Below are 57671 nucleotides of genomic sequence, written 5' to 3' on the forward strand. Positions count from 1 at the left end.
GACCGATGTATTCCTGGTCAATGGATGATTTGCAGACAACAACAGCTAGCAGAGACGTATTGGCATCGGCATTGGATTTGATCAATGTGGTACCAAACCCATACTATGCATTCTCAGAGTATGAGCGGAATAAAGTGGACAAGCGCGTTAAGTTTGTGAATCTGCCGGAAGTATGCACGATTACGATTTATACCATGTCGGGGAAAATGGTCAACCAATTTAAGAAAGACAATGATATGACCTTTATGGATTGGACCTTGTCAAACCAGGCTGGAATTCCTGTTGCTTCCGGGGTGTACCTGGTTCATGTTGATGTTCCGGGAGTAGGAGAGCGGGTGTTGAAGTCATTTGTGGCAATGAGGCAATTGGATATTGAAGGATTTTAATAAGTTACCGCCTGAGGGAGAGAGGTGTTCTAGGACTCCAGGAATACCAGCAAGAACATTAATCCGATGATCAGCAGGAGTAAAAAGAGCTTCGGATCTTTATACAGCGGACGCTTGGGACGTTTTGCCAAACGCTCGTATTTATGAGAAAGCGAGGTAAAATCCTTGTAACGTACCATTTGTTCCTTGGTAGGTTCTTGTGATTTCTCGTTCGATATTCTTTGAAATTTTCTCATGATTCGCGTTTCCAATTTGTATTGATCTTTTCCAGTAAGCGATAAATCCTCATTTTCGCATTTGCTTCACTAATTTGGTAGATATCAGCAATTTCTTTGAAACTAAGCTCCTGGAAAAATCGTAATTCGATTAAATCTGCCTGAGTTTCATCTAAGTTATTGATAATTTCGATCAATTGATCCAAATCTGCTTGTTGAACCGAGCCTTCTCCGCTTTCTTCCAAAATGGAGTAGAGCTGGCGGTCCGTTATCTCTACGGAATAGTTCTTCTTTTCAGCCCGGAAGAACATGTTAACCTCGTTTTGAGCAATCCGGTAAAGCCACGCACTGAACGGAAGTCCGCGGTCTTCGTATTTGCCGATGTTTGCCATCGCTTTTATAAAACACTGCTGAACCAAATCTCCGGCTGCTTCTTCATTTCCTCCCAGTCTTTTGAAAATGAAACGAAAGATCTGCTCGAAATACCGCTCATACAGCGGGCCAAAATGCCGGTGGTCCTTCTGAGCAAGCTCAATTTGCCGGGATTCATCCAATACAGTATGTGTTTTCTTTTTAAACAAAGCCGTGGGTTTTCAGAGGTAATGTCTCATTTTGGAAAAGTAACAAACTAATCTATTAATTATCAATTATCAAGAAGGAAAGTTCCTTGATAATTGAAACATTCATAATTGATAATTAATCCAGGTATTTACTCGCCTCGCGCAAAGCCAATCCCTTGATAGGATTATTCCCGAGTATTCGTGTTACTTCTTGCGGGTTGTATTTCGAAAGCTGCCTTAAAGACCAGCCGATGGCTTTTTGAATGAAAAACTCCTGATTGCTGTTCATCTGCCGGATGAGGTCTTCCAGGTAAACCGAATCAACCTTGTCTTTGTACTTCAATTGGTAAATCAGGCAAGAGCGTTGCAGCCAGAAGGATTCATGATAACGCCATTTTTCAAAGGTTTCACGCGCTTTTTCCGGAAATAACAAGGCCCATTTTCCCAAATAGTTGGAAGCAATGGAATCGACACTATCCCACCAGGATTTGTTGTTGAGTAACCATTCCAATTCCAGGGCATCGTCTTCCGAATAGAACTTCTTAGGCATGGAATTCAGCAGGTCGATAGCGGTATGTTGGTAATCGCGCTCTTCTTTTTCCCAAAGAGCGCGAATGATTAACCATTTTTCCCGATAACTGTCGGGATTTTTGTCTTCAATTATTTTGAGTGAATCAATCCAGCTTTTCTGAGCAGCTCTCCGAATCTCGGTTTTCATTCCGATAAATGGAAACTGATCTCTCAAATAAGCACTGGCAGTCTGAGCACGTTTTGCATTCCTGAAAGGTTCAAAAAGTTCTTCCAGCTGGAGGATTGTCTCTTCTATCATTGCTTAGAACTGGTAAAACTGGAAAACCGGCTTTAGATCAGTTGCGCTGTTGATCGTTGTTTTCATATCTCGTAACAACCCGTCTTTCAGACTGTATACCAGCGCATGGATTTCCAACGGATTTCCTTGCTGCCATTCTTCCTGGATGAAAGAGATCTTTGCCATGTTCACGGACTGCTGGATAGCATTCAATTCTACCAAACGGTCTGTTCTTTCCTCCATATCAGAGATTGCTTCCAATTCAGCCTGGTTTTTTAGGTAGACATTTTTGATGCTTACCAGCCAATTGTCAAGGAATCCGAAACTGTTATTGCTCATAGCTGCAGCAACACCGCCGCAACCGTAGTGGCCTACGACCATAATGTGCCTTACTTTCAGGTATTTTACAGCATAGTAAACTACGCTCAATAAGTTCATGTCCGAGTTAATTACCTGGTTTGCAATGTTGCGCTGAACGAAAATACTTCCCGGAGGCAGGTTCACGATTTCATTTGCCGGAACGCGGCTATCGGAACAACCTATCCATAAATATTCGGGTTTTTGGCCTTGTGATAAATGATCAAAAAAAGAGGGGTCTTTTGCCAATGTATCTTCTACCCATTTCTTGTTTCCTTCAAAGATGTCTTTCATATTGTTTCTATTGGTGTTAATATTTCAATTTCAATGTTTTTGTCTTTCGCCCTTATTTTGAAATCTTCTATCGATTCCATGATATCATGGGCAAGGTGTTTTACGTCCCGCTGGTCAATCGTAACTTTTACGTTATTCGGGATGTTGGTCAATGTTTTTAGTAGTGATGCCTTGTTTAGGAAGGTCATATGTTCCGTTAATCGAATGGTGTAGTTTTCTCCATCTTTTTCCAAGTAATGAGACAGTTTAAAATTATGGTATAAAATTACAAGGAATGAAACAATTAAACCACATAAAACGCCCACTAATAAGTTAGTGAAAATGATACATCCGATTGTTACGATAAAAGGGATGAACTGCAGCCATCCCTGCTTGTAAACGGTTTTGAAAACCGAAGGTTTTGCCAGTTTAAATCCTACCATAATCAATATGGCAGCCAATGATGCATACGGAATATACCCGAAAAGGAACGGTACAAGCAATACCGATAATACAATAAGGCTACCGTGCGTAATAGCTGCCAGTTTATTGGTACCGCCCGAATTTACATTTGCAGATGTTCTCACCACAACCTGTGTCACCGGGAGTCCACCGATTGCTCCTGAAAGTACATTTCCGATTCCCTGGGCAATTAATTCCCGGTTTACCGGTGTAACGCGTTTTTTAGGGTCCAGCTTGTCCGAAGCATCTACACTTAATAAAGATTCCAGACTCGCAACTACTGCTATCGTAAATGCAATAACATAGATTCGCGTATCTGCAAGATGAGTGAAATCGGGGAAAGTAAAAAACTCTTTTATGGGTTTTCCTGCAATTCCAAGATCTACCCGGTGCTGGATCTCAATAGCCCAACTGCTGCCATCCAGGGAAACAGTAGCAATGATTCCGATCAATACAACAATTAATGGCCCGGGAACGAATTTCAGAAATGTTTTCTGAATCATTTTTTTATCCCAAAGGATAAGTATCAGAATGGATACTACACAAACAATGAGGGCAGATGGAGTTACATAGCCTAAACTGTGGTATAGTTCGGAAAACGTGTTCTCACCATCCGCTTGTAAGAAGGATTCATCACCTTCATAGTCTTTATCATAGCCCAGTGCGTGCGGCCATTGTTTAAATATGATCTGCAAACCGATTGCAACCAGCATTCCTTTCACCACCACGTTTGGGAAGTAGTAAGAAAGATAACCGGCTTTAACGATCCCGAAAATTATTTGCAGCACTCCGGCGATAACTACAGCACTGAGGAATATCGAAAAGGAACCAAGGTCGAGAATGGCCGGGGCTACAATTGTTACCAAACCAGCAGCCGGACCCGAAACCCCGATAGATGAACCGGAAATAGCACCAACTACAAGTCCGCCTATAATCCCGGCAATTAATCCTGCAAACGGATTGGCACCGGAGGCCAATGCAATACCAAGGCAAAGCGGTACCGCAACTAAAAATACGACCAAACCTGCAGGAATATCCTGCTTCCAGGTCTTGAATAAATTTTTCATGAAAAATGGATAATGAATAAACTAATGCATCACGTTAGCTGAATGATTATCCGATTTCGGGAGGGTTATCCAAAGGGACTTTTTCCGAACCGTTGGTTTTGTCCCTGAGTATTGAAAAAGAGCTTTTCTGCAATAGATTAAAATCGATTTCGAAACTTGAAAGAGAAGTGTTTTCTGCCAGATGGAGTTCTTCTTCCAGGAGATTAATTCCACGTTTACTGCTTCCATTATTGTTCTCATCCGTGTCCGAATCACGTTCTTCACTGTCATCATCTTCTTCGGAAGCCAGGCTGACAGCCTGTTTTTCTTCCATAAAGGTCCATATGAGATTTCCCACCAGGTTACTGCTTAGTGACAAAAAACAAATGAGAGAAAATAAACGCAATCTTTTATACACAGTGTAAATATACTTACTTAAGAAAGCATCTGCCAAAGCTTCCTGGTTTTTTTTGTTAAAAAACACTTGAGACATAAATTTCATGCACTTTTGTTTAATTACTGTCTTTCAACTAATTTAGCCGAAAATACTTGAATTGTTGAACCGGATTTTATTCCTTCAACCAATTGATAACTAGCAGTCACAAATTAAGGATACGAACTTTCTACCGAAAAGTAATCCGTTTTCGGAATTAAGCATTGGTCCAAAAGAGTAGGTATGACAAAAGCAGATTTGCGTCAAAAGTATAAAGAGCTGAGGCTTCAACTTTCTCCCGGCGAGATAGAAAGGCTTTCCGAGACAATTGTTGAGCAAACGTTGACTCATTTTCAGCTTTCTGAAAAAATGATTTCTTTGTTTCTTCCTATTGAAAGACAACGGGAAGTAAACACTTATTTGCTTCTTGAAAGAGCACTGGGAATCGGTGCTTCCGTAGCCATTCCGAAGACCAATTTCGAAAGTATGGAAATGCGTCATTACCTGTTTGAATCTACTGACCAGCTGGAAGTGAACCAGAAAGGAATTCCCGAACCCAAGAAAGGAAAGGTTATTGCCGCAGACCGGTTCGATATCGTATTTGTTCCGCTTTTGGCAGCAGATGTAAAAGGAAACCGGGTTGGTTACGGCAAAGGGTTTTACGATCGTTTCCTGCGTAAATGTGCACCGAACTGTGTTTTCATCGGACTGCATTACTTCGATCCGGAATCAAAAATAGAAGATGTACTTCCTACAGATATCCGCCTCAATGCCCTGGTAACACCTACAAAGGTCATTCGGTTTGATTGAATTTCCACACTATTAATACTAATTGATTGGCATTGAGTTGAATTATTCGCTTTTTTGGTAACAAATTTGTTATTCATTGCGTTTAATTTGATCGTGAAATACTGCATCCTCATTTTGCTGCTTCTTTTTTCGTTTTCGTTTTCGAAAGTCGAACAGCCTTCCTATCGGATCGTTTTTGGTGCACGTATTTCTATCGGAGCAAATTCAAGTGTTGTTAGCTTTGTAGCTATGAGGTATTCCAATGACGGCATTCTCCGGGCAAAAAGAGTTTTCACCAGCAAGGATGAATTCATCAAAGTCTTAAGCGGATATTGGCCCAGCCCGTTCAATCCCGGGAAAATCGATTATTTCAGGCAAAATAAGATTATCGGAGGTGTTTTTGTCAATGATACCATTCGCGCGGAGATCGCTTATTGTCCTGCACTGGACAGTCTTTGGAAGATCCGTTTTTCAGACTGGCCGTATCATGGAAAGAATGAGGCGGGGTGGAGCCTTGGCAGGATAAGACCAAGTTTGAAGCAGGAAGAATACCTGGCAAAACGCTACAACATCAGGCAGCTGGATTTTGATTATATCGTGGATACCTGTTTTTGGAAATTGCTTTACGATGTAACAGATTCTACCTGGATTGAAAATTATAAGTTTATTCAGTGAATATGGGAAATTCTGAAAGTGAAATTCTGGCAGAACGCTTGAAAGAGTTGAGCTGCTTGTATGATATTGCAAAAATAACACTTGATTCTACGAAAGACTTCGATCAGGTGCTTGATGAAATCGTTCACAGAATTCCGAAAGCATGGAAACACGAAACAGCTGCAATTTGCCACATCCAGGTCCGCACGCACTGGTACAAATCGGCTGAAGAACCCCATAAACATGTTTTCCAGGAACAAATTATCCGGATTGGTGATCTGGGAAATGGCCGCATCCGGATTTATTATCCGGCGCCCCCATTTACGGAAAAAGATTTTTTGGAAGAAGAATACAGGTTGCTGGAGAAACTGGCCATGGATCTTTCGCTGTATATTCAGCACCATGAGATTAAATCCAGAGAGTTAAGATACCTCGAAAGTTTAAGGCATCATGACCGCTTAAAAGTACTTGGAGAAATTACGGCAGGAATTGCCCATGAACTGAATACGCCTCTTGGAAGTATTTTAGGATTTTCGCAGTTGATTATTGATGATTCGAAGGACCCTGCAACGCTGTCAGATGCGCAGAAAATTGTACACGCTGCACTTCACGCCAGGGAAGTGGTGAAAAAGCTGATGTATTTTTCCTGCGAATTACCTCAACGGTTGGAATCTGTCTCGTTCAATGAGGTAATCAGGGAAACGATTTTACTGATCAAACCTTCCCTGGAAGGGAAGAAAATCGTGTTGGAAACCCATTTGTCCAATGATCCGATCATTATCCAATTGGATCCCGTTCAAATCACCCAGGTGGTTTTTAACTTAATTAATAATGGATTGCACGCTTCTCCGGAAAATGGAAAAATTATCATTGAAACTCAGGATAAAGGTGATAGTGCCGAGTTGATCGTCCAGGATTTCGGAACAGGTATGCATGAAGAAACGATCGCCCAGATTTTTGAACCCTTTTTCACAACGAAAGAACTTGGAGATGGAATGGGATTGGGATTGAGTGTGGTGCATGGGATCATCAAATCACATAAAGGAAGTATTTTTGTTAAATCGAAAATAAACGAAGGAACACAGTTTCGAATAGTGTTGCCTAAAAAACAAGAGGGATGAAGGGGGAAAGTGTTTTGGTAGTGGACGATTCGCTGGAAATGTTGGAATTGCTTCAGCGCCAGTTGAAAGGAATGGACATGGTTACTTTTAGAGCAAGCAATGTTCCGGATGCGATCGAAGTACTAAAACATACTTCCCTTGACCTATTAATTACCGATTTGCAGATGCCGGAAATAAACGGGATGCAATTGGTTCAGTATGTGAAAGAACATTATCCCGAATTACCGGTATTGGTTGTGACGGGGTATCCCTCGATTTCAGGCGCAGTGGAAGCGGTAAAATCCGGAGTAATCGATTACCTGGTAAAACCGTTTACACAACTGGAGCTTAGTCAATCCGTTGAAAATTGTTTGAAGAAGAACAGGAAGAAGCATCGGGAATCGACCGGGGATAAGCAATTGGATAATCCGAGTCCTTTTGCCGTTTTGGGAATGATCGGTCGTTCGGATGCTATGAAGAAACTGGCGGATATGATCCAGTTGATAAAGAACAATTCGGCAACTGTGCTCATTGAGGGTGAAAGCGGAACGGGGAAGGAGCTGGTAGCTCGTGCAATTCATTACAGTGGACATCGTTCCAAAGCACCGTTTATCAGTGTGAACTGCGGAGCAATCCCGGAGAATTTGTTAGAAAGTGAGCTTTTTGGTTTTTTGAAGGGATCTTTCACAGGTGCAATGGACAATCGGGTGGGATTTTTCCAGGCTGCAAACCAGGGAACTATTTTCCTGGATGAGATTGGAAACGCTTCCCACAATGTCCAGACGCGTTTACTGCGCGTGCTCCAGGAAAAGGAAATTACCATGATAGGCTCTTCAAAGGCCGAAAAAATAGATGTACGCATCATTGCAGCCACGAATGCCGGTTTGCAGCAAATGGTGAAGCAGGGAACATTCCGGGAAGATTTGTATTACCGACTGAATGTGGTGAATATCGAAATGCCCTCGCTCCGTGAACGCAAGGAAGATATTCCTTTGCTGGTCCATTTTTTCTTGCGTAAACATGGTTCCGAATTAAGCAGTATGCCTAAAATTACCGACGAAGCGATTGATATCCTGCAGCGCCACTCCTGGCCCGGAAATGTACGTGAGTTGGAGAACATCGTGCAACGTTCCCTCATTATGGGAAGGGGAACAATCGATGTGAAAGATTTACCGGAATATTTAAAAGTTCCGATGCCGGCATATTCTGAGAAATCACCTTCGTTCAAAACACTGAAAGAACAGGAGCGCGAGTACATTTTAAAAGTGCTTGACGCGGTTGGTCAAAATAAAACCAGAGCAGCCGAAATCTTGGGCATTGACCGAAAAACACTTGGTCAGAAGATCAAATAATACCGGGTAATTTTTACGCGGTGGGTAATTTTTACTCAATTTCAGGACCAGGCATTATACTTAAATTTACCGATCAATTCGTTTATAATCAATTAGTTGAATTGATTATAATTTTCTATGCCAACCCTTGGCACACTTTCTGAAAAAGGCTTTCCAACGATTTAAATATGAAAGATGAATCGATTTGGAAAAGGGATCTGTGAATCCTGTCATTTTGCTAAAAATTGTACGCTTTACTCTGCTGATGAAGTTACCTGGGAATGCTCTGAGTATGAATCCATGGTTGTGTTCTCGGCAGCTCGTACACTTTTTTTAACCCCTAGTAATGAAGCTGTTTCAGATAAGAAAGTATCGCTTTGTGAGTTTTGTTCACTGAAGAGCGATTGCTGTTACTATTCTCCGGAAATCTTCATTTTTAATTGTGAAAATGTTCAATAACTGATAATATGATAACCAAGGAACAACAAGTACCGAAGATGATCGATAGCGTTCATCAACAATTTGATAAAGCAGCGGATATCATGGATTTGAATCCGGATATTCGCAAAATTCTGGCACAAACGAATAACGAAATAGTTGTTCACTTCCCGGTGCGCCTCGATAATGGTTCTGTAGAAGTATTCACAGGATACCGTGTACAGCACAACAATGCACTGGGTCCGTACAAAGGCGGATTGCGCTATCATCCCGCTATTGAACTGGATGATGCCAAAGCTTTGGCTATCTGGATGACCTGGAAAACGTCTTTAGCAGGTCTGCCTTATGGTGGTGGCAAGGGAGGAATTCAACTCGATCCTTCTAAGTATTCCATGAGTGAGTTGGAGCGTATTACGCGTCGTTTTACACATGCTTTAGGTGATAATATCGGGCCAGAGTATGATATCCCGGCGCCGGATGTCAATACCAATGCTCAGATCATGGCATGGATTGCAGATACGTACATGTCTACGAAACAACCGAATGAGCGTTCCAAATATTCACATGTAGTTACAGGCAAACCGGTAAATTCGGGAGGACTAAGAGGAAGAGACCGCGCAACAGGTTACGGAGTCGTTGTTACCCTGAAAGCTTGGGCCGAATGGAGAAAAACGACACTTAAGGGAAAAAAATACATTGTCCAGGGATTTGGAAACGTGGGACAATGGGCTTCTGTTTTCATGCACGATAATGGGGCAATTTTAACAGCTGTACAAGATGCTTCCGGTTCGATCTTCAATGAGAACGGAATAGATCCCACAGATTTATTGCTTTACATGAAAGCAAATAACGGGGTGATCGCTAATTACCCAAAAGCGGTTCCACTGACTCATGATGATTTCTTTGCAGTGGATTGTGATGTCTGTATTCCAGCAGCTTTAGGCAACCAAATCACGGAACAAAATGCTGCCGGGATAAAGGCAAAAGTGATTGCTGAAGGAGCAAATGGTCCGACAACACCTGAGGGGGAATCTATTCTTCGTGAAAAAGGAGTAGACATTATTCCGGATATCTTGTGTAATTCCGGGGGAGTGATCGGAAGTTATTTCGAATGGCTTCAGAACAGAAGCGGAGAAATCTGGGAATTTGAAGATGTTATCACCCGTTTGGAAAAGAAGATACTTGATTCATTCAGCCGGGTGGTTGGAACTTCGGAAGCTTATCAGACAGATCTCCGCACAGCTGCGTACATTGAGGCAATTAAGCGAATCGAGTTAACCTATAATGATCGCGGGGTATTCCCGTGATCCTAATCGAAGAATATGAAATTAGGAATTCTAAAAGAACACACGCAAGAGACAAGGGTAAGTCTAGTCCCGGCGGTTGTTCAGCGTTTAATAAAGGAATTGTCTTTTGAAGTTTACTTCGAAAGCGGAGTTGGTAAGAAAGCGGGGTTTTCAGATGCCGATTACATGAATGCGGGTGCCGCTTTAATGGATCGGAAAGATATCTTGGAATTACTTGACATAATAACAATCATCAATTCATTTGATGCCCCCTTTCAGCCAAATTCTAAAAAAATGGTTGTCTCTGTACTCAACCCCCTGTTCCGCACAAAGGAGCTTGAGAAATTCAGGAACCCGAATTTAACGGTATTCAGCCTGGACATGGTTCCCAGAAGTACCAAGGCCCAGGCAATGGACGTATTGTCTTCCATGGCTTCGATTTCGGGATACAAAGCGGTGATCAAGGCTGCTGAGTTGTATGGTTCTGTTTTTCCGATGTTCACGACTGCTGCCGGAACTATACGACCGGTTAAAGTGTTGATTATCGGAGCGGGAGTTGCAGGCTTGCAGGCAATTGCAACTGCAAAACGTTTGGGAGCGGTTGTCAATGTGTTTGATGTGAGGAGCTCCGCAAAAGAAGAAGTACAAAGTTTGGGAGCAAATTTCATTGAAGTAGCCGGTGCGAGTGAAAATCTGAATGCCGGAGGATATGCTATTGAACAGTCGGAAGATTATTTGGAAAAGCAGCGTGCTTTAATCGATCAATATGTTTCTGATGCCGGGATTGTTATTTCAACTGCAAATATTCCCGGGAAAAGAGCGCCTTTACTGATTGAAAGATCCAGCGTGGAAAAAATGAAAGCGGGTGCTGTTATCATCGATTTGGCCTCAGAACAAGGGGGGAATTGTGAATTGACGATCGATCAAAAAATGATTGGCCATCAGGGAGTGATGATTGTTGGGAATTCGTATTTGTCCAGGGAATTACCGGAAACAGCATCTCAATTGCTGGCAACGAATTATTTCAATTTCCTGAAGCATTATACGCAACTGGATGCCATTTCCAGGACCGAGGACCCGATCATTACAGCAAGTATGCTTGTCCAGAACGGGGAAATGGTCAACGAACGTTTATTATCACTTCTTAAAGACACGGTATGTTAGATTTTATTTCAGGAGGACAGGCTCCCATTTACTTTATCCTTTTATGTATTTTCCTGGGGATTGAAATTATTTCAAATGTCCCTGCAATTTTACACACTCCCCTGATGTCAGGAGCGAATGCGATTCATGGGGTCATTCTGGCCGGGGCCATTATTACGATGTACCACGTACCTTCGGATGATTATCTGAATCTCACGCTGGGTTTTCTTGCCGTTCTATTGGGAACCCTGAATATTTCAGGAGGTTTCTTCGTAACGGGCAGAATCCTGTCCATGTTCTCAAAAAAGAAATAACTCATTTACATTCAAACAAACAATTATGACAATTTTACTGGAAGTAAGTTACTTTCTGGCGATGATCTCATTCATCATAGGACTTAAGTTCTTAAGTTCACCTCAACGCGCAAAACTCGGAAATATAATTGCCGGTTCGGGAATGACCCTGGCCATTGTGGTTACGGTTATTCATACTTTTTTCGGTGGTCCTGTAACCATTAACCTGATACTGATCATTGTTGCCATTTTACTGGGAACGATCCTTGGAAAGCGGATGTCCGATAAAGCCGAGATGACCAAAATGCCGCAATTGGTTTCTTATTTCAATGCAATGGGTGGAGGGTGTGCATTGTTGCTTGGAATTATTGAAGGACAGCAGTTGTATTATGGACATCAGGTAGACCGCGTTGCAGAAGTAGTATTAATGACGGCCATGATGATCGGTGCCACTTCATTTTCGGGAAGCGTGATAGCTTACCTGAAATTATCCGGTAAGCAGAAAGATATTCGGACACCTTTTGTCTCGATTGCATCCCGTTTATTGTTGGTCGCTATGATTGCAGTTCCGTTTTTGGTTTCTTACCAGCTACTGCAGTTGAATTTGATACAGGAAATTATTTTGTTAGGTTCCCTGGCAACACTATATGGAGTGGTATTTGTATTCCCGATAGGAGGAGCAGATATGCCGGTGGTGATTTCATTGTTGAACTCACTGACAGGCGTTGCAACGGCTTTAGCTGGAATTATGTTCCATAATTTATTGATGATCTCGGGAGGTATTTTTGTGGGGTCGGCAGGTGTGTTATTAACCTTGCTGATGTGCAAAGCCATGAACCGTTCGCTTTGGAATGTACTGGCAGGAAGCTTCAAAAATGCGGTAATCGGTAATAACACAAGCGGTGCGGAAATGGAAATTACGAGGACTTCCATCGGTGAACTGGCTACCAATCTTGCTTTTTCATCCAAAGTGGCGATTATCCCGGGTTACGGTCTGGCGGTTGCCCAGGCTCAGCATCTTTGCACTCAGTTAGAACAGCTCCTGGAATCCAAGGGAATAGAGGTGGATTACATCATTCACCCTGTTGCAGGGCGTATGCCCGGTCACATGAATGTTCTGCTGGCTGAGGCAGATGTTCATTACGATAAATTGCGCGAAATGGATGAGGTAAATGATAACATGTCATCTTACGATATTTCTATTGTTATCGGTGCAAATGACGTTGTAAATCCTGCGGCCGAGACCGATTCTTCCAGCCCGATATTCGGAATGCCGATCATTAAGGCTTACAATTCAAAGCAGGTGGTGGTGATTAAACGTGGAATGAGCAAAGGTTATGCGGGAGTAGAAAACAGCTTATTCGGTGAAGATAACTGTCATTTACTTTTTGCGGATGCAAAAGAGGCGCTTTCCGGGGTAATCGGGGAGTTAAAAACAGTGAATTTTTAACATGAAATATTCAGGAATAATTTTAGATAAAAGGGAATATGAAATCATTAAAGCGTTGATTCATCCTATTGCTGAATCTGCGAATCTGATGAACAGTTGTATTTTTAGATTAAAAGAAGAGCTCAAAACGGCAGAAATCATCGAAAATCCCGACTCTTTCCCGAAAGATGTGATTCGCTTAAACAGTATTGTAGATGTAGGAACCCCATTTGGGGTAATGAAAATTCAATTGGTTTTACCGGAACATTCAAACTCCGAGCAAAAACGCATTTCCATCCTGACCCCCATGGGTTCAGCGTTAATCGGTTATGCGGAAAAGGATAAGATTATGTGGGACTTCCCGAATGGAACACATGAAGTGGAAATTTTGAAAGTAGTTCACTCTCAGTTTAGGTAGTTGTTGAAAAAGAGAAGGAGAACTCTCGATTTATGAATAGCGTTCAATCAACAACAAACAGAAAACCCTGATCCTGGCTTAGCCTAGACCAGGGTTTTTTAGTTATATTCTTTTCAAACAAAGGCGACTTCGATTTTTTTTGTCCTCTTTGAACCTTTTTATTTTCTTCTTATGCCCCCCGTCTCAATTCTTTCAGTGAATTAAAGAATACAATCCCGTATCCTACAGTCAGCATCAGATGGAAAGGAACCATTCCCAAATCTCCGTAGATGGCTCTGTTTACAACGGTAAACCCGAAAACACACATCAGGATTCCTTCACCGATTGTGATCAAAGAAATGCTTTTCTTATCGTATTTGTTTCCTTTGAATTCGTTTTTCTTGCTGACGTTGAACTTAGGAGTTCGAACAAATGAACTTTTGATTCCCATGAATCCTTCCAGAACAGCAATCGTATTTGCCAGGGAAAGTCCAAGTGATACTGTCAGGAATAAGAAGAAACGCCCTAAGAAACGGAAGAATGAAGTGAATTTGTTATCCGTTTTGTCGCGGTAAGCCAACCAGTAATAATACATCAGGAAAACGGTGCTTAAGATGAATACGGAACCGTATTGGATCACATAATTCAAATCGGAGAAGCTGTCCTTGATCTGCAGTACAACCAAGCTCAATAGTGACATGATCAAAATGAACATGAATACCGATGAGTTGAATAAGTGTGCCATCCCGTGAACACGATCGGAAAGCCTTACGTTCTTAAAAGTCAGGATCGTTTTCCACATTTTCACGAAACATTCTGCTCCACCTTTCATCCAGCGGTGCTGTTGCGCTTTTAATGCCGACATGGTAATCGGTAATTCAGCCGGAGCAACGACATCTTCCAAATACTTGAATTTCCATCCGCGAAGCTGAGCACGGTAACTCAAATCCAAATCTTCTGTCAGGGTATCGTGTTCCCACCCGCCTGCACTTTCGATACACTTTTTGCGCCAAATACCACCGGTACCGTTAAAGTTGATGAAATGTCCTGCTGCATTACGACCTCCCTGCTCTGCAGCAAAGTGTCCGTTCAGACCGAATGCCTGTAATTCTGTTAGTAAGGAATAATTTTTATTTAAATGTCCCCAGCGTGTCTGAACCACTCCGATATTGTCATCTGTCTCAAAATACGGCATGGTACGCTGCAACCAATCACTTTCCGGAACGAAATCCGCATCGAAGATCGCAATAAACTCGCCCTGTACTTTGTTCATTGCAGAATCCAAGGCTCCTGCTTTGTACCCTGTTCGGTCTACACGGTGAATGTGTTCGATACGAACACCACGAGCAGCCACTTCAGCTACTTTTTTGGCAATCAGGTCTTTGGTTTCATCGGTTGAATCGTCCAGTACCTGGATATCGAATTTGTCTCTTGGGTAATCAAATGCCGCTGCAGCCTCAATAATTCTGTCCGCAACATACATTTCGTTGTACATCGGTAATTGTACCGTAACGGTTAAAGCAGTATCGGGGTTGTAAACCGGCTTGACTTCCTGTGATTTGCGCTTTTTACTTTTAGCGTATGCGATTGATAAGGAAAGCTGTAGTAAAGAGTAGATGAATACTAAAACCAAACATCCGCCATAGATCACTAAAACTGCTTTGGCTGTGAAATGCGACCAGTAATTTTCTTTCCCGTTCCAGGTTCCCCAGTCGAACATCCAGGTAACTTTTGTAGAAGTTTTGAATGGGTTTTTCCGGTCCATTTTGTATTCATTGGTATGATCATTGTCAATTTTGATCGTGAATACTTCCTGTTTGTATTTTTTATTGGAAACGGATAGTTCAAAAACAGTTGTATCTGTATTTGATAACAATTCAACAGCCTTGAATAAGAACTTACCGTCCTCATCCGTGATGGATTGATAGGTTTTACCTGTTTTTTTGTTTACCAATTGGACCGGAACTTCTTCTGAAGGACCTTTTGTTCTGTAATCCTGGTAATATCCGGATACATCCCGTTTGATTTGCCCAAAGGCAGAAAGCGTAAATACCGCGCAAAATAAAACAAGTAAAGACCTTGTCATAGATTCTCTTTGTTAATTGTTCAACCACTAATGCTGAATGCATTAGATTTTTAGCGCACAAAGATAGTTTTTATTCCATTGAACCGATGGTTTTTTTTTATACACGTAGGGGCGCGATCAATCGCGCCCCTACGTGTATGTTTTTATGGGAATATTATTAGATCACTTTCAATTCTTTTCCAACTTTTATAAAAGCTGCGATTGCCTTATCCAAGTCAGCGATGCTGTGTGCTGCTGAGATTTGTGTCCGGATACGAGCTGCTCCTTTTGCAACTACTGGGTAGAAAAAACCGATTGCGTAAACGCCTTCCTGCAGTAATTTATCTGCAAACTGCTGAGACAATGCCGCATCATATAACATGATCGGAACGATCGGTGAATCACCCGGCTTGATGTCAAACCCTGCCGCGATGATTTTTTCCTTAAAGTATTTCGTGTTCGACTCTAATTTGTCGCGCAACTCTGTAGTTGAACTTAAAATATCAAATACTGCGTTAGATGCTCCTACGATGGAAGGTGCCAATGAGTTGGAGAATAAATAAGGTCTTGAACGCTGGCGAAGCATTTCGATGATCTCTTTTTTTCCGGTTGTGTAACCACCCATTGCACCACCAAGGGCTTTACCCAAAGTTCCGGTGATAATGTCTACACGATCCTGGCAGTTGTGGTATTCCGGAACTCCACGGCCTGTTTTCCCGATAAATCCTGCACTGTGGCATTCGTCCGTCATGACCAAAGCATCGTATTTATCGGCCAAATCACAGATTTCGTTCATTTTGGCAATGTCGCCGTCCATAGAGAAAACGCCGTCTGTTACGATGATTCTGTGGCGCTGTGCCTGTGCTTTTTTCAACTGCTCTTCCAAATCAGCCATGTCGGAATGCTTATAGCGGTATCGCTGTGCTTTGCATAAACGGATTCCGTCGATGATAGAAGCGTGGTTCAACTCATCTGAAATGATGGCGTCTTCTTCTCCGAATAAGGGTTCGAAAACTCCGCCGTTTGCGTCAAAAGCAGCAGCATACAAAATGGTGTCTTCCGTACCGTAGAACTTTGCAATTTTTGCCTCCAGTTCTTTGTGAATATCCTGTGTTCCACAGATAAAACGAACAGATGACATACCGAATCCATGTGTATCCAAAGCGTCTTTTGCAGCCTGGATAACGGAAGGATGAGAGGAAAGTCCAAGATAATTGTTTGCACACATGATGACTACTTCGTCACCCGAACTTACATGTACTTTTGCTCCCTGTGGAGAAGTAATGATGCGTTCTTTCTTAAATATTCCACCTTCCTTAATTGCATTCAATTCTTCGGAAAGGTAATCTTTCATTTTTCCGTACATGGCTTTTATTTATGTTTTCGCAAATATAGTTGAAAGTGGGTTAAGAAATTGGAGAAACGTATGTCAATGTGGTGGAAATTATCAATGAAAGAATGATCAATTATCAAGAATAGAATTTGTTTCCATCTTGATAATTATTCCATTGATAATTTATAATTGATTAATCGATCCATACTTTCGCGCCTTCAGAGCAGTTTGTACAAATCTCAATAGAGTTGCGGTCCTGCAGCACCGAGTTCCGAAATGAACGGTAAGCCTCGCTTTTCCAAATACTTTCAAAAGATTGTTCCTGCAGGCTTCCCAGGGTGTGATGTGCGTCTTTATCGAAACAACATGGAACCACTCGTCCATCCCAAGTCAAAACGCTTGATGACCACATGCGCCAGCAGCTGTTTCCGCCTTTGTACTTAAAACGGTAAGTTCCGTCTTTCTGCTTCACATATCGCGAATAAGCTTCGTTATTGGGAATCAGTTCGTTTCCGTGTTCGTAATCGTAAACCTGGGCGGTTTTAAAACGCACCTCGTCAATTCCGATAGCTGTTGCTAATTCCTGTACTTCCGTAATTTGGTGTTCGTTGGCTTTTACAACCAGGAATTGAAAGATCAAATGTGGTGTGGAGCTCTGTGCTTCTTTTTTAGCCCGGACCAAAGCTTTGGAACCGGCAATAACTTTGTCCAGGTTTCCATGTATGCGGTAGGATTCATAAGTTTCCTGCGTCAGGCCGTCAATGGAAATGATTAAACGGTCGAGGCCCGAGGCTACAATTTCTTTTGCTTTTTTCTCATCAATGAAATGTGCATTGGTAGAAGTTGCCGTATAGATCTTTTTGCGCTTTGCTTCTTTGATCAACTCTAAAAATTGCGGATGCAGGAAAGGTTCTCCCTGGAAATAGTAATTAATGTAGAAAACAGAACCGGAAACCTGTGAAAGCCAGTTTTGGTGCTGGTAAAGATCTATTTTCCCCGTTGGACGGCTGAATGCTTTCAAACCACTTGGACAAGCCGGACACCCCAGGTTGCAGGCAGTTGTCGGTTCTATGCTTAATGCAAAAGGCTTTCCCCAATTTTTTTGGATTTTGAATAAACGGGCCATTCCATAGGATAAACGAAGCATAGCAATGTTCCAAACTCGCTGAATGTTAATGTGTTTGATAATATTTCGCTGATCTATAAAAGTGCTCATCCTTCTTTACGAAATTACGGAAGTCCGGTGAAACTTCTTGTTTTTTTTGAATGACTGTAACTTTTTTTGATTTAGTTTGTCTTACCGATAAGACAATTACTATCATGAAATATATTTTACTTAGCTTATTTACTCTTCTTTTATCGCATTCATTTTTCGCACAGCAAATCCAGATCCGGGAAGAGGTTTCGCATACGGCTATTCCGTTTGTTAAAGTTTACCCGGAAGTTGGAAAGCCTTTTCTGGCCGATTTGGACGGAAGATTTACAAACCCGGCAGGAAACACACGGGTAACTTTGAAAATGACCAGTTTTCGCGATACGACGATTACTATCACCGGTGATATGATCGTATACATGACCGAACAGGCCAGTGAAATTGAGGAAGTAACCATTTTGCCGGGGGTGAATCCTGCGGAACGCATCATGGAACTGGCAATCGAAAACCGGAAGAAGAATCATCCCAAATCCGATCTTGCTTTTAAATACGATAGTTACAGCAAGTTTGTCGTTACGATCAACCAGGACGCTTTAGCGCAAATTTCTGATACTACTGCTGATACGAACTTATTGGATCTTCGGAAATTCTTTGACCAGCAGCACATTTTCTTATTGGAAAGTACTTCCACCAAATACTTTAAGCCGCCGTTTAAAGAAAAGGAGGTTATCAGTGCGTACCGTGTTTCCGGTTTTACGGATCCTATGTTCTCTACCTTTGCAAATGAATTGCAGTCGTTCAATTTTTACGACAACCAATTCGATATCCTTGGGCGTTCATACCTGAACCCGCTTGCTCTGGGGTCGATCCGCCGGTATTTGTTTATCCTGGAAGACACCACTATCACTGCTCCGGGAGATACTACTTATACCATTCGTTTTCAGCCGAGAAGGGATAAGAATTTCGAAGGAATGAAAGGAAGGCTGTACATCAATACAAGAGGATTTGCAGTTGAGAAAGTGGATGCCGAACCTGCAGAAGATAAAGGAGGAATTAATCCGCGCATTATACAAGAGTATACACTGTTGGATGGTAAGAAATGGTTCCCCTATAAATTATCTACCGAGATAAAGGTTCCGGCTTTAACCATTAACTCAAAACTGAAGGATGGCTATCTCGTCGGAAAGGGGAATACGTATATTGACAAAGTGGTGCTCGATGCCGATCTGAAAGATCAGCGCTTCAATGCGGTCTTCGTGGAAACGGCCCGCGATGCGAATAAGAAGGACAGCACGCATTGGGATGAGAAACGAAAATACGATCTGGACAACAAGGATTTGAGAACCTACGAGGTGATTGACAGCGTTTCGCAGGAAGAAAACCTGGAAGGAAAACTAAAAACACTTCAATCACTGATGCAGGGTAAAATTCCATTGGGATATTTCCAGGCTGATATCTTGAGATTGGTAAACTTCAGGGATTATGAAGGTTTCCGTTTGGGAATCGGGCTTGAAACCAGTGATAAGCTGTCGGACCGTTTTCGTGTTGGAGGTTATTTTGCTTATGGATTTAAGGATAAAATGTGGAAATACGGAGGTTACGGAAAAGTGACCCTGGTTCCGAAATATTTCCTCGATTTTGAGGCGCGTTACCAGCAGGACATCATTGAGCGAGGTGGTGTGGGTATGAACTCGGAACCGGTTGTTACCAGGCTGAATTCATTTTACCGCGATGTTTATATCCGCCAGATGGATAAACAACGAATCGGGGAGATCGCATTCACGGGTTATGTTTTCCCGCGTATGAAGTTCCGTCTTTCCGGTTCTTATCAGCGCATTGAATTTACCGAGGGTTACCAGTACCAATGGACGAAACCTGAAATGGGCACGATAGACCATTACGATATAGCGGAAAGTTCCCTGGAATTGACCTGGGCGATCCGTGATAAAGTTGTTTCATTGGGAACGAAGCGGGTTTCTCTCGGCTCAAAATGGCCGATATTGACCATGAAAGTGACGAAAAGTCTTCCGGGTGTTACAGCTGCTAAAATCGATTATACTCGTGTTACTGCGGGCGTTCAGCAAATTGTGCCGGTGCGTGCAGTCGGTAAATTCACCTATGTTTTAATGGGAACAGTGGTAGATGGGGATTCACCTTTGCTGTTACAACAAGTTGGACAGGGTACCGGGGGAATGTGGAAAATATCTGCAGCAAATACCTTCGAAACCATGATGGCATCCACGTATTATTCTCCGCAAATGGCCGCTTTATTCACGCGTTTTGATTTCAAAGCAATCAAAACAGGCAAGAAATGGACCGCTCCGCAATTTGCAGTTCACCACGCAATCGGGTATGGAAGCAAGGATGATCAGAGCCGTCATTCGATTAGCTACAATTCGTTGGATAAAGGGTACGCTGAAACCGGATTACTTGCAAACAACGTACTTGTTCTGAACCGGATCGGATTTGGGATCGGTGGATTCTACCATTATGCAGGTGGAGTAATCTCACCGAAAGTGGAGGACAATATTATGGCTAAATTCAGTTTGAATATTCTCTTGTTCTAACGGATAGACAGAATTTCCATTACAAGGATCGTGATCCCGACTAAAAGTACAAATATGCCGAAGCCTTTTTTGAGCCTGGCGGACTGGATACGGTGATTCAATTTCAAGCCGATAATCAGACCTGCAGTAGCGATCAATGTAAAACCAAGGAGGATTACCCAATTTAACTTTAGATTGGGTGTGAAAAGCTCTGCAGTGAATCCGCTTAGGGAATTGATGGCAATAATGACGATGGAAGTGGCTATTGCATTTTTGATGGGAACCTTCATGAAAATGGAAAGGGAAGGAATAATCATGAATCCGCCGCCTGCTCCTACTAATCCGCTGATGAAACCAATGATAGCTCCGAAGATTACTAAAATAGCCGGCCTGTTCTTTTTTGTTCCGGGATGTTCTTTCTGACCTCTGATCATGGGAATAGATGCGAGTACCATGAGAATAGCGAACAGCAGCATGATAAATGTATTCTTCTCAAAACTAAGACTCCCCAGTTGAAATTTTTCCGGAATAGTCGGAACGATCAAAAGCCGCGTAATTGAAATACTGATTACGGCCGGAATACCGAACAATAACGTGTTTAAAGGATTAATCAGCTTGGATTTGAAATGCTGGATTGCTCCGAACAGGGAAGTTACCCCGACGATGAATAACGAATACACGGTTGCGTTTTGTGGTTCCATCCGGAAAAAAACAACCAAAATGGGCACTGCTAAAATAGAACCGCCTCCGCCCAGCGTTCCGATTACGAGCCCGACAAAAAGTGCTAAAAAATATCCGATTATTTCTAAAGTCAAGGAATTCCGGGTTTAATGTAAGGTTAAATGTTCTGCTTCTATTTGGTCATTCATCAAAAGCGAAGCCTTTTCACTAAAAGCTTTTGCATTTTCGGTCGTAAGATACCTTACAGTTCCCCCCTTCGAGCATTGGATTTCCATTTCAGGGTGTCGTTCCAGGTAATCGGCTAAGCTTTCCGCTACAATTTTCCCCTGGGCCAGGACTTCGATGTGGGTAGGAAGCAATCGCTGTAATTGTTCCTGCAAAATAGGGTAGTGCGTACAAGCTAAGAGGATCGTATCGATTTTCGGATCTTTTTCCATCAGCGATACCAGGTCGCTTTGAATGAAATAAATGCCTCCGGGAGTATCGAATTGATTGTTTTCGATCAAAGGGACCCACATGGGGCAGGAGTGCTGATTTACAACCAAATCCGGTGCAAACTTTGCCAATTCGATTTGATAACTGTTCGAACGAATGGTTCCGTCGGTTCCCAATACTCCGACATGTTTGGTTTTCGTGTGCTTGTCGAGTTCTTCCGTACTTGGACGAATAACACCCAATACGCGCCTGTCGGGGTACAATTCCGGAAGTTTGATCCGTTGGATGCTTCTTAGAGCTTTTGCCGAAGCGGTATTACATGCCAGGATTACCAATGAACAATCCCGGTCGAATAAAGCCTGAACCGCCTGCCAGGTGTATTGATAGATCACATCAAAGCTTCTCGACCCGTATGGAGCTCTGGCATTGTCTCCCAGGTAAAGGAAATCGTATTCGGGTAGTTTTTCTCTGATTTCTTTTAGAACGGTTAAACCTCCGTAACCGGAATCAAAAACACCAATTGGACCTTTCACTGACATGGTCCAAAAGTACACAACGTTTCTGTTTTACCCAAATCGAACGGAAGTCATATTCAGTGACCCGCCGACCAATTCGTTATTGAATATTGAAATCTCATCCCTGGTATCAGACAACCCTAAACTATAGATCATCGGGAAATAATGGTCCGGAGTCGGAATAGCCAGTTGGGCAAATTGTCCGAGTTTTTGGAAATCGATCAAAGCCTGGTGGTTCCGGTCCAGTATCAGTTTGTTGAATGTTTCATTTGCTTCAATTGCCCAGTCGTAACCGTAGTTTGCCGTATTTAATTTGTCCCAGGCAACCATGCGCAGGTTGTGTACCATATTTCCGCTTCCGATGATCAAGACTCCTTTCTTGCGAAGTTCTTTTAGCTCCGCTGCCAGTGCGTAGTGATACGCAGCCGGTTTGTTGTAGTCAATGGAAAGCTGAAGCACCGGAATATCGGCATTCGGGTACATGTGGCGGACAACCGTCCAGGTCCCGTGATCCAACCCCCATTCGTGATCCAGGTGAACCGTTGCACTTTTAACCATTTCTTTGGTCTGCTGTGCCCATTCCGGACTTCCCGGAGCCGGATATTGAACAGCAAACAGTTCATCCGGGAAACCGCCGAAATCGTGGATGGTCTGCGGATGCTCCATGGCTGTAATGTAAGTTCCATTCGTTAACCAGTGTGCAGAGATTACCAACACCATTTTCGGGTTGGGTAGATGTTCGACTTCTTTCTTCCATTGTTCGGAGAAATGATTGTTTTCTATTCCGTTCATAGGAGAACCATGGCCGATAAACAGGACCGGATACGTGTAATCCTCCTCATTTAATAATTTTCCCAGTGAAGCAACAGAAGTTAACCCGCCGAGTGCAGCAAATCCCAACATACCTTTTACAAATGATTGGCGTTTCATACCGCAAATATACGATGTTATTAATTACCATGGTAATTAAAGTGTGTTAAATAAGTAGGGGCGGAAAATTTTCCACCCCTACTTATAAATTTTATGGATAATAATTACTTACCTGTCTTTTTAGCTTCTGCTTCCAGTTTCAATAATTCTACGATTACTTCGTTTGTTACGTCAATTCCACCGGCAGAGAAAAGTGTGGTACTTTCATCGATGATGTAGTTGTATTTCTTAGCATTTGCTACGATAGCTACAGCTTTCTTCACGCGATCCAAAATAACCAGGTTCATTTCCTGAGTCATTGTCTGCAATTGCTGATCAATTTGCTGCTGGCGCTCTTCCAGGTTTTGCTGCATGCGGCGGATACGGTTTTCTTCGTATTGTCTTACTGTTTCAGACATCCCGGGAGCATCTTTCTGGTACTTGATATAAGCAACCTGAATAGCACTGTCAGCATCCTTTAGCTCTTTCAAGCCTGCGTTCTCGATTTCTTTGATTTCTTTGATAGCAGCTTTACGGGAAGGCATGGTGTCTAGTAATACCTGAGATCTCACATGTCCGATTTTCGATTGAGCTTGTGTAGTTGCGATTGCACATACAGTAAGTGCTAGGGCAAATAGGATTTTTTTCATTTTTGTTTTTGTGTTTGTTGTTTTTATGATTGGTTAGTATTTACCAATTTATTAGTTATCACTTGGTGCTTACACCGATCTCTCTCAGAACCTCGTCGCTGATATCGAATTTGCTATCTGCATAAACCAGGTTGCTTTGATTTGACTTGTCAAAGATAAAACTATAATTCCGTTTAGAAGCAACTGTTTGCATTGCTTCGTAAACGCGATCCTGAATCGGCTTGATTAATTCTTGTCGTTTTTGGAAATAATCTCCTGAAACTCCGAACCGGGTTTGCTGCATTTGCATGGCTTCCGACTCCAATGTTTTAATTTCCTCTTCGCGTTTCGTTTTTTCTTCGCTGGGCAATAAACTTTCTTCTCTTAGAAAGTTTTCCTTTTTCTTTTTGATCATCTCATAACGCTCTTCAATTTCTTTGGTCCAACGTTCGGCTAATTTATCCAAACGATCCTTAGCCTCTTTGTATTCCGGCATTTTCCCCAGGATAAATTCCGAGTCAATATAACCGTACTTCTGAGCGGAAGAGACAAAGGTCATGCCAAAGACCATAAACAAGCATAAAACAAGAGTTTTCATAGGCGAAATTTGAAAGAACGACGAAGATAACATTTTTATTGTTTTAAAGTTCACCCAAATTCATACCGATGGTAAAGGTAAACTTAGGGAAGAATCCTTTGGAGTCGATGGATTGGTCAATGGTACCTCCATAACCGGAAGAGTGCTTATCCAGTTTGTCGAAGCCCCAACCGTAATCCAGTCCAAGCATACCGAACATCGGCAAGAAGATGCGGACACCTGCTCCGACGCTTCGTTTTACGTTGAACGGGTTGAAGGTTTTGAAACCGGTATAAGTATTTCCTGCTTCGGCGAAGGCCAGTACGAAGAACGTAGCCTGCGGATTCAAAGAGATCGGGTAACGCAATTCCATGGTGTATTTCGCAACGATCGGGTCACCACCACCGGAAGACAATGCGTTGTCGTCATATCCTCTCAAAGCAATGATCTCACGACCTCCAAACTGGTTTACCCCGGAAAGACCACTACCTCCCAAATTGAATCGCTCAAACGGCGTTAATCCTTTCGCTGCATTGTAAGCGCCCATGTATCCGAAACCGATGCGAGGCATCAATACCAGTTTTTTGTCCGGTGTAAGCGGTAAATAGTACTCAAAAGTGAATTTCAGTTTATAGTACTCCAGGTATTTGAATGTTTCCTGAGCGGTCATGGTGCTGAAATCCTTTTTTCCACCCATTAAAGAGTAGGGAAGCGTTCCTTTTGCGGTGAAGGAAATTTTGGATCCTTCTGTCGGGTAAATCGGCGAGTTGATCGAGTTACGCTGAAGTGCATACTTCAAACTGATATCGTTTGCGTACCCGTCGTTAAAGCTCGGGAAAAGGTTTGCGTAGTTACGTACATCGTAATATTGGTAAGCCAATTCGTAATAGGCGCTGAAATAATCATCCGGGAATTTTTTACGTCTTCCCAATCCGATTCCGACACCGGAAATCGCAACTCCCTTATATTCCGGATCTCTTTTCTTGATATCCACACTGTTTGAGAACGAAGTATGGTTCAGGTAGAATGTAAATGAATTGGGTTTTTTGCCCCCCAACCACGGTTCGGTGAATGAGAAGTTATATCCCTGGTAAATACGTCCGTTGGTTTGTGCACGGATAGAAAGTCTTTGTCCGTCACCGGTTGGAAGCGGGCTCCATGAATCCGGTTTGAAAATATTTTTTACGGAGAAATTGCTGAATGTCAATCCGAGTGTTCCGATGATACGTCCGGCTCCATAACCTCCTGAAAGTTCGATCTGATCTGCTGACTTTTCTTCTACAATGTATTCGATATCTACCGTTCCGTCCTGTGGATTGGGAATCGGGTTTACCTGGAAACCTTGTTCGTTAAAGTATCCCAATTGCGCTAACTCGCGTTGTGTACGGATAATATCATTCTTGCTGAACAGATCTCCCGGTTTGGTGCGGATCTCACGGCGGATTACGTGTTCATTGGTTTTGTAATTTCCTTTAATGAAGACATTTTTCACACGTGCTTCTTTTCCTTCGAGAATACGCATCTCGTAGTTGATGTGGTTATCTTTAACACCTGTTTCAACTGCTTCCAGTCGGAAGAATAAGTATCCTCTGTCCATGTAAAGCGAAGTGATGTCTCTTCCGTCAGGACTTTGGTGAAGACGCTGGTCTAATAACGGTTTGTCGTACACATCTCCGTATTTGATACCCAAAACGGTATCCAGAAGCCCGGAAGCGAATTTGGTATTTCCAATCCATGAAATGTCTCCGAAATAGTATTTCTGGCCTTCTTCTACTTTGAGATAAATTCCGATATTCCGGTTGTTGATGTTGTAAACGGAATCTTCAACGAAATGCACATCTCTCAGACCAACAGCTCTGAACTTGTCCAGAACAGCTTCTTTGTCGCGGATATATGCCGTAGAATTGAATTTCGAACGCTTGAAAACACGCATGATGGATCTTCTTTTGGTGTCCTTCATGGCCCTTCTTAGTTTCCATGCTTTCACGGAATTGTTTCCTTCGAAAATAATGTGCTTAATCTTTACTTTCTTCCCTTTATCAATATTGATGAAAAAGATTTCGGAGTTGTTGATCAATGTATCTTTAACCTGTGTAATGGCTACGTTGACGTTATTGTATCCTTTTTCCAGGAAGTACCCCCTGATTTTATTCTTGGTTTTGAATAGTAAGTTCTCCGTAATGGTCTGCCCCGAAGAAAGATCTACTTCTTCACGGATTTTGTCCACTTCTCTTTTGGAAACACCGGTAAAACGGAAACGGGAAAGTTTTGGTCGTGGAGTAAGTTTAATAACTAAGTAAATAACTCCCGCTATCTCTTTTTCCGCTTCGATGGAGACCTGGGAGAATAATCCTTCGTTCCACAGGTTTTTGATAGCATTACTGATTTTGTCTGAAGGAATCGTAATAGCTTCTCCTTGTTTCAGTCCGGCAATGAGTTTAATAGCCTGGGGATCGAAGTTGTCGGCACCATCAATACGGATTGGGCCTAAAATATATTTTTCTGCTTTGGAGTAACTGAAATCCATTCCGCCGCCAATCGTAGTGACAGTGGATCTGGTAGAATCAACTTTATTTGTGGTGGTGTTTACGCCCGAAGTATCGACCTGTCCAAAGGACAAAGAAGCGCACGTAAGAAATAAAATTGATAGGAAATTTTTCATAGAATACATTATAATTGTTCGGATACCATTCCGAAACGTCTTTCTCTTGACTGGTAATCAAGAACGGCTTTGTAGAGATCCTCTTCTCGGAAATCCGGCCATAAAACGGGAGTGAAGTAAAATTCGCTGTATGCGGCCTGCCAAAGCAGGAAATTGCTCAAACGGTGTTCACCACTTGTGCGGATGAGTAATTCAGGATCAGGGATGTCTTTGGTTGAAAGGGCAGAACTAATCAATTCCGGTGTAATAGCCGATACATCCAGAGTTCCTTCCTTTACGCGGGAAGCTAGTTCCTGTACGGCTTTTGCAATTTCCGAACGGGAACTATAATTCAAAGCAATCACCAGGTTTACTCCCGTATTGTTTTTCGTTGATTCAATGGCGTTGTAAAGCTCATTTTGACAATCCTGAGGCAGTCCTTCCGTATCGCCGATGCTCAGTAGACGCACATTTTGAGCATTCAGCTCATTGACCTCATTTGCAATGGTGAAAACAAGCAGGCTCATCAGTCCTTCTACTTCATCCTGCGGTCTGCTCCAGTTCTCCGTAGAGAAGGCGTACATTGTAGCATATTTTACGCCGATATTTTTACAAGCCGTCAGGGAAGCACGAACCGAATCAACTCCGAAGGAGTGACCATATAAGCGCTCTTGCCCTTGTTTTTTAGCCCAGCGCCCATTCCCATCCATAATGATGGCAATATGCTTAGGCACGTTTGTCAAATCTATTTGATCCTGTAGATTCATGATTACAGAACGAAAATAATTAAAGAATCTTATGTACTAATGCAAAAATACGTTTTATAACAGACCTTAACAAAAAGAGGGATGCGAATTCCACACCCCTCTTTATTGGTTTATTACTGCGTATTATTCAGCTAATACGATAATTTTATTGTTTTGCATTTCCACAACACCACCTTTGATCGCAACATGGATGATTTTACCATTGTTTTCAGCAGTGATATTCGGGTTTGTTTTAGGAGTTACTTTAAAAGCTTCTACTAAATCCACTTTAATGCTTCCTGCACTTAATCCGGAGATGATCGGTGCGTGATTATTCAATACCTGGAAAGATCCGTCTAATCCGGGAAATTGAACCGCAGTTGCTTCACCTTTGAATACTAATGTTTCCGGAGTGATAATTTCTAATTGCATACTTATTAGATTAAAGACCGAAGACTAAAGACAAAAGACCTGAATTGTAGTCTTTTGTCTCGTGTCTTTCGTCTAATGTCTTTTATTAAGCTTCAGCTAACATTTTCTCACCTGCAATTTTCACATCTTCGATGCTTCCTTTCAGGTTGAATGCTGCTTCAGGATACTTATCCATTTCACCATCCAGGATCATGTTAAATCCTTTGATAGTTTCGTTGATGTCTACCAAACAACCCGGGATTCCTGTAAATTGCTCTGCAACGTGGAACGGCTGAGATAAGAAACGTTGTACACGACGTGCGCGGTGAACGATCATTTTATCTTCTTCAGACAATTCATCCATACCTAAGATTGCGATGATATCCTGTAATTCTTTGTAGCGCTGTAATGTGATTTTTACACGGGAAGCACAGTTGTAATGCTCTTCACCCAAAATTGCCGGAGTAAGGATACGGGATGTAGAATCCAATGGATCCACAGCAGGGTAGATACCCAACTCGGAAATTTTACGGGACAATACGGTTGTTGCATCCAAGTGAGCAAACGTGTTTGCAGGAGCCGGATCCGTTAAGTCATCCGCAGGTACGTATACCGCTTGTACAGATGTAATTGACCCTCTTTTTGTGGAAGTAATACGTTCCTGCATTGCACCCATCTCAGTTGCCAACGTTGGCTGGTAACCTACAGCTGAAGGCATACGTCCAAGTAGTGCAGATACCTCAGAACCGGCTTGCGTGAAGCGGAAGATGTTATCAACGAAGAAAAGGATGTCTTTTCCTTGGCCTTCACCATCACCGTCACGGTAGTATTCTGCCATTGTTAATCCGGAAAGGGCAACACGTGCACGAGCTCCCGGAGGCTCGTTCATCTGACCGAATACGAAAGTAGCTTTAGACTCTTTCATTTCGTTCAAATCAACTTTGGAAAGATCCCATCCTCCTTCTTCCATGGAGTGAAGGAATGCTTCTCCGTATTTAATAATTCCTGATTCCAACATCTCGCGCAATAAGTCATTACCCTCACGAGTACGCTCACCTACACCTGCGAATACAGATAAACCCCCGTGTCCTTTAGCGATGTTGTTAATCAATTCCTGGATCAATACTGTTTTACCTACACCGGCACCACCGAAAAGACCAATTTTACCTCCTTTTGCGTAAGGCTCGATCAAGTCGATTACTTTAATACCTGTAAACAACACTTCCGTTGCTGTAGATAAGTCCTCAAATTTAGGAGCTTCACGGTGAATCGGTAAACCATTTGAATTGTCAACAGCTCCGATTCCATCAATTGCTTCTCCAACTACGTTGAACAAACGACCCTTGATTTGATCTCCGGTAGGCATTTTAATAGCGCTTCCAGTTGAAGTAACTTCCATTCCACGACGGAATCCGTCTGTAGAGTCCATAGAGATTGCACGTACTGAATTCTCACCAACGTGTGATTGTACCTCCAGTACTACCTTTGTTCCATCTGTTTTGAACACTTCTAATGCGTCATAGATGTTTGGAAGTGACATGCCTTTGTCGAATGTTACATCGACAACCGGTCCGATAACCTGTGATATTTTTCCTTGAATTTTGGACATTTTGTTGCCTTTTAAGTGTATTCCTTAATTTGGGCGCAAAGTTACTGTTTTTATTTTTTTATCCAATTTTTCTTGAACAAAACTTCCTAAAATTTTAGAATTAAGCGAGTTCAGGGTTTCTAAGTAAGCTCGGGTCTTATTTTCGTGCAGAAGCTCCGGCGCAAGCATAAGCGTTGGCGCATCTCGCCGATTTCGCAGATTTGAGTATTAGAGGGTTTGCTCGGACGTTGTCAGAGCTTGTTCGCATTGCAGAACACGTTTGTTGTAAAATAGAAAAGGTGCCTGGGTCAGCCACGGCTGAAAGGCACCTTTTCCGGATTATGAAAAAGAAACTCGTTTTCTATTGAATATTGATCGGAAGTCGGTAGTAACTTTTTACCGGCTCACCGTTTACTTTTCCCGGGGTCCATTTAGGCATGGATTTCACCACTTTGATTGCGGCTTTTTCGCAAGATTCACAATCTCCGGTATTTCTGGTCACAATTACAGATGAGATTTCTCCGTTTGTATCAACTACGAACTTTAATGAGATTTTTGAACTGCCTTCTATCATTGATAAATCAATATTGTCTGCAATGAATTGGCGTAAAGCAGACATTCCTCCAGGAAACAATGCAGCTTCATCCACAATGTCATGAATTTTATTGTCCGGTTTTTTAACTTCGATAGTTCCGCCACCGCCAGTTCCCGGAGGTGCAATTACAGGATCATCCCAAACTGTTCCCGGGTCTCCGGTTTGAGCCTGGTTTCCGATAGCTGTTTTGCCATCCGGAGGAGTCAGGTCTTTATCCTGGTCGTTGTCGGATATTTCCAGTTCGCGGAACTCTGCGATTTCAGCACGTGAAGGAGCTGCCGCAGGTTGTTCAATTACTTCCGGAATTTCCGGTTTTTCTGCTTCCTCTACAGTTTTAGCTGTCCAGGTGTCCATCGGGATTTCGATCTTTTTTTTCGGCTCTAGCGGTTTGAATAAAGTGGATGCTCCCCATAATGCTCCTATTCCAACAGTCACTCCTAAGAATACCAAAAGGATTCGTTTGTCATAATCCCTGCGGATTTGATAGGCTCCGTATTCTTTGTTACGGTTCTCAAATACCGTTTCGTTGCGCTCTTTCGAAGTCACCATTTGCCAAGACCTGGAAGAGAAGTAATCATAAAGCGAGAATGCGACTATGATTGCCATGATTGAAAGTGTAAGTACCATGATTTGGTTTTTTTTAAGTTTATTATCTAGCTAAACGTAAATCCAATAGGCCTTTTTGGCTTTACTCTTATTCTAATCTAATAAGGAATCACATTCCTTTTTTTAAAACAATTTTATCTGTCGAAATGCCTTATTTAAGTGTAGCGTTTTTGGATTTAAGAAAATAGTTCCCAGGAAGTTGCTTTCGAATTGCGAATTGTTTACCAAACATTTGGCCCTTTGAACGATTGAATATCTTTAATAATTAGGAATTTAGCTATTGGTAAAATCTATTGGCACGAATTTGGTAAGTTTGGGGAAAATTTAAAAAATTAAACCTATGAAAGTATTGATGATGGCCGGTTTTATTGGAACAATGGCTCTTTCGGGAACTGTTTTCGGTCAATATGAAAAAGTCTATTACACGGATACCACATTTGAAACGGCTGATTACAAAGTTGAAATCGATAATGTGGTTGCACTGCCAAAAGAATTGAAGTTCAGAATGAATATTGTGAACAAAACGAATGACTGGCTTTTATACAACTCGGATGAAAGCAAGATTGAGCTGGATGGAAAGAATATGGATACTAAGGATAAGTATATTCTGATTGCTCCGAATGATAGTAAGAAGAAAGTAATGCGCGCGGTGGGTGCGAACCTGAATAATGCACGTGCATTTAATTTTGTTTGTGAAGGTTTTTACAAAGTGGCATTGAAACCTGCTGTCGCAACTCCGGTTTTCCGTCTGCCAGCTTCCAATAATGAGTTTGTTGCCGGGAACTTTAAAATAACACTTGCAAATTCATCGAAGGAAACTGCGAGAACGGACGTAAAATTCAAGGTAACTTATACCGGTGAAGGATTGGCGTTTATTTCTCCTTCGAAAGTTTCAGTGGAAATGCCGGATGGTAACTTGTATGCAACCGCTCGTTCGAAAGCAGATGTTTTTGCTTTGAAAAAAGGAGAAACCGAATCTTTCCTGGCTACTTGGGAACGAATGGAAGGAGGATCAAAAATGGATATGCAGCTGGTTGAGATGTTAATCCATTTTGAAGGAGTTTTCCAGGAGAGTACACAAACGAAAATGCCTAAAGTGGTTCTTCCGATGCGTTGGAACGATGCATTGACGATAGGAAAGAAATAAGAGAGCCACAGCTGATAGATTCGATACGTCAGTCGCAGCTGACGATAACCAGATTGAAGCCCTGATATTTATTGTCAGGGCTTTTGTTTTATCACAAATCCTGAATGATTGGAACGGGTAGGAAAGAAAAATTTTTCTTCCCTACGATGTTTAATTTAAACAATATGTACACGATTAATCGCGCACCTGCTGCCACATTTGTATTACGGAATGGGTTGAACGAAACATTGTTAATCCCAGTAAAAACAAAAATCCCCCTGACATCTATCGTCAGGGGGATTCACTATTTATTCTTTATACCAATTACTTCTTAAAGTATGCGTTTGCCTGTGAATCTTTCGGATCAAGTTCCAAAACCTTATTCCACATTTCATCTGCTTTCACTTTATCCTTCATGGGAGAGTTTACGTAGTAATCGCCCAAATATTTTGAAGCTTCGATGATGTAAGCTTTGTAGTTTCCGGAAGCAATGTCTTCAGGAGTTAAAGCAGCTAAGAATGCTTCGTATTGTGCATGAGCCAGGTACGCTTTTGGCTTAGAGTCCAAATCCAACTGAACACGTGCTCTTGCCTGCCAGAAAGGTCCTCCTGCAAATGTCGGTGCAGTTGTTGACAAAATACCGAAGATGGAATCTGCCATTTTGTAATCCTTTGGTCCGAAATAATATGCACGTCCTAAGTTATAATAGTCTGTAGCATCCATTTTGGAAGGGTACTGGTCCATCATTTTCGTGTAAACTTCGATCAATTTCGGGTAATCTTTCTTTTCAGCGTAGATTTTCGCGATATCTGAAAGGTATTCTGACGCTTTTGCAGTATCAATACCAGCAGCTAAGTAGTACTGCTCAATGGTTTTTTCTTCCTGCCCTAATTTGTCATAAATCATCCCCAGGTATTTGTAGTCAACAGAAATGATCTTTTCCTTCGGAACTGTTTTGAAGAAATCTTCACCAGCTTTCAATGCCTGAACATAACGTAAGCTGTCTTTCGCTTCATTACACTCGTACAAAGAGTAATATAACATACGCTTCGTGTAAAGGTTTGTAAACCCGTTTTTAGTCAACTGATCCAATTGAGGCAATGTGTTGCAGTATTGCTTTGCTCCGAACAATGAACTTGCATAACGGTAGCGTGCTTCATCCGTATCGTTCAGTTTCAAATACTTTTCCCACATTTCAATAGCAGCATTGTACTGGTCGAACAAAATGTTCAATTCGGCATTTTCACGGTATGCAGGAGCATAATTCGGATCGGCAGCCTGCGCTTTTTTGTATTCTTCATTCGCCAGTTTATAGTTTTGAACGCGCTGATAGATCTGAGCTTTACGTACAATTACTCTAGCCGAATTTGGATTGATAGCCAAAGCATTGTTATACTGCTCAGTTGCCTGAGTTGCATTTGATCCGCTTTGAGCTAACAATACGTCACCCAAAAGGATGTATGCATCAATGTTTTTAGAATCCAAACGAACAACATCACGCAGGTAAATTTCCGCCATCTTCAGGTTTTTAATCGGACCTGTTGCATATGTTTCTGCAATGCGGTGAAGAACTACCGGGTTTTTACGTTTTGTTTTCTTGATGATCTCGCAAAATTGCTGACCTGCTGTTGTGGTGTCACCTGAAAAGTAAAGTGCTTTTGCGGCAGCAACCATTCCCAGTTTATCTTCTACGTTTATAGATCCTGCTTTTCTCCACATAGTGATCGCCGAATCTTTTTCTCCGATCAATGCATAGAAGTTTCCAAAAAAGAAAGCATTCTCTACACTTGTAGGGTCCGCTTGCACCAATTTTTGATATTCCACGCGCGCTAAATCGTAACGTTCGTTTTCTGTTTTCTTGTTTGCGTCCTGCAAAGTCTGCGCCTGTGCGGCTGTTCCTAAACTTAATGCAAGAACGAATAGTTTTAACTTGTTCATGTTTTTTTGTCTTTTCAACGTATTAGTCTCTGTACAATTCCTTTGCCAAATTAGCATAAACTGATGAAATGGTATTGTTTCTTAACGATTATTTCATATTTATCGACTTGTCTGTCTGCTTCATTGATTGAAATGAGCAGTTTGGGCTCTAAGCTTTTTTCTTGTTGAAAATTGCTGAAGTTCAAAAAGTTGAATAGTTCAAGAAGGTCAAAATTTGGATGTGTTATTGAACATTTAAACCTTTTGAACGTTTTCTACTCTGTAACAAAGTTGATTTCCCGTGGAGTTCCTTTTCCAGGACCAAGTTCGCATTTTTCCAGCAGCAACTGACCCTGACGTGCATTCAGCCAATTGACAAAGCCTGTATTTAGTCCGTCGGGTGCTCCTGAATTGATTGCCCAGATTGGTCGCCAGAACGGATATTTTCGCTCTGTAATATTTGCCTTGGTTGGTCTCCAATAGTACTTGTCGTTGCCCTGGATCCCCACTACACGGAATTTTTTCAAACGTGCTTTCACATTCGGGTCATCGAAGTCACTGATGTGATTGTAACCGATTACTCCAAGAGTATTCGGATTTTCTTGCACGTATCTAATGAGGTCCTCGGTGTTTTTTGCGGCGTGTACCTGTTTCCCGAAATCGGTTCCGATCCACTTCAGCATGTGGTTAAAGTTCGCCGATTGTACCTGGTCAAAAACAATTTCGATCGGTTTTTGAGAAATGGGCCAGGTGGTAGTCTTCCCTTTTAGTAAATCACGGAGCTGATTTTGGGTAAGCAGGGTATCCATGTTGTTTAGGTTTACAATAAATGTAATTGCGTCATGTGCAATAATGTCTGATGTCACCGTAATATTGAGTGATCTCAGGTATTTTTTTTCTTCTTTAGTGTAATCCCTTCCGATGAAAATGGTTCTTGCTTTTCCTTCTGATAGTGCTTTCATGGCATTTGTCTCACTGGTGTAAACCATGTTCAGGTCTGCCTGCGGGTAAATCCCCGTGAATACTTCTGATGCTGTTTTGATAAGCGGCTGGAAGGATTCGTCGAGGTACATGGTTTTCTTTCCGCGTCTGGGTGTATCATCCGGTGTTTGATTGGTATTGCAGGAGAATTGAATTCCCAGAAGGGCCAATGAACTTAAAAGGACCAGTTTCTTCATAAGCTTATTCTTCTTTTTTATTGTTTTGAATCAATGTGTACAAGCGGAATGCTCTGTAGAGACCATAAATGAGGATGAGGGCAACAAACAGGTGGCGTTTGAAACCATACAGCCTTTCAATGAGCAGATCACTGAATAACAGGAAGTAAGCCATAACCAAACACATGACTACCATGAAACCTGCCATAATAAGGGGTAAGTTCTTAAACATACTAAACGAAAAAAATCCCCCTGACTATGAATCAGGGGGATTACTATTAATACTGAAATTAATTCAATTTGAATGAAACCGGTAATGAGAAGGTACTGTTTACGGCTTTACCGTTGATTTTACCTGGTGTCCATCTCGGCATGCCTTTCACAACGCGAATTGCTTCCTGGTCACACTCCGGACAATCTGTTACACCTTTCTTCACTTTTACGTTGGAGATGTAACCGTTCTCACTCACTACGAACTGAAGGTAACATTTACCTTCCAATCCCATTTCAACTGCAGTTTGAGGATACTTGATGTTCTCAGCAAGGTATCTTTTCAAAGCTGCCATACCACCATTAGGTTCAGCAGGCTCATCCACGATGTCGTAGATTACGTTCTCTTTTTTCTCTACTTTTTCTTCCTTCTTAACAACTACTTCAGGAGTTTTAGCAAAGGCATCCGTCTCTTCGTGAGTTTCCGTATCCGCTTTCACGTCCTTAATCTCTTCTTGAGGAGGAACATCGGAATCTTCCGTATCGGAAATTTCCGGCGGAGTAAATTGGATGGTTTTCTCCATTGGCGGAACTTCCGGTTCCAACGGTTCAACGATTTCCTCTTTTTCTAAAGGGGCATCAACAGCAAATGCTGTTAAATCCAAAGGAACTTCTTTAGGTTTTTCTTCAGGAAGATTCATAATCAACTTATAAATCCCGAAAGTTGTTCCGATGAACAGGATTACTCCGGCCATAACAAGTAACAAGTTACGACTGTAATTTGTTCGGATCTGGTACGCACCATATTCATGGTTACGGTCCTCAAATACGATCTCGTTACGCTCGATAGATGTTACCTGCTGCCAGCTCTTTGCGCTGAAATACTCATACAATGAGAGTCCAGCTACCAGAAGTACAACAACTGCTACTAACATATGCTTATTGTTTTAATTTTTCGTCTAACAGTGCCTGCTCGCTCTTTGTAATGTCTACAGGAGCAATTACCCCGATTTGAGCAATGTACAATTCGTCAATCACGTCAATGAAGTTGCGGGTCTTCGCTTTCATATCGGTTTTCACCAATACTTTCAAAGCTTCTTTATCTCCTTTTGCTTCAATGACTTTCTTTTTGTAAATCGAATCGCTGATTTGCTTCTTACTCAATTGTCCGTTTAGTTCGGTGATTTTATTCAATACATAGGTATTGTTTTCCTTCAAAATCTTACGAATTCCTTCCGGGCCAAAATTAGTTTCAATCAACTCAGTTGCAGGTTTCCCTTCAGCATTTCCAACCGGGTAAAACTGTCCTTTGTAATAGAAAACTTTGTCATCTGAAATCAAAAAGGTAATACCATTTTTCACTTTTGGAGGCTCAGGACCTTGTTCTTCTGTCTTTGCAGGGTAAGTCAAACTCATCACCTTCGGTTTCGCGAACGTGGAAGTCAATACGAAGAATGTCAACAATAGGAAACCTAAGTCTACCATTGGAGTCATATCAATTCTGGCGGAACCTTTCTTGCCGTGCTTTTTGCCTTTATCGTCGCCGCCGCCGCTTTCTGCTATTTCTGCCATAACTTCTTATAATTGCTGTGCTTCCTGGGAAGTCACGAAATTCAAATTGTTCAACTTCAGGTTACGGAATACTTCGATCACCGTTTTTACTTTCACGTATTCGGCTTCCATATCGGCCTTCAACACGAATTTCGGTTTGAAATCTTCCGGTTTAAGAGGAATTCCTCCTTTTCCTTGTTTGGCATTTTCTTCTTCAAACTTTGCTTTTCCGTAGTCGAGCATCTCGCGGTTTGCAAAATTGATCCAGTCGGCCAACTCATTGTTCTTAGTTGTATCAACAGGAATTGTTGCATTCGGCAAGTTTTTACGCTCTTCAGCTTCAAGAGAAAGGTATTTCGGAAGCTCACTCATGCTGCATCCAAAACCTCCTTCCATTCTGCTGAATGTTGTAATATTCTCTTCTGAAAACGGAACTTTATATTTAGCTGCCATTTGCATCAAGACTTTTTTACGAACTTCTTCTCCCGAGCAAGTGAAAAAGACTCTTCCTTTTGTGTCCACGGTAACCATTACCAGGGTCTTTTGAGGAATGTCATCTTTCCCGATCGAAGAAGGGATTTCGATTTTTACAACTTCGTCTGTACGGAAGTCAGCTGCTAGCATGAAGAATGTAACCAAAAGGAAGGCCAAGTCAACCATTGGCGTCATGTCAATGGAAGGGGAACCTTTAGGTAATTTTAATTTAGCCATTCTTACTTATATTATTTCTTCGCCAAAGACGAATGAATATTAATTGTTAGCGTTAAAGTTTTGAACGATAGCAAAACCAGCCTCATCCATAGCGTGAGTCATTTGATCGATCTTCGTGTTGAAGAAGTTGTACATTATTGTAGCCACTGTAGAAGCGAAGATACCAAAGAATGTATTGATCAAGGCCTCAGAAATACCAATTGATAATTTAGTTGTATCAGGAGTACCGGCACCCATCGCCTGGAAGGATTTGATCATCCCCAATACCGTTCCGATCAAACCGATCAAAGTACCTACAGATACACAAGTAGAGATGATAACCAGGTTTTTAGACATCATTGGAACTTCCAAAGAAATTGCCTCCTCGATCTCAGCTTTGATGATCTCAGATTTTGTCTCCTTATCCAAAGTAGGGTCTTTCTGAACTGATTCATATTTCTCTAATCCTGCGCGGATTACATTAGCCAAAGATCCTTTTTGCTTATCACACTCTTCCAATGCACCCTGGATATCGTTTGATTCCATCAAAGATTTGATTTTTTCAACGAATGCGTTGATGTTACCACGACCTTTTGTTTTGGAAATACTGATGAAACGCTCAACAGAGAAAATAATTACGATGATGTTTACCGCCATCAAGAAAGGTACGATGATACCTCCTTTGTAGATAGTACCAAGCGTGTTGTTGTCAATCGGGTGCTCATTCGGATCACCATTAACGAAGTTTGCAGGATCTCCTAGAATGAAATAATAGATAAGAAATCCAATCCCTAATGCAATTGCAATAGATAATGAGGCAACTAATGATGAAAAACCTCCTCCTGTTTTTGTCTTGCTCATAATTTAGTCTTTATTGAAACTTTTTACATGTTTAAGCCTCAAACATACTAAAAAGGTTTTAATTAGTTCCAAACCTTTTAGTGAAATGAGTTGCCTTTTTTATCAAAATGCTTCAAAATCCATTTTAAGTACCTTAATTACCAATTGAACGAAAGAATAGACCTGTTTTGCGGAATGTTACGAAAAAATCAAGCCTGTATTAACTAAAAATGAACATTCTTTCATTCTGGCTTCCGTACAACTTCCTTCAACTTTGGTTCAATGACCGGATAAATTTGAAAGAAATTACTTCGTTTTGCAACGGTGCTGATTGAGCGTTGTATATTTGAAATGAAATTTCAGAGGAAATCAAGATGATACAAGTAAAGAATTATATATGCGGTCAATGGGTGGCCGGTGAAGGTGAAGAACAAAAAATCTATAATGCCATTACCGGTGATCAGATCGGGTCGGTTTCAAGTGCAGGACTGGATTACGAAGCAATCCTGAATTACGGAAGAACAGTCGGCGGAAAGCAACTGCGCAAAATGACTTTCCAGGAACGCGGACGCATGCTCAAGGCTTTGGCGCTTTTCTTAATGGAGCGTAAAAGAACTTATTACGAAGTTTCTGCATGGACAGGTGCTACGAAAGTGGATTCCTGGATTGATATCGAAGGCGGGATCGGGAACTTGTTTGCAAATGCTTCATTGAGAAGACAATTTCCGGATTTGCCTTATTATGTAGACGGAAACACCGCACCAATGTCTAAGAACGGATCTTTTATCGGACATCACATCATGGTGCCTAAGCAGGGAGTTGCTGTTCACATCAATGCTTTTAATTTCCCGATTTGGGGGATGCTGGAGAAAATTGCAGTGAATTTGATGGCAGGTGTTCCGGCAGTGGTGAAACCATCCGAGTTTACCAGCTACCTGACGGAGGTGATGGTAAAGGATATCATCGATTCGGAAATATTGCCGGAAGGCGCTTTACAATTGGTTTCCGGGTTTGGCCGCGGGATCATTGATCATGTAACGAACCAGGATGTGGTAACTTTCACCGGAAGCGCATTCACCGGAAGGAAGTTGAAAGCGCATCCGCGTTTGATTGAAGAATCAGTGCCGTTTAATTTGGAAGCCGATTCACTGAATGCGATGGTACTTGGTCAAAAAGCTGCTCCGGGAACAGAAGAGTTTGATATTTTCGTGAAAGAGGTAACAAAAGAAATCACGATCAAGGCCGGTCAGAAATGTACGGCTGTACGACGTATTTTGGTTCCTGAGAATTTCATTGAAGAAGTGCAGAAAGGAGTTTCGGCTCGTTTGGCATCCACAACGATAGGTGATCCGAAGGTGGAGGGTGTGCGCATGGGAGCTTTGATCAACCGGACACAAGTAGAACGTGTTCGCGAGAATGTGGAGTTATTGGCGAAATCCCAGGAAATTATTTACGGAGATCTGGACCAGTTTGATGTGGTTGGTGCGGATAAGGATAAGGGAGCTTTCTTTTCCCCGATCTTATTCCTGAACGATTCTCCGTTCGACAAACAGGATGTTCACAATGTAGAAGCTTTCGGACCGGTTTCAACGATCATGCCTTACAAGGACATGGACCAGGCAATCGAACTGACTAAATTAGGAAAGGGTTCATTGGTAACATCCATTGTTACTGCTGATGATAAAGAAGCACGTGAGTTTGTAGTAGAAACCGCTTGTGTGAACGGGCGTATTTTGGTTCTGAACAGGGATTGTGCGAAAGAAAGTACGGGTCATGGTTCTCCGATGCCTTTGCTCACACACGGCGGACCTGGTAGAGCCGGAGGAGGAGAAGAAATGGGCGGAAAACGCGGAATCATGCATTACATGCAGCGTACAGCAATTCAGGGGCATCCTACAACCATCACGGAAATAACACAAGTTTACCAACAGGGTGCGAAAGGGAATATCAGCGATATCCACCCGTTCAAGAAACATTACGAAGAATTGGAAGTAGGGGATCAATTGATTACCGAAAGCCGTTTGATCACTGCCGAAGATATCGATGCCTTTGCGGCTTTGAGCGGCGATAATTTCTATGCACACAAAAGAGAAACGAATTTTGCAGGTACCATGTTCGATGAACAGGTTGCTCACGGATATTTAATCATGAGTATTTCGGCAGGATTGTTTGTGGATAGCTATGAAATCAACCCGGTGCTTTTGAACTACGGTATTGATGAATTGCGATTTACCAAACCGGTGTATGCAGGAGCAAATATCCATATCCGCTTCACATGCAAGGAGAAAGTGAGCACGGACGTTACTCCGAACGACGAAGATCCGAAAACACATATTCAGCGCGGCGTTGTAAAATGGCTGGTTGAAATGCTGGATGATTCGGACGAACCATTGGTTGGTATTGCAACAATTCTGACGATGGTGAAGCGTTTGGATCAGTCAATAAATTGAAACAATGCATGAATATACCATGTAGGGCTGTGATTAATCGCGGCCCTACGTATTTATAATCGTCTGAAGATTACTATCTTTCGGGCATGAAATTACTACTCTTTTCACTGTTTATTATCGGGAGCTTCACCGTTTCGGGGCAATGCGCCAAAAAACAGCGCAGACAGCTTTTAGCAGATTGTGCCTCCGAACAGCAGAAGCAAGAAGAAGCTCTTACTGTTTTCAGTAAATCCAAGGCCGAGTTTGATACGGTGAAAAAGATTGCCAGGGGCAAGATCGACTCTTTGAGAAACGGTGAAAAACAGTTGCTCGCTTGTTTCTTAAACTATTCAAGGTTTCTTTACCAGTTAAAAGAGCTGAAAACGGAACTTCCATCCTTAAAACACACTTTTAAAAGTGATGAAGTTCCTATCCATAGTGAGTTCCTTGTTCCCATGGAAAGTACTTTGTCGGCGGTTTTTGTATTTGAGAAAGTTTCTGAAAAAGCAGACCTCGGGGATCTCAGTGTGAAGGAGCAAAATAAAGTACTGCGCAGAAAATTGGATGAGTATAAGCGTTATTCCCTTTCAAATACCGTTCGATTAGGAGAAATGAAGGAATGTAGTGCACGAATCAGTATTTTTTTACCACGTATTGATTCGATGTTTCGCGTATATAGGGTGCTTGCAAATGATTTGACTTCTGACAGCTGGAAATTGCAGGATAGATTAAAACAGGAGGAAGCAGTTTTCAGAAAGAAAGGACCCAAGGATTTCCCGGAAGCTTATTTTTTGACTTTTCCGGAAGTTTTCCCGGGTTTTATTTCCACCGGACAACTGAATGAGCCTATCGAATATACATCTTTTGAATATTCCTCTCCGATTGCTGTTGAGCACAATGAACCAAAAATTTTTGAATGGACAGAAGATGCTGCCGTTTTCCCGGGAGGTAGAGAAAAGATGAATGAGTTTATAACCACGAACCTGCGTAACCCCGAAAGTGTTGAGCAAGGGATTATTTCAGGAAAAGTGTACGTTAAGTTTGTGGTTTCTGAAAAAGGGGAGATTTCAGCTGCCCAAGTTTTAAAAGGAATTCCTGCCTGTCCGGAATGCGGGGAAGAGGCAATCCGCTTAATAAACAGCATGCCGAATTGGATTCCTGCAGAGCACGATGGTAAAAAAGTGAAATCGTATGTGGGTTTACCCGTTAAATTTGAATGAACAATTTCACCGCAATAAAAATTCCAAAACGGCATTCATGAATTCCTCCGGTTGTTCTGCGTGGACCCAATGTCCTGCATTTTCAATTGTCAGAAAAGAAGAATCCGGGAACCGGTCTTCAATCTCAGGAATGTCTTCGTCCAGGATGTATTTGGACATTCCGCCACGTATAAATAAGGTTTGAACAAAAACTTCTTCATCCGGAATTGCTTTCAGGATATTCTGCATTTCCCGTTCCAGGACTTCCACATTCATACGCCAGGCCAATTTGCCCTTTTCGATCCAATAAAGGTTCTTCATCAGGAACTGACGTGTACCGTTTTCCGGAACAAAAGGAAGCAGGACTTCTTCTGCAGCCGAACGTGAATCCATGGGGGTGGCATTCAAAGCGGCAATGCCTTTTAAAATTTCCTGATGGTGGGGAGGATAGCCTTTGATTCCCATATCTACCACGATCATTTTTTCAATCGTATCCGGGTAAAGCTGTGCGCAACGCATAACGGTTTTTCCGCCCATGGAATGACCCAATAGATTGACTTTTTCCAATCCCAGGTCAGTGATCAGTTCGTGAAGATCTTCTGCGAGAATATCATAATCAAATTCATCACTCCAGTCTGTATGACCGTGATTGCGCTGATCCACTAAAATAACCTGGAAATAATCCGAAAAGCGTTTGGCATGTGTCTGCCAATTGTCTGAAGAACCAAAAAGTCCGTGAAGGATAATCAATGGCTTTCCTTCTCCAATAATACGATGCTGCAGCTTCATGGTACAAAACTACAAATCCGCTTTGTTTTTAGCTGAGTAAATGGGAAAAAAATCGGAAGATATTCGGTATCTCCCAGTTTGTTTGTGGTACTTCTACGTTGATCTTCGTGGTCTTTGTTTCCGTGACAGTCGTTGTTGAAGGACTGCTTGATTTCATTTCTCCTTCAATATCCGTAGAACTTGATTTTCCGGTTGTAAACTGCTTGTCATTGACAGTTTCAATGATGGAAACAATTTTATCAGCGGAGATTTTTGATTTGTCAAAAGTGATGTAAGCGGTATTGGTTTTTCTTCCCGATTCGAAATCATAAGAAACACGGTCAACAGCTCCTGTTTCTTTCAGCGCCATTCGGATTGATCCGCCACAAGCGTGTTCACAACTCATACCTGAAACCTCGATTGCCAGTTTGCGGTTAGCGTGAACCGGATCCATTTTTTGAGTAACTATTTTCTTCTCAACCTTGATGATTTTCTTTTCGGGAGTTGATGTACAAGAACCCAAAACCAAAACAGTTGCAAGTCCTAACAAAATCGAGTGTTTCATGGTTTAATATAATGTGTGGGCGTAAAATTAAGGGAAATGAAAGACCTGTTTCACTAATTTTTGTTAAAATGGATGAGCGGCAGCTGAAGTTTAACAATTGACAGATTCTTGTACGGAAATTGGAAAGGTCAGGTTTGTAATGCTTTATACAGATAAGAAGAATTATGAAAGATGAGTTAAGTGCCAAACAATTCGTAATTCGGCATTCGCAATTCGCAATTAATAAACGTAATTTTGCAACATGTCTGAGATAGTAAATAAAGTAGCACAAAGCGGGCTGATCGCAGTGGACCTTGCGGAGTATTGTCCGAAGAATTCTGAGTTTGCAGGTTTTGATTTCGAGCCTTCTCTGTGGCAGGGATTGGTTTTGAAGGAAAAAGATTTCCGCGATTACGTTAAGAATTTCGATTGGAACAGCTTCCAAAACAAACATGTGTACTTATATTGCTCAGTGGATGCCATTTTGCCTTCCTGGGCTTTCATGCTGGTGAGCTCAAAATTGGTTGGGATTGCAAGTTCAGTGACAATCGGTACATTAGCCCAAGCCCGACAAAAAGCATTGGAATTGAGTATCGACCAATTGGATATAGAGCAATTCAATGACGGGAAACTGATCGTGAAAGGATGTTCGGACATTCCAAACCCGGAAGCTGCAATGTCGCAGTTTTTGGTGAAAGTCCAGCCGGTTTGTTCCAGCATCATGTATGGTGAGCCTTGTTCAACGGTTCCCATTTTCAAGAAACCGAAACAGAAATAGCTTCCGAGCAAAATTCAGCTTCTTTGAGCTGTCTGAACAATTGTGGCAGTAATTCTTTTTGCCTTTCTGCAATCTTTGAATTATCATGAAGAACCAGGATTTCACCCGGTTTAATTCGTTTTGCTTCAGAAAGGATGCGTTCATTGCTTACACTCAGATCGTAATCATAAGATAACCACGACCACATGATTATTTGGTGTGTCTTCGCGATTTCTTTAGCAACACTCGGTTTGATTCTGCCATAGGGAGGCCTGAACAGTTTTGTAGGATAGGTTTCTTCAAATTCCCGGAATGATTCCAGGTACAATTCATTTTCTGTTTTAATGGAATTCAGGTGTTTCATGGTGTGGTTTCCGACCGTGTGCCCTTCATTCAGAATACGCCGGAACAACTCCGGATATTTCCTTACATTCTCTCCCACGCAAAAAAACGTTGCTTTCCAGTTGTATTCCTTTAAGAGGTCCAATACAAAAGGGGTGATTTCCGGGTTCGGTCCGTCGTCAAAAGTGATGAATACGACCTGTTCAGAAATGGAAAACCTCCACCTTAACCTTGGAAAAACCCAATTCGTTAAGCGTGGAGGTTTAAATAGTTTCATATAAAATTACATTGTATCCGGATCGTAAGGCTCAGCAGCTTTTCCACCCAATGCAGCCTCGTCAAGAACAGCTTCCGATCCAGCAGGCATTTGCGGAGTTGGCTTTGGAGCTGTAGGCACCTGTGTTCCGGTTAATTGGAATGTAAAGTCAATCGCATTCATGGTGCCTTGCAAACGTGCTTTCTTAATAGCAAAGTTTCCATCTGTTCTGCTTTCACCGTTTTCCAGTGAAAGTTGATCCAATTCCGTATAAATACGCGGCAGATCCACGTTGTAAAGATCTTCCAGACCTTTTGTAGTTCTGCTTACCAACGGATTGTTCTTAGAAGCAATGCGCTCGTCACCTGCAAACTTATGAAGTGTTGCGTAGTTGATCACCGCCGAGATGTAATCCATATCGTTGGATGCTGCAAAGTTTGCCGGGCTGTTTTTGAAGTAACCGATGATGCTTTCTAATTGACGTGCAACTTCAGCTCCTAGTTTTTCAGCACCCGCTTTATCTCCGGCTCTGTAAAGAAGACCTACGTAATCCTGAAGAACTCCATCCTGGAACTGTTGGTATTCTGCTCCGTTCGCATCTTTGATCGAACCTGCAGGCGAAGGTCTTTCACCGTAATCCAAAACGATATCAGCAGGCATTACTTCCAATGATTTGTGAATAACTTCAGCCGCTTTTTTACGCAATTGAGCCGGAGTCATTCCCATGGATCCTTTGAAAGAGTTTTCCAAAGAATCAGCTACTCTTGCCTGACCGGAAGCACGAAGGTTCTTCAACATCGGACCGTATTGCTGTTTGCTCATTTCCATCTGCTCAGCTTCGATCACGTAATGTTCGGCCAATTGAGCGAACATCGTTCTGAATTGAACGGTTTGTCTTCTTGCATAGTAATCCGTCAATACGTCGCGGTCGTTCATTTTACCATAGTGGTAAGTGTTCATCAAATGTTTGTACATCAACTTCTCATTGATCGGAGTTTTACCCTGAGCTAAGATCGGAGTGATTTCCCACGCCATACCATTCGTACGTAAGTGTCCGCTTTGGTACATCGCTGTAGAAACTTCGGTATTTCCCGGAGAAGTAAAGTACATCGGGCGTTTCCAGTCGTTGTGAGCCAACATGTCCAAAATCATAATGTCGGATTTTGTAATCGTCTGAACGGATCTTGAATTGAAACGGAAGCGGATCTCGTCTTCGCAGTTCGCCAGTTCATCTTTGGAGATAATCTGAGATGCCAAAGCATTTTTCTTATTGACAGGAAGGATGAATCCTGTACTTGGAATAACACGCAGAGAAGCTGTTCCGTACTTGATCATGTTGTCATCGTTCTGCATGAAAGTGATTACATCTTTCAATGGAAGGAATGACCAGGAATCTTCCCAGGAGTTTAGGATTTCCTGCATCGTCTCCAATCCTTTTACATCAGCTTCCAGGAATTGGTTTCTGTAACCTTCGAATACTTCCAGGATTCCGTTTTCCATAGCTTCAATCACTTCGATAGAAGCCGAATCTGCACTTGCATTTTGGAATACCTGGCGAATCTCATTGATTCTAGGCTCGTATGCAGCGTCTTTCGCTTTTACACCTGATAAAACAGATGTACCGGCATTCGCAAAGTTTGTAAACGCCTGTCTGAACTCAGCAGGACTGTTTTTTACTTTGATCTTGAATAAACGATCTACTTCTTCCCGTTTGATTCCCTGGTTCAGCATGCGTGTGGTAGACAAGAAGAATGCCTGGTCCGTTCCACCAGCCCACTGAAGGATCTGGTCTTCTCTAAATGTAATAGGAAGTGGTTCGGAATCGTACATTTTCATCTTCATCTGGTTGGTGTACCAGTCGGTGTCGAATAAGCTGGTGTTACATACGCGAACATCCGTGCGCTCACCTTCTACTTCCTGTAAATACCAAAGCGGGAATGTGTCGTTATCTCCTACAGAGAAAATGATACCATTCTTGGCACAAGATTGAAGGTAATTGTATGCTAAATCATGAGCGGAAGACTTATTGGAACGATCGTGGTCATCCCATCCCTGCTCGCCCATGATGTAAGGAACGAATAAAGTAAGTACGGTGAATAAGGTTGCGGCGACTGTATTATTCGGAAGCGCTTTCCGCAGTCCGAAGGCTAATCCCAGCAAGACCAGACCGATAATTGCAATGATTAACCAGGTTGTCAAGATGAAACCACCGCCAGAAGCTGCGAAAATCAATATGAACCCGGTCAAAGCTCCGTAACCGATCAGCATTTTCTTCCAGTCTTCTTTCTGGAAGTTTTTGTACGCATCGTATAACGCAAGAACACTCAATCCAATCCAGAATGCGAAGGCGTAGAAGGATGCTGCGTATGCATAATCACGCTCACGCGGTTCGAACGGTTTTTGGTTCAGGTAAATAACGATCGCAATTCCGGTAAAGAAGAATGTCAGGAATACGATAAATGCGTCTTTCGGAGCCCTGTAGAAATGGAAGATCAGTCCGATCACACCCAAAACAAGCGGAAGCATCCAGAAATTATTGTGAGCCGGATTTTCCAATGTGTAGTAAGGTGCATGCTCCTGGTTCCCCAAACGGGCATCATCGATGAATGAGAATCCGGAGATCCAGTTCCCGCGCATTTCATCACCATGGCCCTGGAAGTCGTTCTGACGACCGGAGAAGTTCCACATGAAGTAACGCCAGTACATCCAGTTCATTTGGTAGCTGAACATGTAGCGCATGTTTTCACTGAAACGCGGAAGTCTTAAGCCATCGTCACCGTTCTCATCGGAATCTCTTACATCTGTAGGATCATAACCCGACCAGTTTTTATAAGCAGCAATCTTGGGATCATTCGGGTTACCGGAAGTATAATACATACGCGGTAAGAACGTTTTTTGAGCATAGGTCTGCTTGCTGTTCTTTCGGATACTTTCGTTGCTGGAGAAATACTTCTCTTTCACGGAATAGTTTCTTCCTTTCGATTTAGCCCAGTCTGTTGCTTCTTTTTCAGTCATGAAAGCTTTTGCATCCATTCCCGTTTGCTCATTTTCAACTACGAAACGACGCAGGTAGAAAGGAGCGGCATCTTCGTATTCACTTGGATCATTCAATTGTGAATTCCAGTAATTTCCGTTTAAGATAGGCCAGGAACCATATTGTTCACGCTTCAGATAAGCATGCAGGGTAACTAAGTTTTCAGGGTCGTTCTCATCCAAAGGCGTGTTTGCATTGGAGCGGATAACGATTACTGCAAAAGATCCGTAACCGATTAACAAGAATGCCAAACTCCACAAAGCGGTATTTAAGATCGGTTTTGCTTTTCTCTTTGCATATCTGAAAGCCCACATAAAGGCTCCGATCAATAAAAGGAAGAAGAAAATCGTTCCGGAGAAGAATGGCAATCCGAATGAATTCACAAAAGCAACCTCGAAAGAAGAAGCCAAAGCAACTGATCCCGGGATGATTCCTTCCTGTACAAAAGCAAGTACAACTACTGAAATTAAGCCTGTCAGGATAATTCCTTTCAGGTTCGTTTTCTCCCAAAGATTAAAGTAAATCACGTAAGCAATTGCCGGCACAGCAAGTAGACCCAATAAGTGGACCCCGATAGCCAGACCGAACATGAACCAAATCAGGATCATCCAGCGCATCGGAGATCTTCCGTCTTTGATTTCTCCGTGCTTGATGCCGATCATTTCTGCATCCCATTTCAGGATCATCCAGAAGATCGCAGCAGTAAATAAGGATGACATCGCATAAACTTCTCCTTCAACAGCGGAGAACCAGAAAGAATCAGAGAAAGTATAAGCCAAAGCTCCGATAACTCCCGCCCCGATAGTAGCGATCTGATCACCTCTTGACCAGTCTCTGTCTTTGCGCTGCATGATTTTCTTACCGAACATGGTAATGGACCAGTACAGGAATAAAATCGTAAATGAACTGCACAAAGCTGAAAGGCGGTTGATCCATACGGCAACCATTTCAGGTTCTGCGAAGAAAGAGAACAAACGTCCAAGTACCATGAATAAAGGTGCGCCCGGAGGGTGACCAACTTCTAATTTATTTGCTGCTGTGATATATTCCCCACAATCCCAAAGTGAAACGGTGTCTTCAATGGTCAGGAAATAAACAATCGTTGCGATTAAAAAAACAAACCAGCCTGTAAGGTTATTCAGTTTATTGTAATTCATGATTTACTTTGAAAGTTTGACTCGCGAAGTTATAAATATATTGGCACGATTCCTCATAGAAATGTTGAAAAATGCTAAATGGATGAAATTCAAGGTTTTTTCCACTTTTTCGCTGAAAAACACCAATTTTTTTACTGCTTTTCTTGGATGGAAAGAATTTAGTATTAACTTTGCCACCGCAATTGACCCATGGTGTAACTGGCAACACGTCTGATTTTGGTTCAGAAGAGTCTAGGTTCGAGCCCTAGTGGGTCAACAAAAGGAAAAGGAATTCGAGAGAGTTCCTTTTTTCTTTTGTACCTCTTCTCTCACACTCACACTCGCTCTTTTCGATCTTCAGAAAATTCCTTTTCCTTTTGCAGCGTGAGTTTTGAGAGTGAGAGTGCGGTGGCCCGTTCAAAAAAGTCTAATTTATACGCGTTGGTTTTGTGGTGGAATTGTAGAAATAGAAATTTTAGAGTGGGGACGGGAGTTGGTGTAGAATTACTAGATTGAACCATCTAAATTCTTACAAAAATAAACTGTAAATTCCCTTTGGCAGAATTGAGAAAATAACAGTCCCCTCACACAATGAGCAAGGGGAGTTGTGTATATGGAACTTCCATTCTCCACATCGTTTTAAAATGGAATGGGACAGAATTGGCGTGCCGAATGGTGAATTGAAATGTCAAATAAGTTAGAATTCAATTCAAAACGAAAGATCAGAAATCAAACAGATCGCCCAAAAATCCTTTTTTCTTTTTGTGTGGGTGATAGTCATTGTCCCGCTTGTCGTCTTTGTGATTTTTTTGAGAATTACTCTGGATATACTGACCTGACCGCTCGATAATCTTATCCAGTTCGCCGCGATCGAGCCAAACTCCCCGACACCCCGGACAATAATCAATCTCGACGCCGTTTCTATCGGTCATCACTAATTCTCTATTGCAGTTTGGACAATTCATGGTAAAAATTTTATGGTTTCCATAAAGGTATCAATAAACCAACTTGTGAAAATAATACAGTACCTAAAAAAAGTTAAGCGTCTTCAAAGGATCCTTCACCTTTAAGGGTTTTTCGTACCTTAGAATATAACGCAAAATCGAGGGGTATGAAAAAGCAGTTTTATCTGGCTAGAGAGCAGAAGTTTTGTCCGGCGTGTGGAACGCCATTGCAGGAGGGGCATGCACAATGTCCGAATCCGACTTGTCCGACCAACCAGCCGCCACCGGTGCATTAATTGAAAGAAAGCCCAGGTCATTGAGCGGAGTCGAAATGCCGGGCTTTTTTGTAATTCCTTAACTTTTTCCGGTTATTTTTCTTTCTATTTTAGAGTTAACAGCAAGGCACAACGAATCAGAAGTCAATTCTGATCTCTATTATATACTAAGCTTCACTCATGAATCGGGTGAAGCTTTTTTGTATGATTGGATGAATCATTCCTTCACAAAATTCTGTATCCGCTGCATGCTTTCCGATTCGTAGCGGAACCAATACAAACCTGCAGAAAACGAAGATAAATCGAGGTTCATGAGAAGCGTTTCGTCTTTGATCTCTTTCAATTTTGCGCCACGGTAATCATAGATTTGGAGGGTGTACGGCTTATTTTCAGGAAGTTCGATCTGCACCAAGCCTGAAGAAGGATTCGGAGTGATTTTTAATCCCGCATTTTGGTATGGAACAACCGGTGGTTCCATATAGGTGTAAACCGTTATTTTATCGGTGGCTGAAGTTGCTCCGCCATTGTTGATTAAGTAAATTTTCTTTCCGTCGGGAGAAACGGCGATATCGCGCAGTCTCCCGTTCAGTAACTGGTCTTCGGCAAAGTATTTTTTGGGATTGGGGTTCTCGTTGGTTGAAGCGGCAATGGTTCCCTGCGCGTTTAGTTTGAATTGGTACAATTCCATATTTGTATTGTCACCTTTTTTCAGCGTAACCAGCAAAATGCTGTTTGTCCACTCGGGGATGGAAGTGCTTTTGTAATAAATCCCGTCAGACGGAGCCACTGTGCACCAGCTGCTTCCAACATTGGAACCTGGAGTTGGAACTGCACAAATGGAATAAATCGGTTCAACCAAGTGATCGTTTGCAATTTGAGGATGTGGAACGTAATTGGCAACGTAGGCCGCTTCTCCCGGAAAATTATCATCGTCGTGGAAACCGTGCACGTCTTTCCAGCCATAATTCATTCCTTTTTCGAGGATATTGATTTCGTCGTCCGTTTTGTCACCATGTTCTATGTTGTAAAGAAGGTCAAGGTTGGTGTTGTAGACCAATCCCTGCGGGTTTCTGTGTCCGCGTGTGAAAAAGGAATTTCCGGGAATTGGATTGTCTGCAGGAATACTTCCGTCCATGTTGAAACGGTGGATTTTCCCATTGTCGGTTGCCGGGTCCTGGGCAAAATTATTCGGATTGTCGGTCGGAGGATTGTAGCATTGGTTATTTGCGGAACCATGGTCTCCGATTGTTACAAATAAATACGGAATCGTATTTTGTTTTACGGCCAGTAATCTTCCTCCGAGGTGATCATAGCCCGTGGAAATATTGGTGACAATATCCTGGTAAGCCACGACTTGTTCGGCATTCGGGTCCCATTCCAGCCTGCGGATCTTAAATCGGGTTGCCGGATTTCCTGAAGTTCCGGAATTGTAGGAATACATGAAATAAATGAAGGAAGATCCGGTTGTCGTAAAATCCGGATGCAGAGCAAGCCCCAACGTTCCGCCTCCGATTCCCAGGCTTGGACAAAGCACAGAGTTTTCCAAAGGACTTCCCCCGAAATAATCATTTGCTGTGTAAATAACGATTTTAGTTCCTGTTTCAGCATCGATCCTGGAGACTCTTCCGTTGCTTTCTGTTGCCCAAAGCATGGAATCCGGTCCGTAGAATAGTTCCCAGGGAGTGGAGACTTGAGTCGGTAATTCTGAACGTACGAAAGTTTGTGCTTTCCCGGAAAAGAAATGCACGACGATAAGGAGGAGGATGAAATACTTCATGCTTGATGGAGTTGATGCGATAAAAGTACGATTTAGAATGCAAAAAGCCCGAATATTTATCTTCCGGGCTTTTCTATTTTGACTATCGAGGTTTATTTGATGACTATCCGTTTGGTTATTTCAGATCCGTTAAGTGTGCAGGAAACCAGGTAAGTTCCCGGGGCCAGGTATTCAAGATCTATTTCCGACGAACCGGAGATTTTACTTGTAAAGACTGACTTGCCATCCAATCCAGATACTTTCAATTCGAATTCCTCGTTGTTGGTTGTTTGGATAGTTATTTTTCCGTTGCTTGGATTCGGATGAATGGAGAAATCAAAGGTATAAGTTGATAAACCGAGGGAGGATATATTCAGGTTCAGGTAACTCACACTGTCGCATCCATATTGGTTCAGTGAATGATAGGAGTAAATACCGCTCTGAGTATAGGTTTGATTGTTCCAGATTGTGGAGTCAAGGGCAAAAACTACTAATGTATCACTTTCTGAAATGTGGCTTCCGTCTGTAACCGTGTTGAACACCTGGTTGGTAATAATGGCAGGATTGTAATCAAAATAGATCCTCGCTTTATTTTTTATTACGACTCCATGTGCCAGGTTTGGTTTCTGCTCGAATTCAAAAATAACATAACCGGTGCTTAAATAAGGTCCGGCTGAAATTGAAGCTGGGAGAAGGATGGTATCGAAATTAAAACGCAATACATCATTGTTGTCAAAATGCACTTTCACAGGATGGGAAGAGCCAAGGATCCTCAAACTTTCCTTTTTGATGTTAGGGTTCAGTGAATCTATTAATTTGATGTTGTAAGCGTAAGAATTTCCAGTATTTCTGAAGCGTATTGTATAAGTCAGTTTTTCATTGTTATACACAAAATGAGGAGTGCAATCACCGGATGGATAAACCTTTTTGTCGTTTGGATCATACCCGTTTAGCACTGGGAATCTATAATTTCGAGTGTTGTTACCTGGATCAGAATCTCCAACCAGGTCATTAATTTTTAAATCCAGGTATACGGAATCACCTACTTGAGCATTGGTGCTTGTAAGAAGTGTTACATTAGCAATAAATGAGTTGCCGCTTGGTTGAGATAAATTGGCATAATTCCAATACAAGGTATCTCCACTTATCGAATTTGGGGCTGGGACTGCGCTTACAAAGCTTGTAAGTGGATCCAGGACCAAAGAAATTGTTCCTGAAGTGTTCTGGCATCCAAGGTTTTCAGCGTGTATAGTGGTATAAGCCTGTTGTCCGGGCATAAAATTCGCGCTGACGAGGTTTACTAAGTTGTCAAATCCCGGTGATAATACATCAATGAATACACTATCAGTGCATTGTAAAATCCCGAGTGAGTCAAAAACCTCGAAATAAAGAGTGGTATCACTGGCAGGAGTAACAGTAATATTGTTTTGAGTTGAACCGTTTTCCCAGGTAATAATGTTGTTCGCACAGTTGTTATCATTGAACTTGATATTATCCAATCCCCAGTTATCGCAGCATGATCCGGATGAGTTTGGTTGGATCCATCGGAACAATGTACCGTTCGAAATGGCATTATAAGGTAATGGATAAGTAAAAGTATTCCATTGTGTAAAAGGGGTGGGGCCGGTTGCAGCAGGTACAGCACTGTTATTAATATGAGGAGCTGTCGTTCCATCAGGAACAAAATAAACAATGTCTGCCCAGTTAGCACCATTGTTCACACTGTATTGCAGTAGTACTCCTTCGTTCATTTGATCAGGCCCTTCACATGGGGAAGCTCCTCCCTGAACGGCATACATTAAATCAAATCGGATTTCTCCTCCGCAGCTGGTGTTAATAGGACTTGTTGTAATACTTGGTATCCCAACAGATGTGGAAGCCCAATAATAAGGTGTGCCATCAATAGAGTTTCCACAAGGGGTTCCGAATGTGGTGGTTCCTGTTGTTTGCCATCCAGGTGGAATGGAACCGTTGAAATTATACAAGGTGTTAAATACTCCTGTTGAATAAGGATAGACACCTACTGTTACACTCGTGTTTGGACAAGTTGTGATAATATCGTTTACCGTAGTTACGGTACATTGAGCAAAAGTTCGGTATAAACTGAACAAGCTCAAAAGAAAAATGAAGATTCGGTGTTTCATCAAGCTGATTTTTTCTGTAAAGGTAGACTTTCTTCTTTAGTTCTCATAAAACCAACTGTTTTTTTGAGAGGTTTAAGCAGTGTGAATCAGTTGAAACCTGATTTCTCTGTTCCTTCTATTATCTTTGTAAGATATATTAAAGTACATGTCAGAAGAAAAAAGAACGGACCTGGAATCCCTGGGTGAATTTGGAACGATTGATTTATTGACGAAAAACTTCCTGCTTACCAGGGAATCAACAGCTTTTGGTATCGGAGACGATGCAGCTGTCCTGGAAAGGAATGAGGAGCAGTATACCCTTATTTCCACGGATATGCTGGTGGAAGGTGTTCATTTCAACCTGATGTACGTTCCTTTCAAACATCTGGGATATAAATCCGTTGCTGTGAATCTGTCTGATATCGCTGCAATGAATGGTACGCCTGAACAAATTACGGTTTCAATAGCTGTTTCAAACCGGTTTCCATTGGAGGCGTTGGAAGAGTTATACGATGGAATCCGATTGGCGTGTCAGCATTACAAAGTAGATTTGATCGGCGGTGATACGACTTCTTCGCGATCCGGATTGGTCATTTCGGTAACTGCCATAGGCGTGGTCGATAAATCCAAAGTTGTTTACAGGTCAGGAGCGGGAGTGAACGATCTGTTGGTAGTTTCCGGAGATCTGGGAGCAGCTTATGTCGGATTGCAGGTTTTGGAGCGTGAAAAGAGCGTTTTTGAAGCAAATCCGGATATTCAGCCTGACCTGGATGGAAAGGATTATATCATTCAAAGACAATTGAAACCTGAAGCGCGTTTAGATGTGGTCAATTATTTGAAAGAGCTGGATGTGGTTCCTACATCGATGATAGATGTGTCTGACGGATTGGCTTCTGAAGTACTTCATCTGTGTAAAGCAAGCAATAAAGGTGCGATGGTTTATAATGCAAAACTTCCGATCGATTCACTGACATCGACTACGGCGATTGATTTTAACCTGGATCCCTCTACTTGTGTATTGAATGGAGGCGAGGATTATGAATTGTTATTCACGGTTGCGCAAAGTGATTTTGATAAGATTAAAGGGAATCCGCATATGACGGTTATCGGATATATGACGGATGCAAGTGAAGGGACTTACCTGGTTGATACGAATGAATCGTTGATTCCTTTGAGAGCCCAGGGGTGGAATCATTTCCAATAGGAATTGGAGAAATTATAGAACAAAAAAATCCCCTTGGTTTAACCAAGGGGATTTTTTATTTATTGTCTTTCTGATCTTTCTTTCTTAATGGATCTGTGATGTCTCCTCCGTCCGGATCCGGTGCATTTGGATCAACAGTTGGATTTGAATCCGTTCCGGTTCCGTTCCCGGATCCGCCTAAAGCATTTGGGTTTCCAATTCCTTCGGATGAAGTTGTAGAAGTTCCTGTTGAAAGGCTTTTGACCTCTGCTTCAGGCTCAGTGCAACCGCCAGTTCTTGGGCGGATGTCAGCTTTTTGACAAGCTGCAAACACGAGTAATAATGATGCTATAAGTGTTATCTTTTTCATATCGTAAAAACGCATACTCAACAAATATAAACTATTTAATCATTTATTTCCAAATTTTCATAAGGAATTTTGATTAAAACGCGTGTTCCCTTGATTGAACGGTCCGGATTCGTCATTTGAAATGGCCCGATCAGCTCGTAATCCTTATTCCACATTTGACGGATCAGGTCTATTCTTTTTGAAGTAATTTCCATTCCCTGGGACTTGTGATCGCCTTTAAACTTGGCCTTTTTGTTCAAACTGTAGTCTATTCCGATCCCGTTATCATCAATGCAGATTTCCAATTGATCCCCTAGCGCTTTGATAGTTACAACGATTTCTCCTTTTTTTGTTTCGTCGGGAAGAATTCCGTGAATAATGCTGTTTTCTACGAAAGGCTGAAGCAGCATCGCAGGAACGGTTACCTGTTCCAGGTCAATATCCCGGTTTTCGATTTTGTAGGTAAACCGGTCTTTGAAACGCATGGCTTCCAGGGAAAGGTATAATTCCAATCGTTCCAATTCCTGGTGCAGGGTCACTACATTATCTCCTTCTGATGCGCTGTCCAGGTTTTTCCGGATCAATTTCGCGAAACTGGTCAGGTACCTGTTTGCAGATACGCGGTCCTGCGTGTTGATAAAGTATTGAATGGAATTCAACGAATTAAAGATGAAATGGCGGTTCATACTGGCATTCAGTGATTGCTGTTCCAAAGCAAGCAGACGTGATTTGTTTTCCAGGTTTATTTTGTAGTTGCGTTCTCTTTCACGCTTGATCTGCAACCTGAAATAATAGCGTATTCCGAATGCTATGGCGACAAAAACAAGGATATAGAACCACCAGGTTCTCCAAAAAGGCGGAGTAATGGTGATTTCAAATGAACTGATGTCTGATATTTTCTTTGTCCCGGAAATAGCGCGGATCTGAAGCGTATAATCTCCCGCATCCAGGTTGGAAAGGATGATGGTCGGGTTTAAAGTCGGGGGAGACCATTTGTCGGATTCTCCTTCCAGGCGGTATTGAAAAGTAACGGATTCGGGATCTTCCATCGAAATCCCATCCAGATCTATAATCAGGTTGTTCTTAGAATAATTAAGTTTCAATCCGTTATAAATGTCGGAAGGGTTTATTTCCCGGTAATTCACAAGGACTCGAGCAATGTTGAGCTTGGGTTTAAAGTCGGAGAACCCGTCTTCTAAATCAAGCTGGAGTTTTGCCAGGCCTTCACTGGTGCCGAACCAAAAGTTTCCGCCTTCATAAATCGAAGAATTGATGTTGGATTCCAGGTTGATCAAGCCGTTGTTGGTTCCGATGTGTTTTACCAGTAATTGGGAGTTTTCGCTGTTTTCAAAAACATACAACCCATCGTTCGTGCCTACAAAAATGTTGCTTTCTACGCGGTGGATAAAATTGATGAAGCGAGCCCCGCTCTTGGAACTGTATGAAACGTCCGTGAAATTGATCCCGTCGAAGATCACCAACCCGTTTTCGGTGCCTATCCAAACACGGTTGTCCACATCTGTTTCGATCGAAGCAATGCTGGCTTTGAATTTTTTAAGCAGTTTCTGTGTTTTTTTTGCCAGGTTGAGCTCATAAAGACCTTTGGATGTTGCTACCAGGATATTCGAATAGTAGAATGTGATATCCCGGATGTTTCCGTCCCGGCTGATATTGAATTTGAAACTGGGATAATGATGAAGGGTGTTGTTTTCAATATATCCCACACTTTCTTCACCGGCAACTATCAGCCTGTTCTTTAAAGGTTTCAATACCCGGAAGGTGGTAGAAAATTTTTCAGAGAGGTATCTTTTCGGTTCGGACTTAAAATCCCAGCTGAATATTCCCATATCGGTTGCGAACCAGGCCAATCCGTTGAAATATTCAATGTCCCAGATAGTTGTTGCCGGAATAGGAATGTTCTCGCAAACCCCCTGCAGGTTCATTTTGAAGGCCCCTTTATCATAGGAACCAAAAAGGTAGCTTCCGTTTTTCAATTTTGTCCCCGAAAGGATCAGGTCCGAAGGCATGCCGGTTTTGGTGGAGTAAATCTGCAGGTTTTGATTGGCAAAACGGACAAGCCCTTTTCCATCACTTCCGAACCAGATATTTCCTTCGTTGTCCTGGAAAGAGCAATTGATCGCTTTTACAGGAAGTCCGTTAGCTTCGTTCAAACTAAGCTGCTTCATTTGAGGGGACAGACGGATAACTCCCTCCGGAGAAGACAGCCAGAGCTGATTTGAACGGTCACTTGTTAG

52 protein-coding genes and 1 tRNA gene (1 of these 53 running past the window's edge) are annotated in these 57671 nt (G+C 42.1%); 18 read left to right on the plus strand and 35 right to left on the minus strand.

Annotated features, from left to right (window positions below; genetic code table 11):
• A partial coding sequence (locus QZT69_RS07245; protein WP_294672373.1) for a T9SS type A sorting domain-containing protein occupies positions 1 to 386 on the plus strand: 386 nt, incomplete at its 5' end.
• 29 nt (positions 387 to 415) lie between these two features.
• Here QZT69_RS07245 and QZT69_RS07250 read toward each other — a convergent pair.
• The 6 genes from QZT69_RS07250 to QZT69_RS07275 all read right to left on the minus strand — a co-directional run bounded on the left by QZT69_RS07250 (position 416) and on the right by QZT69_RS07275 (position 4609).
• Positions 416 to 622 (minus strand): hypothetical protein, encoded by a 207-nt coding sequence (locus QZT69_RS07250; protein ID WP_294672375.1) that lies wholly within the window; start codon positions 620 to 622, stop codon positions 416 to 418.
• Positions 619 to 1182, minus strand: a complete 564-nt coding sequence (locus tag QZT69_RS07255) for a sigma-70 family RNA polymerase sigma factor (RefSeq protein WP_294672378.1) — start codon at positions 1180 to 1182, stop codon at positions 619 to 621. Before QZT69_RS07255 ends, QZT69_RS07250 begins: the two co-directional genes overlap by 4 nt.
• Positions 1183 to 1297: 115 nt before the next feature.
• Positions 1298 to 1990, minus strand: coding sequence for a DNA alkylation repair protein (locus QZT69_RS07260; RefSeq protein ID WP_294672381.1), 693 nt, complete (start codon positions 1988 to 1990; stop codon positions 1298 to 1300).
• A 3-nt stretch (positions 1991 to 1993) separates the two neighbouring features.
• Positions 1994 to 2620 (minus strand): carbonic anhydrase, encoded by a 627-nt coding sequence (locus tag QZT69_RS07265; RefSeq protein ID WP_294672384.1) that lies wholly within the window; start codon positions 2618 to 2620, stop codon positions 1994 to 1996.
• Positions 2617 to 4128, minus strand: a complete 1512-nt coding sequence (locus tag QZT69_RS07270; protein WP_294672386.1) for a SulP family inorganic anion transporter — start codon at positions 4126 to 4128, stop codon at positions 2617 to 2619. The genes QZT69_RS07265 and QZT69_RS07270 overlap by 4 nt, the downstream gene beginning before the upstream one ends.
• Positions 4129 to 4174: 46 nt before the next feature.
• The gene (locus QZT69_RS07275; protein ID WP_294672388.1) at positions 4175 to 4609 is read right to left on the minus strand and encodes a hypothetical protein; all 435 of its coding nucleotides are present in this window, start codon (positions 4607 to 4609) and stop codon (positions 4175 to 4177) included.
• A gap of 174 nt (positions 4610 to 4783) precedes the next feature.
• On the opposite strand from QZT69_RS07275, the gene QZT69_RS07280 reads away from it, so the two are divergent.
• The 10 genes from QZT69_RS07280 (at position 4784) to QZT69_RS07325 (ending at position 13421) form a co-directional block, all read left to right on the plus strand.
• Complete coding sequence (locus QZT69_RS07280) at positions 4784 to 5350, plus strand: 5-formyltetrahydrofolate cyclo-ligase (protein WP_294672389.1); 567 nt, start codon at positions 4784 to 4786, stop codon at positions 5348 to 5350.
• A 93-nt stretch (positions 5351 to 5443) separates the two neighbouring features.
• Positions 5444 to 6004, plus strand: coding sequence for a hypothetical protein (locus QZT69_RS07285; RefSeq protein WP_294672392.1), 561 nt, complete (start codon positions 5444 to 5446; stop codon positions 6002 to 6004).
• A 2-nt stretch (positions 6005 to 6006) separates the two neighbouring features.
• Positions 6007 to 7104 carry an ATP-binding protein gene (locus QZT69_RS07290; RefSeq protein WP_294672394.1) on the plus strand — a complete coding sequence of 366 codons (1098 nt, stop codon included), beginning with the start codon at positions 6007 to 6009 and terminating at the stop codon, positions 7102 to 7104.
• Positions 7101 to 8435, plus strand: coding sequence for a sigma-54 dependent transcriptional regulator (locus QZT69_RS07295; protein WP_294672397.1), 1335 nt, complete (start codon positions 7101 to 7103; stop codon positions 8433 to 8435). The genes QZT69_RS07290 and QZT69_RS07295 overlap by 4 nt, the downstream gene beginning before the upstream one ends.
• 174 nt (positions 8436 to 8609) lie before the next feature.
• Positions 8610 to 8873, plus strand: a complete 264-nt coding sequence (locus tag QZT69_RS07300) for a hypothetical protein (protein ID WP_294672401.1) — start codon at positions 8610 to 8612, stop codon at positions 8871 to 8873.
• Positions 8874 to 8881: 8 nt separating this feature from the next.
• Positions 8882 to 10159: a Glu/Leu/Phe/Val dehydrogenase gene (locus QZT69_RS07305; protein WP_294672404.1), complete on the plus strand. Its 1278-nt coding sequence runs from the start codon at positions 8882 to 8884 to the stop codon at positions 10157 to 10159.
• 15 nt (positions 10160 to 10174) lie between these two features.
• Positions 10175 to 11302, plus strand: a complete 1128-nt coding sequence (locus QZT69_RS07310; RefSeq protein ID WP_294672407.1) for an NAD(P) transhydrogenase subunit alpha — start codon at positions 10175 to 10177, stop codon at positions 11300 to 11302.
• Positions 11296 to 11595: an NAD(P) transhydrogenase subunit alpha gene (locus tag QZT69_RS07315; protein WP_294672409.1), complete on the plus strand. Its 300-nt coding sequence runs from the start codon at positions 11296 to 11298 to the stop codon at positions 11593 to 11595. Before QZT69_RS07310 ends, QZT69_RS07315 begins: the two co-directional genes overlap by 7 nt.
• A gap of 25 nt (positions 11596 to 11620) precedes the next feature.
• The gene (locus tag QZT69_RS07320) at positions 11621 to 13024 is read left to right on the plus strand and encodes an NAD(P)(+) transhydrogenase (Re/Si-specific) subunit beta (RefSeq protein ID WP_294672410.1); all 1404 of its coding nucleotides are present in this window, start codon (positions 11621 to 11623) and stop codon (positions 13022 to 13024) included.
• A gap of 1 nt (position 13025) precedes the next feature.
• Positions 13026 to 13421, plus strand: a complete 396-nt coding sequence (locus QZT69_RS07325) for a GreA/GreB family elongation factor (RefSeq protein ID WP_294672412.1) — start codon at positions 13026 to 13028, stop codon at positions 13419 to 13421.
• Between the two features lie 169 nt (positions 13422 to 13590).
• Here the strand turns inward: QZT69_RS07325 and QZT69_RS07330 are convergent, their stop codons facing one another.
• The 3 genes from QZT69_RS07330 to QZT69_RS07340 form a co-directional block, all read right to left on the minus strand.
• Complete coding sequence (locus QZT69_RS07330; protein ID WP_367242013.1) at positions 13591 to 15486, minus strand: cellulose synthase family protein; 1896 nt, start codon at positions 15484 to 15486, stop codon at positions 13591 to 13593.
• Positions 15487 to 15643: 157 nt separating this feature from the next.
• Positions 15644 to 16831, minus strand: a complete 1188-nt coding sequence (gene kbl, locus QZT69_RS07335; RefSeq protein WP_294672415.1) for a glycine C-acetyltransferase — start codon at positions 16829 to 16831, stop codon at positions 15644 to 15646.
• 160 nt (positions 16832 to 16991) lie between these two features.
• The gene (locus QZT69_RS07340; RefSeq protein WP_294672418.1) at positions 16992 to 18014 is read right to left on the minus strand and encodes a radical SAM/SPASM domain-containing protein; all 1023 of its coding nucleotides are present in this window, start codon (positions 18012 to 18014) and stop codon (positions 16992 to 16994) included.
• A gap of 104 nt (positions 18015 to 18118) precedes the next feature.
• On the opposite strand from QZT69_RS07340, the gene QZT69_RS07345 reads away from it, so the two are divergent.
• The gene (locus QZT69_RS07345) at positions 18119 to 20518 is read left to right on the plus strand and encodes a DUF5686 family protein (RefSeq protein ID WP_294672421.1); all 2400 of its coding nucleotides are present in this window, start codon (positions 18119 to 18121) and stop codon (positions 20516 to 20518) included.
• Here the strand turns inward: QZT69_RS07345 and QZT69_RS07350 are convergent.
• The 10 genes from QZT69_RS07350 to QZT69_RS07395 all read right to left on the minus strand — a co-directional run bounded on the left by QZT69_RS07350 (position 20515) and on the right by QZT69_RS07395 (position 30851).
• On the minus strand, positions 20515 to 21312 hold the full coding sequence (locus QZT69_RS07350) for a sulfite exporter TauE/SafE family protein (RefSeq protein ID WP_294672423.1): 798 nt from the start codon (positions 21310 to 21312) through the stop codon (positions 20515 to 20517). The two genes, QZT69_RS07345 and QZT69_RS07350, sit on opposite strands and share 4 nt — an antisense overlap.
• A gap of 12 nt (positions 21313 to 21324) precedes the next feature.
• Complete coding sequence (murI, locus tag QZT69_RS07355; RefSeq protein ID WP_294672427.1) at positions 21325 to 22152, minus strand: glutamate racemase; 828 nt, start codon at positions 22150 to 22152, stop codon at positions 21325 to 21327.
• 27 nt (positions 22153 to 22179) lie between these two features.
• Positions 22180 to 23058 (minus strand): 4,5-DOPA dioxygenase extradiol, encoded by an 879-nt coding sequence (ygiD, locus tag QZT69_RS07360; RefSeq protein ID WP_294672429.1) that lies wholly within the window; start codon positions 23056 to 23058, stop codon positions 22180 to 22182.
• 104 nt (positions 23059 to 23162) lie between these two features.
• Complete coding sequence (locus QZT69_RS07365) at positions 23163 to 23687, minus strand: OmpH family outer membrane protein (RefSeq protein WP_294672432.1); 525 nt, start codon at positions 23685 to 23687, stop codon at positions 23163 to 23165.
• Positions 23688 to 23745: 58 nt separating this feature from the next.
• On the minus strand, positions 23746 to 24264 hold the full coding sequence (locus tag QZT69_RS07370; RefSeq protein WP_294672435.1) for an OmpH family outer membrane protein: 519 nt from the start codon (positions 24262 to 24264) through the stop codon (positions 23746 to 23748).
• A gap of 43 nt (positions 24265 to 24307) precedes the next feature.
• Positions 24308 to 26905 carry an outer membrane protein assembly factor BamA gene (gene bamA / locus QZT69_RS07375; protein WP_294672438.1) on the minus strand — a complete coding sequence of 866 codons (2598 nt, stop codon included), beginning with the start codon at positions 26903 to 26905 and terminating at the stop codon, positions 24308 to 24310.
• A gap of 8 nt (positions 26906 to 26913) precedes the next feature.
• Positions 26914 to 27651, minus strand: coding sequence for an isoprenyl transferase (locus QZT69_RS07380; RefSeq protein ID WP_294672439.1), 738 nt, complete (start codon positions 27649 to 27651; stop codon positions 26914 to 26916).
• Positions 27652 to 27774: 123 nt separating this feature from the next.
• Complete coding sequence (locus tag QZT69_RS07385) at positions 27775 to 28062, minus strand: F0F1 ATP synthase subunit epsilon (protein ID WP_294672442.1); 288 nt, start codon at positions 28060 to 28062, stop codon at positions 27775 to 27777.
• Positions 28063 to 28147: 85 nt separating this feature from the next.
• Complete coding sequence (gene atpD / locus QZT69_RS07390; RefSeq protein ID WP_294672444.1) at positions 28148 to 29650, minus strand: F0F1 ATP synthase subunit beta; 1503 nt, start codon at positions 29648 to 29650, stop codon at positions 28148 to 28150.
• A 340-nt stretch (positions 29651 to 29990) separates the two neighbouring features.
• Positions 29991 to 30851: an energy transducer TonB gene (locus QZT69_RS07395; protein ID WP_294672447.1), complete on the minus strand. Its 861-nt coding sequence runs from the start codon at positions 30849 to 30851 to the stop codon at positions 29991 to 29993.
• A gap of 319 nt (positions 30852 to 31170) precedes the next feature.
• Between QZT69_RS07395 and QZT69_RS07400 the strand changes: the two genes are divergently transcribed.
• Positions 31171 to 31977: a hypothetical protein gene (locus tag QZT69_RS07400; protein ID WP_294672450.1), complete on the plus strand. Its 807-nt coding sequence runs from the start codon at positions 31171 to 31173 to the stop codon at positions 31975 to 31977.
• A 303-nt stretch (positions 31978 to 32280) separates the two neighbouring features.
• On the opposite strand, the gene QZT69_RS07405 is transcribed toward QZT69_RS07400, so the two are convergent.
• The 7 genes from QZT69_RS07405 to QZT69_RS07435 all read right to left on the minus strand — a co-directional run bounded on the left by QZT69_RS07405 (position 32281) and on the right by QZT69_RS07435 (position 38342).
• Entirely contained in the window at positions 32281 to 33894 is a 1614-nt protein-coding gene (locus tag QZT69_RS07405) for a hypothetical protein (RefSeq protein ID WP_294672454.1), read from the minus strand.
• Between the two features lie 254 nt (positions 33895 to 34148).
• A complete protein-coding gene (locus tag QZT69_RS07410; protein WP_294672458.1) occupies positions 34149 to 35051 on the minus strand; it encodes a substrate-binding domain-containing protein in 903 nt (300 codons plus the stop codon).
• Between the two features lie 4 nt (positions 35052 to 35055).
• The gene (locus QZT69_RS07415) at positions 35056 to 35238 is read right to left on the minus strand and encodes a hypothetical protein (protein WP_294672459.1); all 183 of its coding nucleotides are present in this window, start codon (positions 35236 to 35238) and stop codon (positions 35056 to 35058) included.
• An 82-nt stretch (positions 35239 to 35320) separates the two neighbouring features.
• Positions 35321 to 36175 carry an energy transducer TonB gene (locus QZT69_RS07420; RefSeq protein ID WP_294672462.1) on the minus strand — a complete coding sequence of 285 codons (855 nt, stop codon included), beginning with the start codon at positions 36173 to 36175 and terminating at the stop codon, positions 35321 to 35323.
• A 4-nt stretch (positions 36176 to 36179) separates the two neighbouring features.
• Positions 36180 to 36812 (minus strand): biopolymer transporter ExbD, encoded by a 633-nt coding sequence (locus tag QZT69_RS07425; protein WP_294672465.1) that lies wholly within the window; start codon positions 36810 to 36812, stop codon positions 36180 to 36182.
• A 6-nt stretch (positions 36813 to 36818) separates the two neighbouring features.
• Positions 36819 to 37502: a biopolymer transporter ExbD gene (locus tag QZT69_RS07430; RefSeq protein ID WP_294672468.1), complete on the minus strand. Its 684-nt coding sequence runs from the start codon at positions 37500 to 37502 to the stop codon at positions 36819 to 36821.
• A gap of 39 nt (positions 37503 to 37541) precedes the next feature.
• Positions 37542 to 38342: a MotA/TolQ/ExbB proton channel family protein gene (locus QZT69_RS07435; protein WP_294672471.1), complete on the minus strand. Its 801-nt coding sequence runs from the start codon at positions 38340 to 38342 to the stop codon at positions 37542 to 37544.
• 353 nt (positions 38343 to 38695) lie between these two features.
• Between QZT69_RS07435 and paaZ the strand changes: the two genes are divergently transcribed.
• Positions 38696 to 40771: a phenylacetic acid degradation bifunctional protein PaaZ gene (gene paaZ / locus QZT69_RS07440; RefSeq protein ID WP_294672473.1), complete on the plus strand. Its 2076-nt coding sequence runs from the start codon at positions 38696 to 38698 to the stop codon at positions 40769 to 40771.
• An 86-nt stretch (positions 40772 to 40857) separates the two neighbouring features.
• Positions 40858 to 41970 carry an energy transducer TonB gene (locus QZT69_RS07445; RefSeq protein ID WP_294672476.1) on the plus strand — a complete coding sequence of 371 codons (1113 nt, stop codon included), beginning with the start codon at positions 40858 to 40860 and terminating at the stop codon, positions 41968 to 41970.
• 6 nt (positions 41971 to 41976) lie between these two features.
• Here the strand turns inward: QZT69_RS07445 and QZT69_RS07450 are convergent, their stop codons facing one another.
• The gene (locus tag QZT69_RS07450) at positions 41977 to 42738 is read right to left on the minus strand and encodes an alpha/beta fold hydrolase (protein ID WP_294672479.1); all 762 of its coding nucleotides are present in this window, start codon (positions 42736 to 42738) and stop codon (positions 41977 to 41979) included.
• Positions 42739 to 42766: 28 nt separating this feature from the next.
• Complete coding sequence (locus QZT69_RS07455; RefSeq protein WP_294672482.1) at positions 42767 to 43282, minus strand: heavy-metal-associated domain-containing protein; 516 nt, start codon at positions 43280 to 43282, stop codon at positions 42767 to 42769.
• Positions 43283 to 43523: 241 nt separating this feature from the next.
• On the opposite strand from QZT69_RS07455, the gene QZT69_RS07460 reads away from it, so the two are divergent.
• Positions 43524 to 44039: a DUF2480 family protein gene (locus tag QZT69_RS07460; protein WP_294672485.1), complete on the plus strand. Its 516-nt coding sequence runs from the start codon at positions 43524 to 43526 to the stop codon at positions 44037 to 44039.
• Here QZT69_RS07460 and QZT69_RS07465 read toward each other — a convergent pair.
• Together QZT69_RS07465 and QZT69_RS07470 are read right to left on the minus strand one after the other, a co-directional pair.
• Entirely contained in the window at positions 44017 to 44637 is a 621-nt protein-coding gene (locus QZT69_RS07465) for a polysaccharide deacetylase family protein (protein ID WP_294672487.1), read from the minus strand. The genes QZT69_RS07460 and QZT69_RS07465 overlap by 23 nt on opposite strands.
• 6 nt (positions 44638 to 44643) lie before the next feature.
• A complete protein-coding gene (locus QZT69_RS07470) occupies positions 44644 to 48807 on the minus strand; it encodes a DUF2723 domain-containing protein (RefSeq protein ID WP_294672489.1) in 4164 nt (1387 codons plus the stop codon).
• 183 nt (positions 48808 to 48990) lie between these two features.
• On the opposite strand from QZT69_RS07470, the gene QZT69_RS07475 reads away from it, so the two are divergent.
• Positions 48991 to 49063: transfer RNA gene (locus QZT69_RS07475), tRNA-Gln, on the plus strand.
• A gap of 445 nt (positions 49064 to 49508) precedes the next feature.
• Here QZT69_RS07475 and QZT69_RS07480 read toward each other — a convergent pair.
• The 3 genes from QZT69_RS07480 to QZT69_RS07490 all read right to left on the minus strand — a co-directional run bounded on the left by QZT69_RS07480 (position 49509) and on the right by QZT69_RS07490 (position 53905).
• Positions 49509 to 49751 (minus strand): zf-TFIIB domain-containing protein, encoded by a 243-nt coding sequence (locus tag QZT69_RS07480; RefSeq protein WP_294672490.1) that lies wholly within the window; start codon positions 49749 to 49751, stop codon positions 49509 to 49511.
• 471 nt (positions 49752 to 50222) lie between these two features.
• Complete coding sequence (locus tag QZT69_RS07485; RefSeq protein ID WP_294672495.1) at positions 50223 to 51782, minus strand: PQQ-dependent sugar dehydrogenase; 1560 nt, start codon at positions 51780 to 51782, stop codon at positions 50223 to 50225.
• Between the two features lie 92 nt (positions 51783 to 51874).
• Complete coding sequence (locus tag QZT69_RS07490) at positions 51875 to 53905, minus strand: T9SS type A sorting domain-containing protein (protein ID WP_294672497.1); 2031 nt, start codon at positions 53903 to 53905, stop codon at positions 51875 to 51877.
• A 145-nt stretch (positions 53906 to 54050) separates the two neighbouring features.
• Between QZT69_RS07490 and thiL the strand changes: the two genes are divergently transcribed.
• A complete protein-coding gene (gene thiL / locus QZT69_RS07495) occupies positions 54051 to 55088 on the plus strand; it encodes a thiamine-phosphate kinase (RefSeq protein ID WP_294672499.1) in 1038 nt (345 codons plus the stop codon).
• A gap of 55 nt (positions 55089 to 55143) precedes the next feature.
• On the opposite strand, the gene QZT69_RS07500 is transcribed toward thiL, so the two are convergent.
• Together QZT69_RS07500 and QZT69_RS07505 are read right to left on the minus strand one after the other, a co-directional pair.
• Positions 55144 to 55452 carry a hypothetical protein gene (locus QZT69_RS07500; RefSeq protein WP_294672502.1) on the minus strand — a complete coding sequence of 103 codons (309 nt, stop codon included), beginning with the start codon at positions 55450 to 55452 and terminating at the stop codon, positions 55144 to 55146.
• Positions 55453 to 55472: 20 nt separating this feature from the next.
• A protein-coding gene (locus QZT69_RS07505) for a histidine kinase (RefSeq protein WP_294672505.1) crosses the window boundary here: on the minus strand, positions 55473 to 57671 show its 3' portion. It continues 717 nt past the right edge of the window; 2199 of the gene's 2916 nt are visible here — the last part of the coding sequence; its start codon lies beyond the right edge, outside the window; the stop codon is at positions 55473 to 55475.

Source organism: uncultured Fluviicola sp., from assembly GCF_902168135.1.
Taxonomy (GTDB): Bacteria; Bacteroidota; Bacteroidia; order Flavobacteriales_D; family Crocinitomicaceae; genus Fluviicola.

Coding starts and splice junctions, on each gene's coding strand:
- QZT69_RS07340 (WP_294672418.1), bottom strand. CDS start 18,014: ATGAGCACTTTTATAGATCAGCGAAATATTATCAAACACATTAACATT.
- QZT69_RS07450 (WP_294672479.1), bottom strand. CDS start 42,738: ATGAAGCTGCAGCATCGTATTATTGGAGAAGGAAAGCCATTGATTATC.
- QZT69_RS07260 (WP_294672381.1), bottom strand. CDS start 1,990: ATGATAGAAGAGACAATCCTCCAGCTGGAAGAACTTTTTGAACCTTTC.
- QZT69_RS07410 (WP_294672458.1), bottom strand. CDS start 35,051: ATGAAGAAACTGGTCCTTTTAAGTTCATTGGCCCTTCTGGGAATTCAA.
- QZT69_RS07370 (WP_294672435.1), bottom strand. CDS start 24,264: ATGAAAACTCTTGTTTTATGCTTGTTTATGGTCTTTGGCATGACCTTT.
- QZT69_RS07445 (WP_294672476.1), top strand. CDS start 40,858: ATGAAATTACTACTCTTTTCACTGTTTATTATCGGGAGCTTCACCGTT.
- bamA (WP_294672438.1), bottom strand. CDS start 26,905: ATGAAAAATTTCCTATCAATTTTATTTCTTACGTGCGCTTCTTTGTCC.
- QZT69_RS07310 (WP_294672407.1), top strand. CDS start 10,175: ATGAAATTAGGAATTCTAAAAGAACACACGCAAGAGACAAGGGTAAGT.
- QZT69_RS07330 (WP_367242013.1), bottom strand. CDS start 15,486: ATGACAAGGTCTTTACTTGTTTTATTTTGCGCGGTATTTACGCTTTCT.
- QZT69_RS07280 (WP_294672389.1), top strand. CDS start 4,784: ATGACAAAAGCAGATTTGCGTCAAAAGTATAAAGAGCTGAGGCTTCAA.
- murI (WP_294672427.1), bottom strand. CDS start 22,152: ATGTCAGTGAAAGGTCCAATTGGTGTTTTTGATTCCGGTTACGGAGGT.
- QZT69_RS07315 (WP_294672409.1), top strand. CDS start 11,296: ATGTTAGATTTTATTTCAGGAGGACAGGCTCCCATTTACTTTATCCTT.
- QZT69_RS07400 (WP_294672450.1), top strand. CDS start 31,171: ATGAAAGTATTGATGATGGCCGGTTTTATTGGAACAATGGCTCTTTCG.
- atpD (WP_294672444.1), bottom strand. CDS start 29,650: ATGTCCAAAATTCAAGGAAAAATATCACAGGTTATCGGACCGGTTGTC.
- QZT69_RS07250 (WP_294672375.1), bottom strand. CDS start 622: ATGAGAAAATTTCAAAGAATATCGAACGAGAAATCACAAGAACCTACC.
- QZT69_RS07500 (WP_294672502.1), bottom strand. CDS start 55,452: ATGCGTTTTTACGATATGAAAAAGATAACACTTATAGCATCATTATTA.
- QZT69_RS07415 (WP_294672459.1), bottom strand. CDS start 35,238: ATGGCAGGTTTCATGGTAGTCATGTGTTTGGTTATGGCTTACTTCCTG.
- QZT69_RS07465 (WP_294672487.1), bottom strand. CDS start 44,637: ATGAAACTATTTAAACCTCCACGCTTAACGAATTGGGTTTTTCCAAGG.
- QZT69_RS07345 (WP_294672421.1), top strand. CDS start 18,119: ATGAAATATATTTTACTTAGCTTATTTACTCTTCTTTTATCGCATTCA.
- QZT69_RS07290 (WP_294672394.1), top strand. CDS start 6,007: ATGGGAAATTCTGAAAGTGAAATTCTGGCAGAACGCTTGAAAGAGTTG.
- QZT69_RS07425 (WP_294672465.1), bottom strand. CDS start 36,812: ATGGCAGAAATAGCAGAAAGCGGCGGCGGCGACGATAAAGGCAAAAAG.
- QZT69_RS07490 (WP_294672497.1), bottom strand. CDS start 53,905: ATGAAACACCGAATCTTCATTTTTCTTTTGAGCTTGTTCAGTTTATAC.
- QZT69_RS07460 (WP_294672485.1), top strand. CDS start 43,524: ATGTCTGAGATAGTAAATAAAGTAGCACAAAGCGGGCTGATCGCAGTG.
- QZT69_RS07480 (WP_294672490.1), bottom strand. CDS start 49,751: ATGAATTGTCCAAACTGCAATAGAGAATTAGTGATGACCGATAGAAAC.
- QZT69_RS07270 (WP_294672386.1), bottom strand. CDS start 4,128: ATGAAAAATTTATTCAAGACCTGGAAGCAGGATATTCCTGCAGGTTTG.
- QZT69_RS07300 (WP_294672401.1), top strand. CDS start 8,610: ATGAATCGATTTGGAAAAGGGATCTGTGAATCCTGTCATTTTGCTAAA.
- QZT69_RS07325 (WP_294672412.1), top strand. CDS start 13,026: ATGAAATATTCAGGAATAATTTTAGATAAAAGGGAATATGAAATCATT.
- QZT69_RS07305 (WP_294672404.1), top strand. CDS start 8,882: ATGATAACCAAGGAACAACAAGTACCGAAGATGATCGATAGCGTTCAT.
- QZT69_RS07295 (WP_294672397.1), top strand. CDS start 7,101: ATGAAGGGGGAAAGTGTTTTGGTAGTGGACGATTCGCTGGAAATGTTG.
- QZT69_RS07275 (WP_294672388.1), bottom strand. CDS start 4,609: ATGAAATTTATGTCTCAAGTGTTTTTTAACAAAAAAAACCAGGAAGCT.
- QZT69_RS07320 (WP_294672410.1), top strand. CDS start 11,621: ATGACAATTTTACTGGAAGTAAGTTACTTTCTGGCGATGATCTCATTC.
- QZT69_RS07385 (WP_294672442.1), bottom strand. CDS start 28,062: ATGCAATTAGAAATTATCACTCCGGAAACATTAGTATTCAAAGGTGAA.
- QZT69_RS07420 (WP_294672462.1), bottom strand. CDS start 36,175: ATGTTAGTAGCAGTTGTTGTACTTCTGGTAGCTGGACTCTCATTGTAT.
- kbl (WP_294672415.1), bottom strand. CDS start 16,831: ATGTACGGAAAAATGAAAGATTACCTTTCCGAAGAATTGAATGCAATT.
- QZT69_RS07470 (WP_294672489.1), bottom strand. CDS start 48,807: ATGAATTACAATAAACTGAATAACCTTACAGGCTGGTTTGTTTTTTTA.
- paaZ (WP_294672473.1), top strand. CDS start 38,696: ATGATACAAGTAAAGAATTATATATGCGGTCAATGGGTGGCCGGTGAA.
- QZT69_RS07380 (WP_294672439.1), bottom strand. CDS start 27,651: ATGAATCTACAGGATCAAATAGATTTGACAAACGTGCCTAAGCATATT.
- QZT69_RS07265 (WP_294672384.1), bottom strand. CDS start 2,620: ATGAAAGACATCTTTGAAGGAAACAAGAAATGGGTAGAAGATACATTG.
- QZT69_RS07365 (WP_294672432.1), bottom strand. CDS start 23,687: ATGAAAAAAATCCTATTTGCCCTAGCACTTACTGTATGTGCAATCGCA.
- QZT69_RS07430 (WP_294672468.1), bottom strand. CDS start 37,502: ATGGCTAAATTAAAATTACCTAAAGGTTCCCCTTCCATTGACATGACG.
- QZT69_RS07485 (WP_294672495.1), bottom strand. CDS start 51,782: ATGAAGTATTTCATCCTCCTCCTTATCGTCGTGCATTTCTTTTCCGGG.
- QZT69_RS07435 (WP_294672471.1), bottom strand. CDS start 38,342: ATGAGCAAGACAAAAACAGGAGGAGGTTTTTCATCATTAGTTGCCTCA.
- QZT69_RS07395 (WP_294672447.1), bottom strand. CDS start 30,851: ATGGTACTTACACTTTCAATCATGGCAATCATAGTCGCATTCTCGCTT.
- ygiD (WP_294672429.1), bottom strand. CDS start 23,058: ATGAAACGCCAATCATTTGTAAAAGGTATGTTGGGATTTGCTGCACTC.
- thiL (WP_294672499.1), top strand. CDS start 54,051: ATGTCAGAAGAAAAAAGAACGGACCTGGAATCCCTGGGTGAATTTGGA.
- QZT69_RS07405 (WP_294672454.1), bottom strand. CDS start 33,894: ATGAACAAGTTAAAACTATTCGTTCTTGCATTAAGTTTAGGAACAGCC.
- QZT69_RS07455 (WP_294672482.1), bottom strand. CDS start 43,282: ATGAAACACTCGATTTTGTTAGGACTTGCAACTGTTTTGGTTTTGGGT.